Origin of the sequence: Streptomyces sp. NPDC003023 (assembly GCF_042888225.1) — a bacterium.
Classification (GTDB): Bacteria; Actinomycetota; Actinomycetes; order Streptomycetales; family Streptomycetaceae; genus Streptomyces.
Genome location: NZ_JBIAPL010000004.1, coordinates 283,483 through 337,885 on the forward strand (window position 1 = coordinate 283,483; position 54,403 = coordinate 337,885).

The 54,403-nt window shown below is 71.3% G+C and carries 54 protein-coding genes (2 of these 54 running past the window's edge); 26 read left to right on the forward strand and 28 right to left on the reverse strand.

What is annotated here, in order from left to right:
* The 3 genes from ACFYV1_RS16415 to ACFYV1_RS16425 all read right to left on the reverse strand — a co-directional run.
* Positions 1-10 carry the start of a hypothetical protein gene (locus ACFYV1_RS16415; RefSeq protein WP_389396145.1) on the reverse strand. The gene continues 266 nt to the left of window position 1, outside the view, so only the first 10 of its 276 coding nucleotides appear in the window; the start codon lies at positions 8-10; its stop codon lies off the left edge, out of view.
* Positions 11-157: 147 nt separating this feature from the next.
* Entirely contained in the window at positions 158-1,453 is a 1,296-nt protein-coding gene (locus ACFYV1_RS16420; RefSeq protein WP_389396146.1) for a M18 family aminopeptidase, read from the reverse strand.
* Between the two features lie 192 nt (positions 1,454-1,645).
* Positions 1,646-3,487, reverse strand: a complete 1,842-nt coding sequence (locus ACFYV1_RS16425) for an acyl-CoA dehydrogenase (RefSeq protein WP_389396444.1) — start codon at positions 3,485-3,487, stop codon at positions 1,646-1,648.
* A 131-nt stretch (positions 3,488-3,618) separates the two neighbouring features.
* Here ACFYV1_RS16425 and ACFYV1_RS16430 point away from each other — a divergent pair, with 131 nt between their 5' ends.
* Positions 3,619-4,071: an SseB family protein gene (locus tag ACFYV1_RS16430; RefSeq protein ID WP_389396147.1), complete on the forward strand. Its 453-nt coding sequence runs from the start codon at positions 3,619-3,621 to the stop codon at positions 4,069-4,071.
* Between the two features lie 82 nt (positions 4,072-4,153).
* On the opposite strand, the gene ACFYV1_RS16435 is transcribed toward ACFYV1_RS16430, so the two are convergent.
* Positions 4,154-5,284: a hypothetical protein gene (locus tag ACFYV1_RS16435; protein ID WP_389396148.1), complete on the reverse strand. Its 1,131-nt coding sequence runs from the start codon at positions 5,282-5,284 to the stop codon at positions 4,154-4,156.
* Positions 5,281-6,162, reverse strand: a complete 882-nt coding sequence (locus ACFYV1_RS16440) for an SDR family oxidoreductase (protein ID WP_389396149.1) — start codon at positions 6,160-6,162, stop codon at positions 5,281-5,283. The genes ACFYV1_RS16435 and ACFYV1_RS16440 overlap by 4 nt, the downstream gene beginning before the upstream one ends.
* A gap of 102 nt (positions 6,163-6,264) precedes the next feature.
* Here ACFYV1_RS16440 and ACFYV1_RS16445 point away from each other — a divergent pair, with 102 nt between their 5' ends.
* From ACFYV1_RS16445 to ACFYV1_RS16455, 3 genes are all read left to right on the forward strand, one after another.
* Positions 6,265-7,077, forward strand: coding sequence for a TetR family transcriptional regulator (locus ACFYV1_RS16445; protein WP_389396150.1), 813 nt, complete (start codon positions 6,265-6,267; stop codon positions 7,075-7,077).
* 116 nt (positions 7,078-7,193) lie between these two features.
* On the forward strand, positions 7,194-8,150 hold the full coding sequence (locus ACFYV1_RS16450) for a pirin family protein (RefSeq protein ID WP_389396151.1): 957 nt from the start codon (positions 7,194-7,196) through the stop codon (positions 8,148-8,150).
* An 85-nt stretch (positions 8,151-8,235) separates the two neighbouring features.
* Positions 8,236-9,321, forward strand: a complete 1,086-nt coding sequence (locus tag ACFYV1_RS16455; RefSeq protein WP_389396445.1) for an AI-2E family transporter — start codon at positions 8,236-8,238, stop codon at positions 9,319-9,321.
* Here the strand turns inward: ACFYV1_RS16455 and ACFYV1_RS16460 are convergent.
* On the reverse strand, positions 9,264-11,375 hold the full coding sequence (locus ACFYV1_RS16460; protein WP_389396152.1) for a SpoIIE family protein phosphatase: 2,112 nt from the start codon (positions 11,373-11,375) through the stop codon (positions 9,264-9,266). The genes ACFYV1_RS16455 and ACFYV1_RS16460 overlap by 58 nt on opposite strands.
* Before the next feature lie 139 nt (positions 11,376-11,514).
* On the opposite strand from ACFYV1_RS16460, the gene aspS reads away from it, so the two are divergent.
* From aspS to ACFYV1_RS16480, 4 genes are all read left to right on the forward strand, one after another.
* Positions 11,515-13,287 (forward strand): aspartate--tRNA ligase, encoded by a 1,773-nt coding sequence (gene aspS / locus ACFYV1_RS16465; RefSeq protein ID WP_389396153.1) that lies wholly within the window; start codon positions 11,515-11,517, stop codon positions 13,285-13,287.
* A 120-nt stretch (positions 13,288-13,407) separates the two neighbouring features.
* Complete coding sequence (locus ACFYV1_RS16470) at positions 13,408-13,962, forward strand: SigE family RNA polymerase sigma factor (protein WP_389396154.1); 555 nt, start codon at positions 13,408-13,410, stop codon at positions 13,960-13,962.
* Entirely contained in the window at positions 13,940-14,875 is a 936-nt protein-coding gene (locus ACFYV1_RS16475) for a hypothetical protein (RefSeq protein ID WP_389396155.1), read from the forward strand. Before ACFYV1_RS16470 ends, ACFYV1_RS16475 begins: the two co-directional genes overlap by 23 nt.
* A gap of 11 nt (positions 14,876-14,886) precedes the next feature.
* Positions 14,887-15,687: a L,D-transpeptidase family protein gene (locus tag ACFYV1_RS16480; protein ID WP_389396156.1), complete on the forward strand. Its 801-nt coding sequence runs from the start codon at positions 14,887-14,889 to the stop codon at positions 15,685-15,687.
* A 94-nt stretch (positions 15,688-15,781) separates the two neighbouring features.
* On the opposite strand, the gene metG is transcribed toward ACFYV1_RS16480, so the two are convergent.
* Both metG and ACFYV1_RS16490 read right to left on the reverse strand, forming a co-directional pair.
* Complete coding sequence (metG, locus tag ACFYV1_RS16485; RefSeq protein ID WP_389396157.1) at positions 15,782-17,389, reverse strand: methionine--tRNA ligase; 1,608 nt, start codon at positions 17,387-17,389, stop codon at positions 15,782-15,784.
* A 96-nt stretch (positions 17,390-17,485) separates the two neighbouring features.
* The gene (locus ACFYV1_RS16490; RefSeq protein WP_389396158.1) at positions 17,486-19,048 is read right to left on the reverse strand and encodes a VWA domain-containing protein; all 1,563 of its coding nucleotides are present in this window, start codon (positions 19,046-19,048) and stop codon (positions 17,486-17,488) included.
* Between the two features lie 274 nt (positions 19,049-19,322).
* Between ACFYV1_RS16490 and ACFYV1_RS16495 the strand changes: the two genes are divergently transcribed.
* Positions 19,323-21,377, forward strand: a complete 2,055-nt coding sequence (locus tag ACFYV1_RS16495; protein ID WP_389396446.1) for a PhoX family protein — start codon at positions 19,323-19,325, stop codon at positions 21,375-21,377.
* Positions 21,378-21,390: 13 nt separating this feature from the next.
* On the opposite strand, the gene ACFYV1_RS16500 is transcribed toward ACFYV1_RS16495, so the two are convergent.
* Positions 21,391-22,350, reverse strand: a complete 960-nt coding sequence (locus ACFYV1_RS16500; RefSeq protein WP_389396159.1) for a hypothetical protein — start codon at positions 22,348-22,350, stop codon at positions 21,391-21,393.
* Between the two features lie 75 nt (positions 22,351-22,425).
* Entirely contained in the window at positions 22,426-23,898 is a 1,473-nt protein-coding gene (locus ACFYV1_RS16505; protein ID WP_389396160.1) for an APC family permease, read from the reverse strand.
* A gap of 203 nt (positions 23,899-24,101) precedes the next feature.
* Between ACFYV1_RS16505 and ACFYV1_RS16510 the strand changes: the two genes are divergently transcribed.
* Positions 24,102-24,506: an RNA-binding S4 domain-containing protein gene (locus ACFYV1_RS16510; protein WP_389396161.1), complete on the forward strand. Its 405-nt coding sequence runs from the start codon at positions 24,102-24,104 to the stop codon at positions 24,504-24,506.
* 326 nt (positions 24,507-24,832) lie between these two features.
* Here the strand turns inward: ACFYV1_RS16510 and ACFYV1_RS16515 are convergent, their stop codons facing one another.
* Positions 24,833-25,090, reverse strand: coding sequence for a DUF2630 family protein (locus ACFYV1_RS16515; RefSeq protein ID WP_389396162.1), 258 nt, complete (start codon positions 25,088-25,090; stop codon positions 24,833-24,835).
* Positions 25,091-25,158: 68 nt separating this feature from the next.
* Entirely contained in the window at positions 25,159-26,139 is a 981-nt protein-coding gene (locus ACFYV1_RS16520) for an endonuclease/exonuclease/phosphatase family protein (RefSeq protein ID WP_389396163.1), read from the reverse strand.
* A 285-nt stretch (positions 26,140-26,424) separates the two neighbouring features.
* Here ACFYV1_RS16520 and ACFYV1_RS16525 point away from each other — a divergent pair, with 285 nt between their 5' ends.
* From ACFYV1_RS16525 to ACFYV1_RS16535, 3 genes are all read left to right on the forward strand, one after another.
* Complete coding sequence (locus ACFYV1_RS16525) at positions 26,425-26,829, forward strand: hypothetical protein (protein ID WP_389396164.1); 405 nt, start codon at positions 26,425-26,427, stop codon at positions 26,827-26,829.
* Between the two features lie 191 nt (positions 26,830-27,020).
* A complete protein-coding gene (locus ACFYV1_RS16530; RefSeq protein ID WP_389396165.1) occupies positions 27,021-27,992 on the forward strand; it encodes an ATP-binding cassette domain-containing protein in 972 nt (323 codons plus the stop codon).
* Positions 27,989-28,846: an ABC transporter permease gene (locus ACFYV1_RS16535; protein WP_389396166.1), complete on the forward strand. Its 858-nt coding sequence runs from the start codon at positions 27,989-27,991 to the stop codon at positions 28,844-28,846. The genes ACFYV1_RS16530 and ACFYV1_RS16535 overlap by 4 nt, the downstream gene beginning before the upstream one ends.
* 63 nt (positions 28,847-28,909) lie before the next feature.
* Here ACFYV1_RS16535 and ACFYV1_RS16540 read toward each other — a convergent pair whose 3' ends face one another.
* The 5 genes from ACFYV1_RS16540 to ACFYV1_RS16560 all read right to left on the reverse strand — a co-directional run bounded on the left by ACFYV1_RS16540 (position 28,910) and on the right by ACFYV1_RS16560 (position 32,320).
* Positions 28,910-29,359: a universal stress protein gene (locus ACFYV1_RS16540; RefSeq protein WP_389396167.1), complete on the reverse strand. Its 450-nt coding sequence runs from the start codon at positions 29,357-29,359 to the stop codon at positions 28,910-28,912.
* 46 nt (positions 29,360-29,405) lie between these two features.
* Positions 29,406-30,023 (reverse strand): FMN reductase, encoded by a 618-nt coding sequence (locus ACFYV1_RS16545; protein WP_389396168.1) that lies wholly within the window; start codon positions 30,021-30,023, stop codon positions 29,406-29,408.
* Positions 30,020-31,108 carry an LLM class flavin-dependent oxidoreductase gene (locus ACFYV1_RS16550; RefSeq protein ID WP_389396169.1) on the reverse strand — a complete coding sequence of 363 codons (1,089 nt, stop codon included), beginning with the start codon at positions 31,106-31,108 and terminating at the stop codon, positions 30,020-30,022. Before ACFYV1_RS16550 ends, ACFYV1_RS16545 begins: the two co-directional genes overlap by 4 nt.
* A gap of 108 nt (positions 31,109-31,216) precedes the next feature.
* Positions 31,217-32,011, reverse strand: a complete 795-nt coding sequence (locus tag ACFYV1_RS16555; protein WP_389396170.1) for a hypothetical protein — start codon at positions 32,009-32,011, stop codon at positions 31,217-31,219.
* An 87-nt stretch (positions 32,012-32,098) separates the two neighbouring features.
* A complete protein-coding gene (locus tag ACFYV1_RS16560; RefSeq protein WP_389396171.1) occupies positions 32,099-32,320 on the reverse strand; it encodes a hypothetical protein in 222 nt (73 codons plus the stop codon).
* Positions 32,321-32,920: 600 nt separating this feature from the next.
* On the opposite strand from ACFYV1_RS16560, the gene ACFYV1_RS16565 reads away from it, so the two are divergent.
* The 4 genes from ACFYV1_RS16565 to ACFYV1_RS16580 all read left to right on the forward strand — a co-directional run bounded on the left by ACFYV1_RS16565 (position 32,921) and on the right by ACFYV1_RS16580 (position 36,862).
* Positions 32,921-34,975, forward strand: coding sequence for an FAD-dependent oxidoreductase (locus tag ACFYV1_RS16565; protein WP_389396172.1), 2,055 nt, complete (start codon positions 32,921-32,923; stop codon positions 34,973-34,975).
* A gap of 175 nt (positions 34,976-35,150) precedes the next feature.
* Entirely contained in the window at positions 35,151-36,029 is an 879-nt protein-coding gene (locus ACFYV1_RS16570) for a septum formation family protein (protein ID WP_389396173.1), read from the forward strand.
* A 56-nt stretch (positions 36,030-36,085) separates the two neighbouring features.
* On the forward strand, positions 36,086-36,667 hold the full coding sequence (locus ACFYV1_RS16575; protein WP_389396174.1) for a PadR family transcriptional regulator: 582 nt from the start codon (positions 36,086-36,088) through the stop codon (positions 36,665-36,667).
* Between the two features lie 12 nt (positions 36,668-36,679).
* Complete coding sequence (locus ACFYV1_RS16580) at positions 36,680-36,862, forward strand: hypothetical protein (RefSeq protein ID WP_389396175.1); 183 nt, start codon at positions 36,680-36,682, stop codon at positions 36,860-36,862.
* A 4-nt stretch (positions 36,863-36,866) separates the two neighbouring features.
* Here the strand turns inward: ACFYV1_RS16580 and ACFYV1_RS16585 are convergent, their stop codons facing one another.
* Complete coding sequence (locus ACFYV1_RS16585; RefSeq protein WP_389396176.1) at positions 36,867-37,718, reverse strand: SAM-dependent methyltransferase; 852 nt, start codon at positions 37,716-37,718, stop codon at positions 36,867-36,869.
* A 147-nt stretch (positions 37,719-37,865) separates the two neighbouring features.
* Positions 37,866-38,132: a GntR family transcriptional regulator gene (locus ACFYV1_RS16590; protein ID WP_389396177.1), complete on the reverse strand. Its 267-nt coding sequence runs from the start codon at positions 38,130-38,132 to the stop codon at positions 37,866-37,868.
* A 163-nt stretch (positions 38,133-38,295) separates the two neighbouring features.
* Here ACFYV1_RS16590 and ACFYV1_RS16595 point away from each other — a divergent pair, with 163 nt between their 5' ends.
* From ACFYV1_RS16595 to ACFYV1_RS16610, 4 genes are all read left to right on the forward strand, one after another.
* Complete coding sequence (locus tag ACFYV1_RS16595) at positions 38,296-38,610, forward strand: hypothetical protein (protein WP_389396178.1); 315 nt, start codon at positions 38,296-38,298, stop codon at positions 38,608-38,610.
* Positions 38,611-38,772: 162 nt separating this feature from the next.
* Positions 38,773-39,039: a type II toxin-antitoxin system RelE/ParE family toxin gene (locus ACFYV1_RS16600; RefSeq protein ID WP_389396179.1), complete on the forward strand. Its 267-nt coding sequence runs from the start codon at positions 38,773-38,775 to the stop codon at positions 39,037-39,039.
* A 6-nt stretch (positions 39,040-39,045) separates the two neighbouring features.
* Positions 39,046-39,387 carry an XRE family transcriptional regulator gene (locus ACFYV1_RS16605; protein WP_389396180.1) on the forward strand — a complete coding sequence of 114 codons (342 nt, stop codon included), beginning with the start codon at positions 39,046-39,048 and terminating at the stop codon, positions 39,385-39,387.
* A gap of 44 nt (positions 39,388-39,431) precedes the next feature.
* Positions 39,432-39,599 (forward strand): hypothetical protein, encoded by a 168-nt coding sequence (locus ACFYV1_RS16610; RefSeq protein ID WP_389396181.1) that lies wholly within the window; start codon positions 39,432-39,434, stop codon positions 39,597-39,599.
* An 87-nt stretch (positions 39,600-39,686) separates the two neighbouring features.
* Here the strand turns inward: ACFYV1_RS16610 and ACFYV1_RS16615 are convergent, their stop codons facing one another.
* Positions 39,687-40,259 (reverse strand): hypothetical protein, encoded by a 573-nt coding sequence (locus tag ACFYV1_RS16615; RefSeq protein WP_389396182.1) that lies wholly within the window; start codon positions 40,257-40,259, stop codon positions 39,687-39,689.
* A gap of 177 nt (positions 40,260-40,436) precedes the next feature.
* Here ACFYV1_RS16615 and ACFYV1_RS16620 point away from each other — a divergent pair, with 177 nt between their 5' ends.
* Together ACFYV1_RS16620 and ACFYV1_RS16625 are read left to right on the forward strand one after the other, a co-directional pair.
* Positions 40,437-41,906: a multiprotein-bridging factor 1 family protein gene (locus ACFYV1_RS16620; protein WP_389396183.1), complete on the forward strand. Its 1,470-nt coding sequence runs from the start codon at positions 40,437-40,439 to the stop codon at positions 41,904-41,906.
* 260 nt (positions 41,907-42,166) lie between these two features.
* The gene (locus ACFYV1_RS16625) at positions 42,167-45,649 is read left to right on the forward strand and encodes a M28 family peptidase (RefSeq protein WP_389396447.1); all 3,483 of its coding nucleotides are present in this window, start codon (positions 42,167-42,169) and stop codon (positions 45,647-45,649) included.
* 94 nt (positions 45,650-45,743) lie between these two features.
* Here ACFYV1_RS16625 and ACFYV1_RS16630 read toward each other — a convergent pair whose 3' ends face one another.
* From ACFYV1_RS16630 to ACFYV1_RS16650, 5 genes are all read right to left on the reverse strand, one after another.
* A complete protein-coding gene (locus ACFYV1_RS16630; RefSeq protein ID WP_389396184.1) occupies positions 45,744-46,511 on the reverse strand; it encodes a DUF72 domain-containing protein in 768 nt (255 codons plus the stop codon).
* A gap of 183 nt (positions 46,512-46,694) precedes the next feature.
* A complete protein-coding gene (locus ACFYV1_RS16635; protein WP_389396185.1) occupies positions 46,695-46,964 on the reverse strand; it encodes a hypothetical protein in 270 nt (89 codons plus the stop codon).
* Positions 46,965-47,056: 92 nt separating this feature from the next.
* Positions 47,057-47,230: a hypothetical protein gene (locus tag ACFYV1_RS16640; RefSeq protein WP_389396186.1), complete on the reverse strand. Its 174-nt coding sequence runs from the start codon at positions 47,228-47,230 to the stop codon at positions 47,057-47,059.
* Between the two features lie 34 nt (positions 47,231-47,264).
* On the reverse strand, positions 47,265-47,621 hold the full coding sequence (locus ACFYV1_RS16645) for a PRC-barrel domain-containing protein (RefSeq protein ID WP_389396187.1): 357 nt from the start codon (positions 47,619-47,621) through the stop codon (positions 47,265-47,267).
* A gap of 245 nt (positions 47,622-47,866) precedes the next feature.
* Positions 47,867-49,201 carry a PHB depolymerase family esterase gene (locus ACFYV1_RS16650; protein ID WP_389396188.1) on the reverse strand — a complete coding sequence of 445 codons (1,335 nt, stop codon included), beginning with the start codon at positions 49,199-49,201 and terminating at the stop codon, positions 47,867-47,869.
* Between the two features lie 27 nt (positions 49,202-49,228).
* Between ACFYV1_RS16650 and ACFYV1_RS16655 the strand changes: the two genes are divergently transcribed.
* Positions 49,229-50,506, forward strand: coding sequence for a PucR family transcriptional regulator (locus tag ACFYV1_RS16655; protein WP_389396189.1), 1,278 nt, complete (start codon positions 49,229-49,231; stop codon positions 50,504-50,506).
* A 25-nt stretch (positions 50,507-50,531) separates the two neighbouring features.
* Here the strand turns inward: ACFYV1_RS16655 and ACFYV1_RS16660 are convergent, their stop codons facing one another.
* Positions 50,532-51,491: an alpha/beta hydrolase gene (locus ACFYV1_RS16660; RefSeq protein WP_389396190.1), complete on the reverse strand. Its 960-nt coding sequence runs from the start codon at positions 51,489-51,491 to the stop codon at positions 50,532-50,534.
* A 392-nt stretch (positions 51,492-51,883) separates the two neighbouring features.
* Here ACFYV1_RS16660 and ACFYV1_RS16665 point away from each other — a divergent pair, with 392 nt between their 5' ends.
* A complete protein-coding gene (locus ACFYV1_RS16665; protein ID WP_389396191.1) occupies positions 51,884-53,266 on the forward strand; it encodes an SGNH/GDSL hydrolase family protein in 1,383 nt (460 codons plus the stop codon).
* A gap of 33 nt (positions 53,267-53,299) precedes the next feature.
* Here the strand turns inward: ACFYV1_RS16665 and ACFYV1_RS16670 are convergent, their stop codons facing one another.
* Positions 53,300-53,506: a DUF5988 family protein gene (locus ACFYV1_RS16670; RefSeq protein ID WP_389396192.1), complete on the reverse strand. Its 207-nt coding sequence runs from the start codon at positions 53,504-53,506 to the stop codon at positions 53,300-53,302.
* A gap of 216 nt (positions 53,507-53,722) precedes the next feature.
* On the reverse strand, positions 53,723-54,061 hold the full coding sequence (locus tag ACFYV1_RS16675) for a MerR family transcriptional regulator (RefSeq protein WP_389396193.1): 339 nt from the start codon (positions 54,059-54,061) through the stop codon (positions 53,723-53,725).
* 266 nt (positions 54,062-54,327) lie between these two features.
* Here ACFYV1_RS16675 and ACFYV1_RS16680 point away from each other — a divergent pair, with 266 nt between their 5' ends.
* Positions 54,328-54,403, forward strand: partial view of a hypothetical protein gene (locus ACFYV1_RS16680; protein WP_389396194.1) — the 5' portion only. The gene runs 299 nt beyond the window's last position; only the first 76 of its 375 coding nucleotides appear in the window; the start codon lies at positions 54,328-54,330; its stop codon lies beyond the right edge, outside the window.

The window sequence follows — 54,403 nt, forward strand, 5'->3', positions numbered from 1 at the left end:
CGGTGTCCATGACGGCTCGCAGCACCATTCTCATGGCGGTCGCTCCGATCGTCTCGTGCCGGGCAGGAGCCCCCACCGACCAGCGTCGAACGCACCGGGGGCGACGGCAACATTTCGTCCCGCCGCCCCCGGTGGAGCCTTTGGCGCGCCTGCCTGCTCAGCCCTCCAGGAAGGCGGTCAGCGCGTTCGCCAGCAGGTAGGGGTCGTCGGCGCCGCAGAGCTCGCGGGCGCTGTGCATCGACAGGATGGCGACGCCGATGTCGACGGTGTGGATGCCGTGCCGGGCGGCCGTGATGGGCCCGATGGTGGTGCCGCAGGGCATGGCGTTGTTCGACACGAACGTCTGCCACGGCACACCGGCCTTCTCGCAGGCCGCGGCGAACACGGCCCTGCCCTGGCCGTCGGTGGCGTACCGCTGGTTGACGTTGACCTTGAGGATCGGGCCGCCGTTGGCACGCGGGTGGTGGGTCGGGTCGTGGCGCTCGCCGTAGTTGGGGTGCACGGCGTGGCCGGTGTCGGAGGAGAGACAGACGGTCCCGGCGAAGGCGCGGGCACGGTCCTCGAAGGTGCCGCCGCGGGCGTACACGGAGCGCTCCAGCACGGAGCCGAGCAGCGGGCCGTCGGCGCCGGTGTCCGACTGGGAGCCGTTCTCCTCGTGGTCGAAGGCGGCGAGCACGGGGATGTACGGCAGTTCGGCTGAGGCGGCGACCGCCGCCAGGGCGGCCGTACCCGCGTGCACGGATACCAGGTTGTCCATCCGCGGGCCTGCCACCAGCTCGCGGTCCCGGCCCAGGTAGGAGGCCGGCTCGATGGAGTGGACCATCAGGTCCCAGCCCGTGACCTCGCCCTCGTCGAGCCCGGTCTCCTGCTCGAGGAAGCGGATCAGGTCGCCCTCCTCGACGTCCCCGAGGCCCCAGACGGGCTGCATGTGGCGCTGACGGTCGAGCTTGAGCCCGTCGGTGTTGACGGAGCGGTCGAGGTGCACGGCGAGCTGCGGTACGCGCAGCAGCGCCCGGTCGACGTTCACGAGCCGCTGTGTGCCGTCGCGCAGGGTGAGCCGTCCGGCGAGCCCGAGGTCGCGGTCGAGCCAGGTGTTGAGGAGCGTCCCGCCGTAGACCTCGACGGCGATCTGCCGCCAGCCGTGCCCGCCGGTGTCGGGCAGGGGCTTGACCCGCAGGTTCGGCGAGTCGGTGTGGGCGCCGACGATACGGAAGGGGGTGTGGGCCGAGACGCCCTCCGGCACGTACCAGGCGATGATCGCCCCGCCGCGCAGCACGTACTTCCCGCCTGCGGTCGCGTCCCACGCGTCCGTCTCCAGCACCTGCCGGAATCCGGCCTTCTCGAGCCGCTCCGCCGCCGTGGCGACTGCGTGGTACGGCGTGGGTGCGGCCGTGAGGAAGGACATGAGGTCGTCGGTGTGGCCGCGATCGAAGCGGGCGGGTGCGCTGCTCATGGGTTCACCTTAACGAGGGACGTCCGGCGCCCGGCAGCCGGAACGACGGGCGGCCACCTTGGGGAAACGGGCGGCCGGCGGCCTGACGACGGTCGGGTCGCCCGGAGGGGACGGCTGCCCGGCAGCCGGAAACGGCGGTGCCGCCGACCGAGGACTCGGGCGGCGGCACCGGTTGACCGAAGGTGGCGAGGGTCAGAACGCGGCCTCGTCCAGGTCCATCAGCGAACCGTCGACCGTCTCCGCGAGCGCGCGCTCGACGGAGACGCCCGGCAGGACGTTGGCGGCGAAGAACTTCGCGGCCGCGATCTTGCCCTGGTAGAACGGCACGTCCTTCGCGGACACAGCCTTGGCGGACGCGGCCTCCAGCTTCTCGGCGGCGACGGCGGCACCGCGCAGCAGCAGGTAGGCGACGACCACGTCACCGGAGACCATGAGCAGGCGGGTGGTGTTGAGGCCCACCTTGTAGATGTTCTTGACGTCCTCGCCGGTGGCGATGAGGTCGTTGGTCATCGTGCCGACGATCGCCTCGAGGTCCACGGCGGCCTTGGCGAGCGCGTCGCGGGCGCCGGCCAGGTCGTCGCCGCCGGTACCGACGGCGAGGAACTTCTTGATCTCCTCGGAGAGGGCGTTCAGCGCCTGGCCCTGGTCGCGGACGATCTTCCGGAAGAAGTAGTCCTGGCCCTGGATGGCGGTGGTGCCCTCGTACAGGGTGTCGATCTTGGCGTCGCGGATGTACTGCTCGATCGGGTACTCCTGCAGGTAGCCGGAGCCGCCGAAGGTCTGCAGGGACTGGGCGAGCTGCTCGTACGACTTCTCGGAGCCGTAACCCTTGACGATGGGGAGCAGCAGGTCGTTGAGCGCCACGAGGGACTTGGTGTCCTCGCCGGCGGCCTCCTGGACGGCGATCTCGTCCTGGATGGAGGCGGTGTACAGCACCAGGGCGCGCATGCCCTCGGCGTACGCCTTCTGCGTCATCAGGGAGCGGCGCACGTCCGGGTGGTGCGTGATGGTGACCTTGGGCGCGGTCTTGTCCGCGAAGTTCTTCAGGTCGGGGCCCTGGACACGCTCCTTGGCGTACTCCAGCGCGTTCAGGTAGCCGGTGGAGAGGGTGGCGATGGCCTTCGTGCCGACCATCATCCGGGCGAACTCGATGATCATGAACATCTGGCGGATGCCGTCGTGCTTGTCACCGATGAGCCAGCCCTTGGCGGGGTGCTGGTCGCCGAACGTCATCTCACAGGTGTTGGACGCCTTGAGGCCCATCTTGTGCTCGACGTTCGTCGCGTAGACGCCGTTGCGCTCGCCCAGCTCGCCGGTCTCCCAGTCGAAGTGGAACTTCGGCACGAGGAAGAGGGAGAGGCCCTTGGTGCCCGCGCCGGCACCCTCGGGGCGCGCCAGCACGTAGTGGAGGATGTTCTCCTCCATGTCGTGCTCACCGGAGGTGATGAAGCGCTTCACACCCTCGATGTGCCAGGAGCCGTCCTCCTGCTGGATCGCCTTGGTGCGGCCGGCGCCGACGTCCGAGCCGGCGTCCGGCTCGGTGAGCACCATGGTGGAGCCCCAGCGCTTCTCCACGGCTATCTCGGCGACCTTCTTCTGCGCCTCGTTGCCCTCGGCGTGGAGGATGCCGGCGAAGGCGGGGCCGGACGAGTACATCCAGATCGCCGGGTTCGAGCCGAGCAGCAGCTCCGCGTAGGACCAGATCAGGGAGCGGGGCGAGGTGGTGCCGCCGATCTCCTCGGGCAGGCCGAGGCGCCAGTACTCGGAGTCCATGAAGGCCTTGTAGCTCTTCTTGAAGCTCGCCGGGACCGGCGCGGTGTTGGTCGCCGGGTCGAAGACCGGCGGGTTGCGGTCGGCGTCGGCGAACGACTCCGCGAGCTCGTTCTCGGCGAGACGGGCGATCTCGTCGAGGATCGACTTGGCGGTGTCGACATCCATCTCCGCGAACGGGCCGGTGCCGTACAGCTTGTCGCGCCCGAGGACCTCGAAGAGGTTGAACTCGATGTCGCGGAGATTCGACTTGTAGTGCCCCATGGCGACGGCTCCGTAAAGATCGGAAGTTGGATTTCTCATCCACGTACCAGCAAGTAGCTACGATGATGCTACCCGTCGGTAATAAGATGCAACCCCTATAGGGGCATCTGTGACTCGTTACTCTTGCGGTCATGTACGGCTACGACCAGACCCCGGGCGCTCAGCAGCAGCAGTACGTGCCTCAGCAGCCCTCCTACGGGGAGCAGCCGCTGTACCCCGAGCCGTCGCCGCCGTCCCTGGCCGACGCGGTACGGGCCTTCACGACGGGGTCGATGGCGGCCGAGGACTTCCAGCAGATCTTCGCGACGTCGAAGGTCTACTGCCCGCGCGGTGACAACCCGGGCTTTTTGGCGCTGCACAACACCCAGCAGCCGGTCATCCCCATGTTCACCACGCTCAAGGAGCTGCGCAGGTACGCGGGCAAGGAGTCCAAGTACTTCGTGATCACCGGAGCCGAGGTGATCGACCTGCTGCCCACGGGGTACGGCTTCGTGCTCGACATGGAGGGCGACCACCGGATGGTCTTCGACGCGAAGGCCGTCGAGCAGATGGTCGACTTCGCGATGCGCCGGATGTACGGCTAGCCGCGCCCGCACCCGTACACGTACAGGGCGCTGCCGACCGGTCCGCGGTCGGCAGCGCCTTGTGTCCCTGTGTCCGTAGCGGTCAGGAGTTCTCGCGCTCGCCCGGGAAGGTGCCGTAGCGCAGACCGCCGTGCGTGTGCGTCGGCCAGACGGGCCACTGGCGCTTCCAGCGGGCGATCTCCGAGGACGGCAGGATCTGCAGCCAGCGCGGGTCACGGCTGCTGCGGTCGGCCAGCGTCTTCTCCTTGACCATGGAGTCGTACTGGTCGAGGGAGTCCTCGAGCGTGTTGGCGTTGAGGACGACCTCGTGGCCGAAGAAGCGGGCGTGCCGCCGTACACCGGGGATGCGGGAGAGCTCCGGCTGCCAGTTGTCGGCCGCCACCCCGTTCTCCGAGGACACCCAGACGCCGTCGGGCGTGTTCAGCACGAGCGAGTGGTTGCCGTCCGTGTGTCCCGGCGTCCACAGCAGGCTGACGCCTTCGCCCAGCTCGATGTCCCGGTCGAACGGGATCACCCGGTCCGCGGGGACTCCGTCCATGCCGCCGTCGACGTACCAGGCGCGCTGCATGGGGTGGGGGGACTCGAAGGTGCCGAGTTCCTTGCGGTGGACGAGGAGCCGGGCCCGGGGGAACAGCGGCTCGGGCGCGGTGGTGCCGCCCGGGAGCGGCTTGTCGCCGCCCATGATCATGCGGACGTCCTGCACATGCAGATGGTCGAAGCTCACGTAGTCGACGTCGTCGGGTCCGAGGCCGCACAGGGCGAGCACGTCCTTCGGCCGGTGGTAGTACCGGGCGAAGACATGGTCGGTGAGCCAGTCGCCCGCCATGCGCTTGAGCTGGGCGTAGAAGGGTGCCGTGCTCGAGCCCTCCGGGACGGTCGGCTCCCACACCAGGATTCGCGGTGTGCCCTCGAAGTCGTCGTAGTGCACGACGAGCGCCCGGTTGATGATGTTGACGAAGGGGTTGGGGGCGATGGCGGCGTTGTGGAAGGCGTAGCGGGTCGGGTACGGCGCGGCGGCGATGTCGAAGCTGCGCACGGCGTGGATCCGGCCCTGCTCGCGGAAGCGTTCCCGGTAGGCGGTGGCGGCGTCCCGTACGGCCTGGAGACGGTCGCCGCGCGGCCAGACGTCGTGCACGCCGTCGAACTCGGGGATCGGACGTATGCCCTGCGGCAGTTCGCCGGCGGGCAGGTCACCGGTGAGGGTTTCTGTCATGGCGAGGTCCTGTCCTTGTCGTGGCCGGGCACGGCCCTGCTCCTGCGTTCGTAGGCGGTGCGGACCGACGCGTCCTTGAGGGCGGTCAGCTGATCGGGGACCACGGCCCGCTGCCAGAGCGCGGCCGCCCGGGCGGGCAGCAGCGCGGAGACCAGCGGCACGAGGCCGACGTGCCGCGGCACGTACACCTCGTCGCGGGGGCGGCGGACGACGCGCAGCACCGCTCCCGCGACGTCCTCCGGCGTCAGCCGCCGGGTGGCGCCCTCGCTGGTGCCGACGGCCAGCTCGGTGTCGACCACCGCCGGCATGACGACGGAGACCCGGACGCCGGTGTCGCGCAGCTCCGCCCGGACGGCGGTGCTGTAGCCGAGGACGGCGTGCTTCGTCGCCGCGTAGGTCGCCTCGCCGCGCGGTGAGATCCGGCTCGCGGCCGAGGCGATGTTGACGATGTGGCCGGCGCCGCGGGCGCGCATCCGGGGCGCGGCGAGCTTCATCCCCCGCAGGACGCCGTGGACGTTGACGTCGAACTGGCGCAGCGCCGTGTGCTCCGCCTCGTCGGCGAAGGGGCCGACCCACATGATCCCCGCGTTGTTGACGAGGACGTCGAGCGGGCCGAACCGTTCCTGCGCGCGGTCGAGGAAGCGTTCGAACGACGCGCTGTCCGTGACGTCGAGCTGCAGACCGATCGTCCGGCCGCCGGATTGCCGGCGCACGTCCTCGGCGGCGGCCTCGGCGGCCGCCGTGTCGATGTCGCCGAGAGCGACATGGGCGCCGGCGGCGGCGAGCGCGTGGGCGACGGCCCGCCCGATGCCGCGCCCGGCACCGGTGACCGCTACGACGCGGCCGGCGGCAGGGTGACGCCGCGTTGAATCCGGCATGGCTCTCCGTCCTGGTGGAGTCCGGAAATTATTCTGACAATCGGGATTGTCAGAAGCGTGTTGCATCCTGTCAAGGCTCGGGACAGGGAGAGGAACGGTGGCGTGAGCGGGACAGCACAGCCGACCGGCCGGCGCTACGGCGGGCGGGGCGCGGCGGAACGGCAGCAGGAGCGCAGGTCACGGCTGGTCGACGCCGGTCTCGAGGTGTTCGGGACGGTCGGGTACGCCGCGGCGTCGGTGCGCCAGTTGTGCCGGGAGGCCGGGCTGACCGAGCGCTACTTCTACGAGTCCTTCCAGGGCCGGGAGGAACTGCTCCGGGCGGTGTACGACCGGCTGATCGAAGAGGTCGAGACGGCGGCCTTCTCGGCGGCGGAGGCGGCGGGCCGGGCCGTGGGCGGGGTCGGCGAAGGGCCCGCCCGGACTGCGGACCGGGTCCCCGGCGAGGGCGAGGGCTCCGGCGGGGCCGCGGACGGGAGCCCTGGAGTGGGCATGGGTGGTGAGGGCTCCGGCGGGGCCGCGGACGGGAGCCCCGGAGTGGCCGCGGGCGAGAGCCGGGCGGGGCTGGAGCGGGAGGCGCGGGCCGGCCTGGAGTCGTTCGTCAAGACCCTGACCGACGACGGACGCAAGGCGCGGGTCGTGCTCATCGAGGTCGTGGGCGTCAGCCCGGCCATGGAGCAGCGGCGGCACGCCGTCATGCATGAATTCGCCGATTTCATCTCGGCCCTCGCGGCCCGCCGCCTCGGGATACCGAGACCGGAGCTGCTGCCCATGCTCTCCATCGCCCTGGTCGGCGGTGTCAACGAGCTGCTGGTCGACCGGACGCTGGGGAAGCAGACGGGAAGCGTCGAGGAGATCGTCGAGGTGTGCACGCTGCTGTTCGTCTCTGCGTACGAGATGCTGGAACGTCGAGGCTGACGCCCGCGCTGCGGCCGGTTCTCAACGCCCGGGAGGAATTCCTCCCGGGCGTTCTTCGTTCCGAGTGGCAGGAAGTTCATTTTTCAACTAAAGTGGTCGCACAAGGAGGTCCCGCCATGCCTGCAGTGACTGTCGAGAACCCGATCACCCTGCCGCGCGTCGCCGCACCCGCCGAGGCTCTGCCGCGGCCCGTGCTCGCCGTCTCCACGGCCCCCAGCGGCTTCGAGGGAGAGGGATTCCCGGTGCGGCGCGCGTTCGCCGGGATCAACTACCAGTACCTCGACCCGTTCATCATGATGGACCAGATGGGCGAGGTGGAGTACGCCGCCGGAGAGCCGAAAGGCACGCCCTGGCACCCGCACCGCGGCTTCGAGACGGTCACCTATCTGATCGACGGAACGTTCGTCCACCAGGACAGCAACGGCGGCGGCGGGACCATCAGAAACGGCGACACGCAGTGGATGACGGCGGGCAGCGGTCTGCTGCACATCGAGGCGCCGCCCGAGTCCCTCGTCATGTCCGGCGGCCTGTTCCACGGGCTCCAGCTGTGGGTCAACCTGCCCGCGAGCGACAAGATGATGGACCCGCGCTATCAGGACATCCGCGGCGGTCAAGTGCGGCTGCTGACCTCCCCCGACGGCGGTGCGCTGCTGAGGGTGATCGCCGGTGAGCTGGACGGCCACGAGGGCCCCGGCATCACGCACACGCCGATCACCATGATCCACGCCACCCTGGCGCCCGGCGCCGAGGTGACCCTGCCCTGGCGCGAGGACTTCAACGGCCTGGCCTACGTCCTGGCCGGGCGCGGCGCGGTCGGCCAGGAGCTGCGGCCGGTGCGGACCGGCCAGACGGCAGTCTTCGGCGACGGCGGCTCGCTGACCGTCCGGGCGGACGAGGCCCAGGACTCGAACACGCCCGATCTGGAGATCGTGCTGCTCGGCGGCCGTCCGATCCGCGAACCGATGGCGCACTACGGCCCGTTCGTGATGAACACGCAGGCCGAGCTGAAGCAGGCCTTCGAGGACTTCCAGAAGGGGCTGCTCGGCACCGTCCCCGCCGTCCACGGCATGTAACCGGCGGCCACCCGCTTGACGGCCCGTCACCCGTGCGGACCGGCTGGGCGGGACGGGTTCGGGCGAGCGTGGTCGGGTGGGGCCTGTGTTCCCGCAGAAGCCGCTGCTGCCCGAGCCCGTGAGGCGCCTCGCCGCCTGGTGCGTCGTCGCGCTGCTCGTCACCGGCGTCGCGGCCGTCGGGGTCTGGCTGGTGGTCAGATTCCAGACGGCCGTGACGCCCGTACTCCTCGCGCTGCTCGGGACGGCCCTGCTCGGACCGCTGTACCGGTGGCTGGTCCGGATGAAGGTGCAGCGGTCCCTGGCGGCCGGACTGACCTGTGCCGCCGTCGTCGCCGTCGTCGGCGGGGCGGGCTACATCGTCGTCAACGCGCTCGTCGAGACCGGCGACCAGATCATCGCCTCGCTCCGGCAGGCCGCCGACGGCCTGTCCCGGCACTTCTCAGCCGCCGGGACCTCCCTCGACGACCTCGCCTCGAACGCCAGGGAACTGCTCGGGAAGTTCGGCGGGACGGCCGCCTCCGGGGTGATCTCCGGGCTGAGCGTGGTGAGCGAGATGATCGCGATCGCCGTCCTGGCGCTGCTGCTGATCTTCTTCTTCCTGCGGGACTCGGACAGGGCGGTCGGCGCGCTGCGCTCCTTCGCGCCCGGTGACTCCGGCGAACTGGTCGAGGCGATCGCCCGCCGAGCCTACGGCGGGGTCGAGGGCTTCATGCGCGGTACGACGTTCATCGCCCTGATCGACGCGGCCTGCATCACGGCGGGGCTGCTGATCCTTCGGGTACCGGGTGCGATCGGGCTCGGCGCACTCGTCTTCGTTGGCGCGTACATCCCCTACCTGGGCGCGTTCATCTCGGGCGCGGTCGCCGTCCTCGTCGCCCTCGCCGACCGGGGGTTCGTCATCGCGCTCTGGGCGCTCGGGGTGGTGCTCTCGGTGCAGGTGCTGGAGGGGCATGTGCTCCAGCCGATGATCCAGAGCCGTACGGTCCACATGCATCCGGCAGTGGTGCTGCTGGCGATCACGGCGGGGGCGAGCCTCGCGGGCATCCTCGGAATGCTCCTCGCGGTGCCCGTCACCGCCGCCGCCTTCGGCGTCGTCCGGGAGCTGAGGGCGCGTTACGGCCCGGCCGGCACACCGGGCCGTTCGGAGCCGGCCGGCGGGACCGACTCGTAGAGCTCGAACCAGATCGTCTTGCCCTCGCCCCTGGGATCCACGCCCCAGGTGTCCGCCAAGAGCTCCATCAGCAGCAGGCCGCGGCCCGAGGAGGCCATCTCGCCGGGCCTGCGCAGGTGCGGCAGTTCGTCGCCGGTGTCCGTGACCTCCACGCGCAGGCGCCGGGCCGCGCCGCCGTCCGCCACCTCGATGACGATGAGCGCGTTGCCGTCGGTGTGCACGAGCACGTTCGTGACCATCTCCGAGATCATCAGGACCGCGGCGTCGACCTGTTCCGTGTCCTCCCAGTCGTGCAGCAGGTCCCGCAGATGCCGGCGGGCGGCCGCGATCCGCTCCGGCTCCGCCTGGGCGACGGTCATGGAACTGCGGCGTGGCGCACGGCGGAGCGGCTGCCCCTCCCGGCACAGCAGCACCAGCGCGATGTCGTCCTCGCGCCGGTCGGCGAGCGGCCCCGTCGTGTAGTGGGACGAGGGCCCGTGCACGGCCCTCACCAGGTTGTCGGCAAGGTCCTCCAGCGACTCGCCGGAGTGCTCCTCCATGACGCCGCGCAGTCTGGCCCAGCCGGTGTCGAGATCGTGGCCGCCGGTCTCGACGAGGCCGTCCGTGCAGATCATCAGCGTCTCCCAGGCCTCCAGCACGAACCGGGTCGTCGGATAGTCCGCGTCCGGTTCGATGCCCAGCGGCAGCCCGCCCTCCGTGGAGCGCAGCAGCACCGTCCCGTCCGATGTCCGCACGGCCGGTTCCGGGTGCCCCGCGCGGGCGATCTCCACGAGTCCGGTGGCCGGGTCCACCTCCAGATACAGGCAGGTGGCGAAGCGCGGGCTGGAGTAGTCGCCCTCCGCGTAGGTGTCGGTGATGCCGTGCAGGAAGCGGGAGGCGCGGGAGAGGACCGCGTCGGGCCGGTGGCCCTCGGAGGCGTAGGCGCGCAGGGCGATCCGCAGCTGCCCCATGAGGCCGGCGGCCCGTACGTCGTGCCCCTGGACGTCACCGATGACCAGGGCCGTGCGCCCCGAGGGGAGCGGGATCAGGTCGTACCAGTCGCCGCCGACCTGGAGGCCGCCGCCGGTCGGCACGTACCGTGCGGCCACCGCCATGCCGGGGATCTCCGGGCCGAGCGAGGGCATCATCGAACGCTGCAGGCCGAGGGTGAGCTCACGTTCGGACTCCGCGACGCCGGCGCGTGCCAGCGCCTGGGCGAGCATCCGGGCGACGGTGGTGAGCACGGAGCGTTCGTCGGGTGTGAAGGCGACCGGATGGCGGAACGCCGCGAGCCATGCGCCGATCGTCCGCCCGGCGACGATCAGCGGCAGGAAGGCCCAGGACTGGCGGCCGAAGCGCTGCGCGAGCGGCCAGGTGACGGGGTAACGGCCGCGGTACTCGCCCGGAGTCGGCAGGTAGACCGCCCGTCCCGTGCGCACGACATCGGCGGCCGGGTAGTTGCTGTCCAGCGGCAGGTCCGTGAAGGGCTGTTCGTCGGACGGGCTGTGTCCGTGCTGGCCGATGATCGTCAGATGGTCGCCGGCCACGCCGAAGACCGCCAGGCCGTCGGGGGAGAAGCCCGGCATCGACAGGGAGGAGGCCACCCGCAGGACCTCGGCCGTGGAACGGGCCTCCGCGAGGGCGCGGCCCGCGTCCAGCAGGAACGCCTCCCGGTGCCGCCGCCAGTCGCCGGTGACCGGTGTCCGGGCGGCGGTGGTGCCGGGCTGCGGCTCCGCGACCTCCTGGAGGGTGCCGTGCAGCAGGTAACCGTCGTCGTCCCCCTGCGCCTTGGTGCGGCTGCGGACGGTGCGCAGCACCCGGCCGGTCTCGTCCACGACACGGAGCCTGGCTTCCGCGAGGGTTCCCTCCGCGACGGCGAGGGAGATGACGCCGTTGATCTCCGCCCAGTCGACGGGGTGGAAGCGCGAGCGGACGACGGAGGCCGGTACGTCGCCCGGCTCGGCGGGCAGCTCGATCAGCCGGGCCGCCTCGGCGTCGACCGACACCGTCCCGGACCGGGTGTCCCACCGCCATACACCGGTCGCGATCGCGGCCAGCACGTCCTCCGTGCGCATTGCCTCACTTTATTCCGATCATCACGGTTGTGACGTGGCGGAAGGCTGTCGCGTCTATGTCAATGGGCCGTACGGGGGCCGGGCGGTAACCTTGCAAAGGTTGTGCCCACCCCGAATCGCTAAGACTGGATGAACGACGATGCATCGGTACAGGTCCCACACCTGCGGCGAGCTCCGCGCCTCTGACGTCGGAGCCGACGTCCGGCTGAGCGGCTGGCTGCACAATCGGCGAGACCTGGGCGGCATCCTCTTCATCGATCTGCGTGACCACTACGGCATCACGCAGCTCGTCGCCCGGCCCGGCACCAAGGCCGCCGAGGTGCTCGACAAGCTGACGAAGGAGACCGTCGTCCGTGTGGACGGCAAGGTCGTCTCGCGTGGCGCGGAGAACGTCAACCCCGAGCTGCCCACCGGCGAGGTCGAGATCGAGGCCGCCGAGGTCGAGGTCCTCGGCGCGGCCAAGCAGATCCCGTTCACCATCAACGCCGACGACGGTGTGAACGAGGAGCGCCGCCTGGAGTACCGCTTCCTCGACCTGCGCCGCGAGCGCATGCACCGCAACATCATGCTGCGCACCGCCGTCATCTCCGCCATCCGGCACAAGATGACCGCGCTCGGCTTCAACGAGATGGCGACGCCGATCCTCGCCGCGACCTCCCCCGAGGGCGCCCGCGACTTCGTGGTGCCGTCCCGTCTCAACCCGGGCAAGTTCTACGCGCTGCCGCAGGCCCCGCAGCAGTTCAAGCAGCTGCTGATGATCTCCGGCTTCGACCGCTACTTCCAGATCGCGCCCTGCTTCCGCGACGAGGACGCCCGCGCCGACCGCTCGCCCGGCGAGTTCTACCAGCTCGACGTCGAGATGAGCTTCGTCGAGCAGGAGGACGTCTTCCAGCCGATCGAGAAGCTGATGACCGAACTCTTCGAGGAGTTCGGCGGCGGCCGCCACGTCACCTCCCCGTTCCCGCGGATCCCGTTCCGCGAGGCGATGCTCAAGTACGGCTCCGACAAGCCGGACCTGCGCGCCAAGCTGGAGCTCGTCGACATCTCGGACGTCTTCGAGGCCTCCGAGTTCAAGGCGTTCGCCGGCAAGCACGTGCGTGCGCTCGCCGTGCCGGACACCGGGGGGCAGACCCGCAAGTTCTTCGACGGCCTCGGTGACTACGCCGTCGAGCAGGGCGCCAAGGGCCTCGCGTGGGTGCGGGTCGGCGAGGACAGCGGGCTGACCGGCCCGATCGCCAAGTTCCTCACCGAGGAGAACGTCAAGGTCCTCACCGAGCGCCTGGCGCTCGCGCCGGGCCACGCGGTCTTCTTCGGCGCCGGTGACTTCGAGGAGGTCTCGAAGATCATGGGCGCGGTCCGCGTCGAGGCCGCCAAGCGCGCCGGCCACTTCGAGGAGAACGTCTTCCGCTTCTGCTGGATCGTCGACTTCCCGATGTACGAGAAGGACGAGGAGACCGGGAAGATCGACTTCTCGCACAACCCGTTCTCGATGCCGCAGGGCGGCATCGAGGCCCTGGAGACCCAGGACCCGCTGGACATCCTGGGCTGGCAGTACGACATCGTCTGCAACGGCACCGAGCTCTCCTCCGGCGCGATCCGGAACCACGAGCCCGAGATCATGTTCAAGGCGTTCGAGATCGCGGGCTACTCCCGTGAGACCGTCGAGCAGGAGTTCGCCGGCATGCTCCGCGCCTTCGAGTACGGCGCCCCGCCGCACGGCGGCATCGCCCCCGGCGTCGACCGCATCGTGATGCTCCTGGCCGACGAGCCGAACATCCGCGAGACGATCGCCTTCCCGCTCAACGGCAACGCCCAGGACCTGCTGATGGGCGCGCCCACCGAACTGGACGAGGCCCGCCTGCGCGAGCTGAACATCCAGCTGCGCAAGCCGGTCGCCAAGTCCGGCGAGTAGGACCCCGGCACCGCATCAGGAAGGGCCCCGGAACCGCGAGGTTCCGGGGCCCTTCCCCATGTCCGGGAACGACTCCTCGAATCCGGGGCAACCCGACCGGCCCGCCACCGCGTTCTGCTGATGTGGGACACCGAACGGAATGGCGAGGACCGGATGCGCGGCTGGCGGGGCGACGGCGACTTCGAGGAGTTTGTCGCCGCACGCGGCCCCAGACTGCTGAGGGTCGCCTGGCTGCTGACCGGGGACGCGCACCTCGCGGAGGACCTGCTGCAGACCGTGCTGGCCAAGGTCTGGCCGAAGTGGCACAGGATCGCGGGCGACCACCCGGAGGCGTACGTACGCAGGGCGCTCGTCCACACGCACGCCTCCTGGTGGCGCAGACGCTGGCGGGGCGAGGTCCCGCACGGCGAACTGCCCGACCGGGCCTCGGAGCGCGACCCGTTCGAGGGCGTGGACCTGGAGCAGTCGCTGGCCGCGGCGGTACGGCGGCTGCCGGTGAGGCAGCGCGCGGTCGTGGTGCTGCGCTACTTCGAGGATCTGAGCGTCGAGGACACGGCCGCGACGCTCGGCTGTGCCCCCGGCACCGTGAAGAGTCAGGCGGCCAAGGCGCTGCGCACCCTTCGGGGGGCGCTGCCGGCCGTCGTGGAGGGGGGTGAGCGCTGTGGCCGCCCGTGAGGACGACGACTGGAACGACGACACACACGCCGGCGGCAGGCAGGACCGCAGGCAGGACCGCACGCACGAGGACCTCCGCCCCGTGCACGACGGCGACGACGCGTCCGAACTCCGGATCCTGCTGGAGCGGGCCGTGCCCCGGCTGCACGCGCCGGAGGAACGGATGCAGCGGGTACGGGAGCGGGTCGCCCGCCGCCGCCGGCGGGCCGCCGGAGCGGCTGCCGGAGCGGTGGCCGCCCTGGCCGTGGCGGGCGCGCTGCTGCCCGGTCTCATGCGCGACGGCGGCGGACCGGTGCCGCCCGCGGCGGCCGGACCGTCGGAGCCGTTCCGGTCCTCGCCCGCGAACCCGCCGGGCCCCCTCCCGACGACCGCCGGGACGCACGTCCGTTACGGCGGGCTGGCCGGCCTCACCCTGCTGCTGCCCTCCTCCTGGCGGTCACTGGAACTGTCGGCCGACCCCCGGCAGAAGGTCGGGGCCCGCGGTTTCGCGGCCGCACAGCCGCTCACGGCGTATGACCGGCCGTGTGCTGGGCACCCGTGGGGGTGCCCTCCGCTCAAGTCGCTGCGACCGGGCGGCGTGCTGCTGGTCGTGACCCCGGCACCGTCCGCCACGTTGATCAAGAAGGTGCAGGATTCTCCCGTTCTGTATGAATCGAGCACCGTCGAACCCGGCTGCCGTGCCATCGGTGGCGCACGGCAGTACAGCGCGCTGGTCGGCACCCGGAGCGGCCCGGAGGTGGTCATGGAAGTCGCGCTGTGCGCGGCCGAGGGGGCGGAACAGGCCGTGGAGGACGCCCGGCGGATCGTAGCCGACGCCCGCTTCACGCCGACGGGAAGCGGGGCCACCCCCGGGGCGGACGACCACGACCCGGTGCCGGCGCTGCGCGGCGACGACACGGACAACGAGGACTGAAAGGCGTTTGGATGCTCCTCCGTAAACGAACACTGCCTGTGCTCGCCTGCGCCGGTGTGCTGCTCGCGGGCTGCACCGCCGGCGGTGACGGGGCCCCCGGAACCGCGGCCCGGCCGGAGGCCGCGGCGGGCACGGCACCCGGTGGGGAGGGCGCGGGCGCCGACGGACAGAGCGGCCGGGCGGGACGGTCCGCACCGGAGCCGCAGGCAGACCGGTCCGGCGAGATCCCGGCCCTCGGGCCCGGTACCCGTGCCGCGATCCCGGCGGCCAGCCGGCAGGCCGTCGTCGTCACGGGCGACGGACCCGACGCCAACCGGGCCACCGCCGTGCTGTACGAACGGGAGGCGGCGGACCGGGGCTGGAAGCCCGTGTCTGACACATGGCACGGGCACAACGCCCTCAAGGGCTGGACCGACGACCACCGGCAGGGCGACCTCAGATCGCCGATCGGGGTCTTCGGCCTGTCGGACGCGGGCGGCAGGCTGCCCGACCCCGGCACGAAGCTCCCGTACGACCGGGGACCGGCATTCAGCATCAGCGGACGGGGCTTCGAGGGCGAGCCGCTCGCCGGCTCGTTCGACTACGTCGTGGCCGTCGACTACAACCGCAAGCCCGGCACCACTCCCCTGGACTGGACCCGGCCGCTCGGCGTCGGCAAGGGCGGCGGCATCTGGCTCCACGTCGACCACGGCGGACCCACTCAGGGGTGCGTCTCGCTGCCCCGGGGCCGGATGAAGGAACTGCTGCGGTGGCTGGACCCGGTGAAGAAGCCGGTCGTGGTGATGGGGGACGCCCAGGCGCTGGCGCGCTGAGTACGCCGAGGCCGGCGCCGGCGCTCGTGCGCCGAGCGCACACGGGTGAGGGCCCGGAACCACGCGTGGTTCCGGGCCCTCACCGCGGGGTGCGTCAGTCCTTCTTCGGCTCCTCCAGGCGCGGGAACAGCACCGCGCCCTTCGTGACCGTCGTGCCCGCCGGGAGCCTGCCCCACTCGCCCGCTTCCTGGACCTTCTGGTCCGCCAGCGCGCCCAGTGTGGTGTCCGCGCCCAGGGAGTCCCACAGCTTCTGGGACGTCTCCGGCATGACCGGGTTCAGCAGGACCGCGACCGCGCGCAGCGACTCGGCGGCCGTGTACAGGATGGTCGCGAGGCGGGCCCTGCCCTCCTCGGACTCGTCCTTGGCGACCTTCCACGGCTCCTGCTCCGTGATGTAGCCGTTGACCTGCTTCACGAACTCGAAGACGGTCAGGATGCCGCCCTGGAAGTCCAGCTCCTCGCCGATCTTCCGGTCGGCCTCCGAGACGGCCTTGGCGAGACCGTCCTGGACCGCCTTCTCAGCGTCACCGGCGGCCGTCGCCTGCGGCAGCGCGCCACCGAAGTACTTGCCGACCATCGCCGCCACACGGGAGGCGAGGTTGCCGTAGTCGTTGGCCAGCTCCGAGGTGTACCGGGCCTGGAAGTCCTCCCAGGAGAACGAACCGTCCTGACCGAACGCGATCGCACGCAGGAAGTACCAGCGGTACGCGTCGACGCCGAAGTGCGAGGTCAGGTCCTGCGGCTTGATGCCGGTCAGGTTCGACTTCGACATCTTCTCGCCGCCGACCATCAGCCAGCCGTTGGCCGCCACCTTGCCGGGCACCGGCAGGCCCTGCGCCATCAGCATCGCCGGCCAGATGATGGCGTGGAAGCGCAGGATGTCCTTGCCCACGAGGTGCACGTTCGCCGGGAACGTCTCCTCGAACTTCGCCTGGTTCGAGCCGTAGCCCACGGCCGTCGCGTAGTTGAGGAGGGCGTCGATCCACACGTAGATGACGTGCTTCTCGTCCCACGGGACCGGGACGCCCCAGTCGAAGGTCGAACGCGAGATGGAGAGGTCCTGCAGACCCTGCTTGACGAAGTTCACGACCTCGTTGCGGGCCGACTCGGGCTGGATGAAGTCCGGGTTCGACGCGTAGAAGTCGAGCAGCTCGGGGCCGTACTCGGAGAGCTTGAAGAAGTAGTTCTCCTCCTTGAGGATCTCCACCGGCTTCTTGTGGATCGGGCACAGCTTCGTGCCGTCCTCGGCCTCGATGAGATCACCGGGGAGCTTGTACTCCTCGCAGCCCACGCAGTACGGGCCCTCGTACCCGCCCTTGTAGATCTCGCCCTTGTCGTACAGGTCCTGGACGAACTCCTGCACACGGTCCGTGTGACGCTTCTCCGTGGTGCGGATGAAGTCGTCGTGTCCGATGTTCAGGTGCTCCCAGAGGGGCTTCCAGGCCTCGGTGACCAGCTTGTCGCACCACTCCTGCGGTGAGACGCCGTTCGCCTCGGCCGTGCGCATGATCTTCTGACCGTGCTCGTCCGTGCCGGTGAGGTACCACACCTTCTCGCCACGCTGACGGTGCCAGCGTGTGAGCACGTCGCCTGCGACGGTCGTGTAGGCGTGGCCCAGGTGAGGAGCGTCGTTGACGTAGTAAATGGGGGTCGAGACGTAGTACGCCTTCGCCCCCTGCTTCTCGGATCCAGTGGCCGCCATGGTCGAAATCCTATCGGGCCCACGAAGATCGACTCACACGCGTGCGCCGGGGCGCCCGGAGGTCCGGACGCCCCGGCGGGGTGCGGTTCCCGAGAGCTACGGGCGCCACGTCCCGAGGAGGCCCTTGAACAGCTCCGCGTGCGGCAGCTCGAGGGGAGCGGGGCCCGCGTGGAAGAACGCGGCGTTGTCCGCCTGGAGCTTGCGGAGGTAGTCGAAGGCCTTGGCGTCGTGCTCGCCGAACGCCACGAACTGCCAGAACACGGGCTTGTCGGAGGCCGCGGTCAGGGCGGCGGTGGCGGCGGTCTTCGACTCGGGAGCGCCGTCCGTCTGGAAGATCACGAACGCGGGGGCGTCGGTGCTCTTCTTCGCGTGCAGGGCGAGTACCTCCTCGACGGCGAGGTGGTAGTTCGTACGCCCCATACGGCCGAGACCGGCGTGCAGCTCGTCCACGCGGCCCTCGTGGGCGTCGAAGGTGAGCTCGCCGGTGCCGTCGATCTCGGTCGAGAAGAAGACGACGTCGACCCGGGCGTCGGTGTCGAGGTGCGCGGCGAGCGCGAGAGCCTGCTCGCCGAGCCGCTGTGCGCTGCCGTCCTTGAAGTACGGGCGCATCGAACCGGACCGGTCGAGCACGAGGTACACGTGGGCGCGCGTCCCGGTGAGCTGTGCCTTCTTGAGCGCGGCACCGGCGGCGGCGTACGCGTCCGCGATGCGCGGCGCGCGCGCCTTGACCCGCGCCGCCCCGTTGGCGGCCCGCCCGGCGGGGGCGGTGTCCTCTGCGGGGGTGGCCTCGGCCTGCGGCTCCGCTTCGTCGGCCTCGGCGGGAGCGGCCTCGGCCTCGACGGTGACGGGCTCCTCCGTGGTGGCCTCGGAGGTCTCGGCGGTGGTGTCCTCTGCGGCGGGCTCCGCGGGGGTGGCCGCGGTGTCGTCGTCCGCGGGGGCCGGGTCGGCCTGCGGTTCGGCGGTGTCGGCCACGGGCTCGGCTGCGTCGTCCTGCGTGCCGGTGGCGGCGGTGTCGGCCTGCGGCTCCGGGGCGTCGGCCTCGGCGGGAGCGGGCTCCACCGTGGCGGTCTCCGCCTCGGCAGTGTCGGCGGTGTCGGCCGGGTCTGCCACGGGCTCGGCTGCGCTCTCCGGGGCGCCGGCCTCGGTGGGAGCGGGCTCCTCTGCGGCGGGCTCGGCCGCGGCGGTGACGGGCTCCTCCGTGGTGGCCTCGGAGGTCCCGGCGGTGGCGGCCTCCTCTGCGGGGGCGGCGGCGTCTGCCACGGCCTCGATGGTGGCGGGCTCCTCCGTGGCAGGGGTGCCGGTCTCGGCGGTGGCTGTCGGTACGGCGGTCGCCTCGTCGTCGGCCTGCGGCTCCACCACGTCGGCCGTGGCGGGCTCCGCGGGGGCCGGTGCGGCCGGCTGGTCGGTCGGACCGGACTGGGCCGGGACCGAGGGGCGCGGGCGGGGGTTGTCAAAGGCCGCGGAAACCAGGTCCGACACACGTTCCGAGGGCGCCGGGGAGGGGACCTTCGCTTCCGTGACCGGCTCCGCGACCGGCTCCGCTGGCTCCGTGGCCGGTTCCGTGCGCTCGGTCTGGGCCGGAACGGAGGCTGCCGTCGACTCGTTACGCTCGGCACGGTCGCGTCCGAACACCTTGCGCAGCATGCTCCGAATACCCATGGGCGAGGCCTTTCGCATGAGTTGGGTGCGGTGACTGTCCGCTCCTGCCCGGACAACGCAGGCCAGGGCGGACACGTAAGGTTAGCGGCCGCCGTACGCGGCTCGGAGGAGGGCACCCGTACGCCGGGTCCACACACCCCAACCGCGCTTCGGCCGCGCCGCATTCATCCCTCGTTCACCCGGTGTCCGCCGCCGTGCAGATCTACGCCCATAGCGTCATGGCCGGAATCATTCCGACACCATGTCGGCGCAGGGTGCGCCGAAGGAGGACGAAGTGCGCAAACTGCTGCCGCTGTTGAACACCTCTCCGCACGCGGGCGGACGCTCCGCCCTCACCTGCCGCTACCGCTGCGGCGACGCCTGCTTCCACGAGGTCCCCAACACCAGTGACAACGAGTACGTCGGCGACGTCATAGCGAGCGCCCTGTCGCGCCGTTCGATGATGCGCGCCGCCGCCGTCGTGACGGTGGCCGCCGCCGCGGGCGGTGCGGCCGTGGTGCAGACGGCGACCCCCGCGCAGGCCAAGGGGAACAAGCCGGGCAAGCCCGGCGGCAGGGCCGACGGCGCCCGCGGCCTCCGCTTCGCTCCCGTCGCGCCCAACACGGACGACAAGGTCACCGTCCCCGAGGGCTACGACCAGAGCGTCGTCATCCGCTGGGGCGAGCCGATCCTCCGCGGCGCCCCGGCCTTCGACCCCGACAAGCAGTCGGCGAAGGCCCAGGCCGGCCAGTTCGGCTACAACAACGACTTCCTCAGCCTGCTCCCGCTCCGGGGCGAGCACGGCCGCCAGGTGCTCGTGGCGAACCACGAGTACACGGACGAGCTCCTGATGTTCAAGGGGTACGACCCCGAGAACCCGACCCGCGAGCAGGTCGAGATCGCCTGGGCCGCCCACGGTCTGTCCGTGGTCGTGGTCCAGGAGGAGAACCGTTCCGGCAGGCTCTCCCCTGTGACCCGGCACCCGCTCAACCGCCGTCTCCACACCTCGAGCGAGTTCGAGCTGACCGGTCCGGCGGCGGGCGGCGAGCTGCTGCGCACGAACGCCGACCCGTCCGGCACCAAGGTGTTCGGCACGCTCAACAACTGCGCCGGCGGCACCACTCCGTGGGGCACGATCCTGTCGGGCGAGGAGAACTTCAACCAGTACTTCGCCAACGGCTCGAGCGCCACGGACAAGCGCTACGGCATCGGCACGGGCACGACCGAGCGCAAGTGGGAGCGTTTCGACAAGCGCTTCGACCTGAAGCAGGAGCCGAACGAGGTCCACCGCTTCGGCTGGGTCGTCGAACTCGACCCGTACGACCCCGACTTCACGCCCGCCAAGCGCACCGCGCTGGGCCGGTTCAAGCACGAGGCGGCGCAGCCCCGGCTCACCGACGACGGCCGCCCCGTCGTCTACATGGGCGACGACGAGCGCTTCGACTACTTCTACAAGTTCGTCTCCTCGAAGCAGATGAAGAAGGGCAACAGCCGCGCGGCGCGCGAGCACAACCGCACGCTGCTCGACGAGGGCACGCTGTACGTCGCCAAGCTCACCGGCGACAGCCCGGCGTCCGAGATCGACGGCTCCGGCAGGCTCCCGGCCGACGGCGAGTTCGACGGCTCCGGCGTGTGGATCCCCCTCGCCACGGGCGACGTCTCGCACGTCCCCGGCATGACCGCGGAGGAGGTGTACGTCTTCACCCGTCTCGCGGGTGACAAGGTCGGCGCGACGAAGATGGACCGCCCCGAGGACGTCGAGCCGAGCCCGCGCTCCGGCCGTGTGTACGTCGCGCTCACCAACAACTCGAAGCGCGGCACGACCGGCAACCCGGGCACCGACGAGGCCAACCCGCGCAACAGCAACAAGCACGGCCAGGTCCTCGAGCTCGCCGAGCACTGGGACGACCCGGCGTCCGACGGTTTCGCGTGGCGTCTGTTCCTGGTCGCGGGTGACCCGAACGACCCGGCGACCTACTTCGCGGGCTACCCGAAGGACAAGGTCAGCCCCATCTCCTGCCCCGACAACATCGCCTTCGACCCGCACGGCAACCTGTGGATCTCCACGGACGGCAACGCGCTCGGCAACCACGACGGCCTGTTCGGCGTGGCGACCCACGGCGAGCGCCGTGGTGAGCTCAAGCAGTTCCTGACGGTGCCGACCGGCGCGGAGACCTGCGGCCCGATCATCCAGGACCGCCGGGTCCTGGTGGCGGTGCAGCACCCGGGCGAGGTCGACGGCGCGTCCGTCGAGAAGCCCGCGAGCGCCTGGCCCGACGGAGCGGGCAAGCTGGTCCGCCCGTCGGTCGTCGCCGTCTACCGCAAGGACGGCCGCGACATCGGCGCCTGATCCGGCGACGGGTTCACGAGGTGGGGTCGACGTGTGCGCGCCACCTCGTGAACTGCTCGGCCGCATCTCCCGTGTACGCCCACGGGAGATGTGCCGCCCGGTTCCCCAGCAGCCGGAACAACCCGCTCGCCTCCTGACGCAGTCCCGCGTGGCAGGCGGCGTGCACCAGGTAGTTGAGCTCGCCGATCTCCGCAGGGGCCACCGGCCCGTCCGTACGCCAGAGGATCCACCGTTCCCAGGTGCGGCGGATCTCCGTGACCGCCAGTTCGTGCTTCCAGTGCTGGTCGAAACCGCGCACCACCCGGCCTTGCGCCGCGTCGGCGACGTACCGGTACTCCTCGGCCCGGGCGATCTGCACCAGCACCGGAAGCGGCGATCCGGGCGGTGACGCGCCGGCCGCGTCGCGCGCGAAGTCGTACATCCTGCCGTGTGTGCCGTGCCATCGCGCCGAGTGGTAGCGCAGCAGCTGCACATGGCCCTCGACGTTGTACGGGTCGCGCCGGCGCATCTCGTCCCACCAGCCGCGCAGTTCGCGGCGCGGGACCCCCTCCTCGTACAGCCTGGCCACGGTCAGCAGCGACACCCACGGCATCGGGTCCGTGGGGTGGGCGTCGGCGGCGGTGAGAGCGGCCCGTACCGCGGCGTCGAGGTGCGCCCGGTCGGCGCCGGCTTTGCGGCCGGCGGCGATGGCCCGCTGGAAGACCCTCACGACCTCGGTGGCCGCGCCCAGGACCGACGCGTCGGCGTCGAGGGGATCCGCCGCGCGCCAGATACCGGCCGTCGAGGAACCGGCCGCGGCGTGGGCGAGCAGACGTATCCGATGGGTGCGCAGCGGCCAGTCGTCACCGGTGGCGCGCAGCAGGTCGCGGACGCCCTGCCATCGTCCGATGGCGATGTCCTGCAGTGCGTCGGCCAGTGGCCGGTCCCCGAAGGCGGGATCGAAGTCGGGTGCGAAGCGGCGGCGTACGACCATCTGCGGCACTTCCCTCGGCGGTGCATGTGTGCGACTGACGTTGGAGGTCCCCGTGGGCGATCGGTTCCGTGGCGGTCAGTAGTCGGTGGCCAAAGCCCGGTCGGAGTAGTCCCCGCCGTGCGGCCCGCGGCCGCCCCATTGGTCGCCGTCCACGGCACGGGCCGCGTCCAGCCGGGCGGGCCGGTAGTACGTACTGCCGCGCCGCCAGTAGAGGACCATCGGCACCAGCCCGGTGGCCAGGCCGCCGAGGCCGATCGCGATCGACGCGCCGCTCAGTTCACCCAGCGACTCGAAGAAGACCCACAGCATGAACAGCGCGCCGAGCAGTGGCCACGCGCCGCCGAGTACGAAGTCGCGTACGGACTCCAGCAGCGTCCTGCGGTACGCGACGACGGCGGCTATGCCGGCGAGCCCGTAGTAGAAGGTGATCTGCAGTCCTATGGCGGCGACCGCCGCGGCGACGACATCGCCGACCGAACCGAGCGCGGTGGATGCCACGAACATGGCGAGCGCCACGGCACCGACCACGGCCACGGCCGTCCACGGTGTGTTCCAGCGGTGGTGCACCAGGCCCAGCGCGGCGGGCATCGTACGGTCGCGGCCCATCGCGAAGAGCGAGCGCGTGACCTGGATCAGCGTGGTCTCGAGTGTGGCGACCGTCGACAGCAGCACCGCGAGGACCAGCAGTTTCCCGCCCACGCCGGGCCAGATCGCCGCCCCGAGCACGGCCAGCACGTTGGAGCCCGCCGCCTGGATCTCCCCGGCGGTCAGGATCGTGTTGACGGCGATCGTGAAGGCTTCGAACAGCAGGAAGACGATGCCGACGCCGATGAGGGCGCCGAGCCCCGCGGTGCGGCGGCTGTCGCGGGTCTCCTCACTCAGGTTGCTGGTGACGTCCCAGCCCCAGTAGTAGAAGGTGGCGATCAGCGCCCCGGAGGCGAAGCCGGCCGGACCGTCGAAGTGCGAGAAGCCGAACCACGACCAGTCGAAGGCGACCGCGGCGCCCTCGTGCAGCACGGCGGCTCCGATGACGAAGAGCAGTATCGCCAGTTCGACTCCGGACAGGACCAGTTGGGCACGCACCGTCAGCCGCGCCCCGCCCAGCACGACGAGCAGCATGGCGAGGAACCAGGCCGCGCCGGTCGTGGTCGCCATGGCCGTGTTCTCGGCGAGCTCCGGGTCGAAGAGCGCCAGAGTCATCGCCCCGGCGGGCAGCGAACCCGCCACCATGAAGATCGTCGTCGAGACGACCAGCGCCCACCCGGAGAGGAAGCCGAGGAACGGGTGCAGGGTGCGCCCGACCCAGGAGTACGCGGCGCCCGCGTTGACGTCGACGCGGCCGAGCCTGCCGAACGCGAGGACGATGCCGAGCATGGGGATCGCGCAGTACAGAAGCGCCGCGGGGCCGGCCAGGCCGACGGTGGCGACGAGTACCGCCGTGGTGGCCGCGATCGAATAGGCGGGCGCGCTGCCCGCCACGGCCATGACGGTGATGTCGAACGTCCCGAGGACATTGGACCGGAGCCCTCTGCCGGAGCTGCTGCGCATGGAAGTCTCCGAATGCCCTTGTGCCGCACAGGATCTGTCGGCACGTCAAAAAGGGGTCGCCCGAGTGCGGAGGGAACGCCTCCGTCACAGGGGATCGTGCGCATCGTAGTCGGATGTGTGCGCTGTGGTGAGGGGGCGGGGTCGGCCCCACCCGCAAGTGGCTTCACGGTGGATCCGCGGTGCGCGAGTCGTAGAGTCGGGGCATGGCTGCAGAGGGAGCGTCCACGTCGGAGCAGGGGACCGTACGGGTCGATGTCTGGATCTGGTCGGTACGGCTGACCAAGACCCGTTCGCAGGCCTCCGCGGCATGCCGCGCGGGCCATGTACGGGTCAACGGCGACCGCGTGAAACCCGCCCAGGCGCTGCGCGTCGGGGATCAGGTGCGGATCTTCCACGCGGGGCGTGAGCGCATCGTGGTCGTCTCGAAGATCCTGCGGAAGCGGGTCGGCCCGCCGGTCGCTGTGCAGGCCTACGTGGACAACAGCCCGCCGCCCCCGCCCAAGGAGTTCACGGCACCGGCGGCCGTGCGCGACCGGGGAACCGGCCGGCCGACGAAGCGTGACCGGCGCGAGCTGGAGCGGCTGCACGGAGCGCGCCCCAAGGACTGAGGCGCCCTGCGCCGGTCTCCGTCCTGGGCGGGTGACGGGCCGGTGGTCATCCGCCCATCCGCCCATCCGCCCATCCGCCCGGATCGGGTGACGGCCCGGCGGTCGTCGTCCCGGATCGGGTGAAGGGCCGGTCGTCGTCGTCCCGGATCGGGTGACGGCCCGGTCGTCGTCGTCCCGTCGGCATTGTCCCGGATCGGGTGACGCGATCGCCCGCCGCCCGCGCAGCCCGGCCGCGCCCGGGTCCGGTTCACGCGGCCTGACCCCGTTCCGCGTCCGGGTCCGATTCCGTACCTCGTTCCGTACCCCGGTTCCGCGTCCGGGTCCGCTCAGCTGCGGTAGTTCTCCACCTCGTCCGCGGGCCGTTCCTTCACCGTGCCGGGGTCCTCGCCGAACTCGGTCTTGGCACGCCGCCGTCGCAGCACGTCCCAGCACTGGTCGAGCTGGATCTCGAGCTCGCGCAGCCGGGCCTGCTCGTCGGGGCCGAGGCCCCGCTGGTCGGTGGAGCGATCACGCAGGGCGCGCTCCTCCGCGACGAGGTTGCCGATGTTGTCGATGATCTGCTCGTCGACGTGTTCGTTGTCCATGGCGTCCGCTCCGTCGTCAAGCGTGAACGTGCTTGTTGCTCTCGCTCGACTCTCGCGCGCGACGGGCCTCAGCGCACGTCGTGCAGTTCCAGGTCCACGAGCAGCGACCGGTGGTCGGTGTCGGGCAGGTCGAGGAAACGGGCTCCGCGCACCGAGAAGTCCTCGCTGACCAGCACATGATCGATCTGGGTGCCCAGCGGTCCGCGCAGGTCGGCCGGCCAGGAGGGGGTGCGGGCCGCACCGACGAGGGTGGCGCTGTCGCTCAGCCGCCCCGCCCGGAGGATGTCGCGGAAGGCGGCGTGGTCCTGGCCGGCGTTGAAGTCGCCGGCGACGATGCCCGGACCGCCCTTCGCCCCGGCCGCGTACGTACGCAGCAGACCCAGCTCGCGCCGCCAGTCGTCCATGGCCTGCGGGACCGGTGGCAGCGGGTGCGCGAGCTGGAGGGAGACCCGGCGTCCGGCGATGTCGACGACGGCCCCCGGCATGGCCAGCGTGCCCCGGACACCGGGGGCCGGGCGCAGCGGGTGCCTGCTGAGGATCGCGGAACCGGACGCCATGTCGCCCGCGACGACGTTGCGGTACGGATAGCCGGCGCTCGGCAGCTCGGACTCCAGGGCGTCGGCGCAGGCGTGGTCGCATTCCTGCACGAACACCAGGTCCGGCCGTTCACGGCGGACCGTGTCCACCAGCGCGCCGGTCGCCTGCCCGAACTCGATGTTGGACGTGAGCACCGTGAGGCGGGCCACGATCCGGCCCGGCGGCTTCTCGGCCAGGCCGGTGTCGTACGGCCTGACGAACCAACCGATGACGGCGAGCACCGCGACCGCCCAGCCCAGGAGGAGACGCCGTCGCGCCAGGAGTGCCAGCAGCGCCGCCGCCCCTGCGGGCAGCAGCAGCCACGGCAGGAAGGCCAGCAGTTGCGGTACGGGCGTGACACCGTCCGTGTCCGCGGCACGACATGCGGCGACGACGGTCGGAGCGGCCAGCAGCAGGACGGCGAACCACCCGCCGCCGCGCCGGCCGCGGCCGCCCGTCGTTTCCGTGGTCACGCCGTCCGAGCCCGCCTCCCCGTCTCCAGTCTCCCCGTCTCCGGCCCCCACCTCTTCGGTCTCCCCGCCCATCGGCGTGCCCGTCCGTCTCTTCATCGCCCTCTTCGCTTCGCCTCTTCGTCCCTCGTGAGACGCGGGTTCCCTGGAATCCGTTGCGGCGCCGGAGCGCCCGGGTACCCGGAGGTGCGGATGCCGGCCGGAGACGGACGGCCCCAGGACTTGCCCACGACCGCGTGCGGGTGTGCCCTGTAGAGGGGGCGGGGGAGAGGGAAGGAGCTCTCGGCCATGGCCACTCACGCAGCGATGCCGCACCGTCGGCGCCGGTCGCACGGACCGCAGCATCACAGCCCTCTTGCCTGGGCACTGCCCGTCACCCTGGGCCTGACCTTCGGTATCTGGGCCGCCGTCATCAAGCGGGTCGACGAGGGCGGCGTCGCCACCGGCGGCCAGTGGGTCCTCGGTGTGATCACGGCGCTGGTCCTCGCGGCCCTCGCCTTCGGACTGGGCCGCGTCCAGCACAGGCTGCCACGGGAACTGCGCGCCCTGGCGTACGGCGCGCTGACCGCCGTGACCATCGGCTTTCTGACCAGCCTGCCCGGCGGGAGCGTCCTGAGGGCCGCCGGTATCGGTGTTGCGGTGGGCGCGGGCGTGGGGCTGGCGGTCTTCTACTTCTACTACACGCGGGAGTGACCGCCGTCTCCCGCCGGCGCGCCGGAACCCCGTTGTGCGCGGTCTCCCCGATCTCCCCCGCGGCCATCGGACCGCCGGGGGAGATCGGGTCGTACGGAGGAGGGCCCGGCCCCGACCGATGACTTTCCGCGCCCCGGCGGGTCTGTACTGGGTCTGCATCGCACGGAGGCGACGGAACCCGAGGACGGACGATGAGCACAGATCTGGCAATCGAGACCACCGGACTGGTCAAGGTCTTCGGTGACAACCGCGCCGTGGACGGCGTCGACCTCCGGGTGCGGGCCGGCACGGTCTACGGCGTGCTCGGTCCGAACGGTGCGGGCAAGACGACGACGGTCCGGATGCTCGCCACCCTGCTGCGGCCCGACGGCGGCGAGGCACGCGTCTTCGGCAAGGACGTGCAGAAGGACGCCGACGCGGTGCGCAGCAGGGTCAGCCTCACCGGGCAGTACGCCTCGGTCGACGAGGACCTGACCGGCACGGAGAACCTGGTCCTGCTCGCCCGGCTGCTCGGCCACGGGAAGCGGGCCGCCCGCGAGCGCGCCGCCCAGCTGCTGGAGGCGTTCGGGCTCCGCGAGGCCGCCGACAAGCAGGTGAAGAACTACTCGGGGGGCATGCGGCGCCGTATCGACATCGCCGCCTCCATCCTCAACACCCCGGACCTGCTCTTCCTCGACGAGCCGACCACCGGACTCGACCCACGCAGCCGCAACCAGGTGTGGGACATCGTCCGGGCCGTCGTCTCGCAGGGGACGACGGTGCTGCTGACGACGCAGTACCTCGACGAGGCCGACCAGCTCGCCTCCCGTATCGCCGTGATCGACCACGGAAAGGTGATCGCGGAGGGCACGAAGGGCGAGCTGAAGGCGTCCGTCGGCTCCGGGGCCGTGCACCTGCGGCTGCGGGACGCCGGGCAGCGTCCGACGGCCGAGCGGGTGCTGGCCGAGTCGCTCGGTGCCGAGGTGCTGCTCGACGCGGACCCGCTCGCCCTCACCGCCCGGGTGGGTGGGCGGGGCACGGAGCGCGGCGCGGCGGAGCAGGCGGCGCACGCGCTGGCCGAGCTGGCCCGCCGCGGCATCACCGTGGACAACTTCGCGCTGGGGCAGCCCAGCCTGGACGAGGTCTTCCTCGCCCTGACCGACAAGAAGGGGGAGGCGGCATGAGCGCCCCGACCACCACCAAGGAACTCGGCGATCTCGAACTGCGGGCGCCGAAGGCGGAGGACCTCGCGTCACTGCTCGTCGCCACGGAGCGGCCGTCCCGGCCGAGCGCGTGGTCGGCATCGCTGACGTTCGGCTGGCGCGCCATGCTCAAGATCAAGCATGTGCCGGAGCAGCTCTTCGACGTGACGGCGTTTCCGATCATGATGGTGCTGATGTACACGTACCTCTTCGGGGGTGCGATCGCCGGCTCGGTCGACGCGTACATCCAGTTCCTGCTGCCCGGCATTCTCACGATGAGCGTCGTGATGATCACGATGTACACGGGTGTGGCCGTCAACAACGACATCTCCAAGGGCGTCTTCGACCGGTTCCGCACGCTGCCGATCTGGCGGCCCGCGCCGATGGTCGGCTATCTCCTCGGCGACGTGGTCCGCTATCTGATCGCGTCCGTCGTGATGCTGGCCGTGGGCATGCTCATCGGCTACCGCCCCGACGGCGGGCCGGTGGGGATCGCTCTCGGTGTGGTGCTGCTGATGGTCTTCTCGTTCTCGTTCTCCTGGATCTGGACGATGTTCGGCCTGCTGCTGCGCACCGAGAAGTCGGTGATGGGCGTCAGCATGATGGTCATCTTCCCGATGACGTTCCTCAGCAACGTCTTCGTCGATCCGGGCACCATGCCGGGCTGGCTCCAGGCGTTCGTCAACAACAGCCCCGTCACCCATGTGTCCACCGCTGTGCGGGAGTTGATGGCGGGCAGCTGGCCGACGGCGGACATCGCCTGGTCGCTCGGCTGGTCGGCGCTGCTGGTGGTCGTCTTCGGCTCGGTCACGATGCGGCTGTACAACCGCAAGTGACCCCTGGCGGAGGCGCGGCCGCCCGTTGATGCGCTCCGGGGGCGGGAGGCGGGGGCGGCGGCGTCAGCCGGTCGCGCTGCGCACGATCACGACGGGGCAGGGCGCGTGCTGGGACAGATGGAGCCCGACGGAGCCGAGCAGGGTCGCCTTGAAGCCGCTGTATCCCCGGTCGCCGACGACCAGCAGCGAGGCGTCCTCCGCCCGGTCCATCAGGGCCTGCGCCGCGCTGCCGATCAGTACCGTACGGGTCACGGATGCGGCCGCCTCGGCGCCGAGCGTCTGCTCCAGGGTCTCGTCGAGGACCTTGGCCGCCAGCTTCTGGGGGTCGAAGTCGGCCGGAATGGCGGCGACCATCGACGCCCAGCCGGCGGCCGGGTACTCCCAGCTGATGACGGCTTCCAGGGAGTCCCCGGTCAGCCCGGCCTGCTGTACGGCCCATCGCAGGGCCCTGATCGACGGCTCCGAGCCGTCCACGCCGACGACGATCCTGCCTGCGGCTGCCTTGTCCGCCATAACCGGCCACCTCCGTAGCTGTAGCTCGGTGCAAGCCTACGTAAAACTACGCAAACAGGTCGGCGGTCGTGGCGGTGTCGGCGTGACCCGTGTCGGTGACCCGCGAGGCCATCAGTGCCGCCAGCTCGCCGCCGGCACGGGAGATCCGGTCCGGGAGGGTGGCGGTCATCGCGTCGCCGGAGCCGCCCCAGTCCTCGGACGCCGCGTACACGGCGGTCGGCACGACGAGCGCCCGCAGATAGGCGAAGAGCGGTCGCAGCGCGTGTTCGAGCACCAGGGAGTGCCGGGCGGTCCCGCCGGTCGCCGCGATCAGCACCGGCTTGCCGGTGAGCGCGTCGGGCTCGATCAGGTCGAAGAACGACTTGAACAAGCCGCTGTACGAGGCGGTGAACACGGGCGTCACGGCTATCAGCCCGTCGGCGCCGGTCACCACGTCGATCGCGTCGGCGAGCGGCTTCGCGGGGAAGCCGGTCACCAGGTTGTTGGCGATGGCCACGGCGAGGTCGCGCAGTTCGACGACCGTCACCCGCACCTCGCGATCCGTGCCCGCGAGTTCACGGCGTACGGACTCGGTGATCCGGTCGGCCAGCAGCCGGCTGGAGGACGGGACGCCCAGCCCGGCGGAGACGACCACGAGGTTCATGGGGCCGGTTGTCGGTGTCATGACGTCTCCTTGTTGTTCCGGTCGGCGACGGCGGGGTGCTGCGGTGCGGTCTCGGGGACTTCGGCCGGTCGGAGCTTCGCGAACTCCTCGCGCAGCACCGGTACGACCTGCTCGCCGAGGATGTCGAGCTGTTCGAGGACCGTCTTCAGCGGCAGCCCCGCGTGGTCCATCAGGAACAGCTGGCGCTGGTAGTCGCCCACCGCGTCACGGAAGCCGAGCGTCCGCTCGATGACCTGCTGCGGGGAGCCGACCGTCAGCGGAGTCTGCTCGGTGAAGTCCTCCAGCGACGGCCCGTGTCCGTACACCGGTGCGTTGTCGAAGTACGGGCGGAACTCGCGTACGGCGTCCTGGGAGTTGGCGCGCATGAACACCTGCCCGCCGAGTCCGACGATGGCCTGCTCGGGGGTGCCGTGGCCGTGGTGCGCGTACCGCTGCCGGTACAGCTCGACCATCCGCTGCGTGTGGGACATCGGCCAGAAGATGTTGTTGTGGAAGAAGCCGTCACCGTAGTACGCGGCCTGCTCGGCGATCTCGGGGGACCGGATCGAGCCGTGCCAGACGAACGGCGGGACGCCGTCCAGCGGGCGCGGGGTGGCGGTGAAGCCCTGCAGCGGCGTGCGGTGCTTGCCCTCCCAGTCGACGACGTCCTCTCTCCACAGCCTGTGGAGGAGTGCGTAGTTCTCCACGGCCAGTGCGATGCCCTGGCGGATGTCCTTGCCGAACCAGGGGTAGACCGGTCCGGTGTTGCCGCGGCCCATCATCAGGTCGACGCGGCCGTCGGCGATGTGCTGGAGGTACGCGTAGTCCTCCGCGATCTTCACCGGGTCGTTGGTGGTGATCAGCGTGGTCGAGGTGGAGAGGGTGATCCGCTCGGTCAGGGCCGCGATGTGCCCGAGCAGGGTGGTCGGCGACGAGGGTACGAACGGCGGGTTGTGGTGCTCGCCGGTCGCGAACACGTCGAGGCCGACCTCCTCCGCCTTGCGGGCGATGGCGACGGTCGCCTTGATGCGCTCGTGCTCGCTCGGCGTGCGGCCGGTGGTCGGGTCCGGCGTGACGTCGCCGACCGTGAAGATGCCGAACTGCATGGCGGGCTCACCTCTCGATAGTGGTTGAAGCTTGAACTAACTATACCGCTCAACCACGACACCCCGGCCGCTATTCCGTCCGGCCGCCCGCCGCCCCCGCCCCCGCCCTCAGTCCCCGCCGACGGCCGTCGGGAAGAGCTGCCGGAAGGCGTCCGCCGATTCGGACCCCGAACGCCCGAACGGCGCGTCGAAGTCCCACACCAGGAAGAGGAGGAAGGCGATCAGCGCGCTGAACAGCCCGGCGAGCAGCAGCTCCCGGAACGAGCGGCCGATCTGCATCGTGAAGATCAGCCCGATCGTGACGACGGCCCCGCCGATCAGGCCGAACCACACGATGCCCGGCAGCGTCTCCTCCGCTCCCGCCGCACGGGCGTTGCGGGCGTCCTCCGCGGCGGCCACCTGGTCGAGCATCGGCTGGTAGGCCTGCGACTCCAGCTCGGTCCTCGGTTCGCGCTCCGCCACGTCGGTGCGCACCGCCGCCAGCAGCTCGGTCCCGCGCGGCGACAGCTCCTCGTGGTCGACCATCCGCGGCCACTCGGACTCGACAACCTCCGTGACGTACGTGTCGATGTCCGTGCGGAGCCGCTCGCGGAAGTCGGCCGGGTAGACCTGCGCGCGCTGGGTGACCTCGTGCAGCGCCTGGGCCTCCGCGCGTACGGCGTCCTGCGCCGCACCGCGGGCCTCCCAGACGCCGGCGATGGCGAGGCCGAGCACGATCGCGTAGACCACGCCGACCATCATCACCATGTACTCGAGCACGTCGGGCGTCTGCGGTGCCTCCCGGTCGTCGAGGTCCACCGCCGCCTCGGCGGGGCGCGGACGGCGCTGGCTGAGGACGGTGACGACGAGGACGACGGCGCAGGCGGCGGCCATCACGACGGCCAGGATCAGCCATTCGGACATGGGGTCTCCGGGGGTGTGGGAGGGCTGAGGTGTACGGAAGGCGCGCGGAGCGCGGATCTCGAGGAGTGCGGACCGCGGTCACGTGGTTCAGCCGCGTCCCCGCCGGCCGGCGGTGGACCGCGAACGGGGACGCAGCATGGCCGCGGCGAGCACGGCCGGGATCGTCGTCACCAGCATCAGGATCGTGAGGGGTGTCCCGGTTGCTCCGGGGCGTCCCGTCGCGGGCCGGTACGAGCGGATGGTGACGGCCTCCGCGCGGTCCGGAGGAGGCCCCGCGGCGGGCGGCGCCGGTGCGGGTGTGGTGGGCACCGCCGCGCCGCGCGACGGCGGCTCGGCCGGCCGCTCGGCCCGCGGGGCGGGCGGGGGCGGCGGCGAACCGGGGGCCGAAGGGGCCGGTGACGGGGCCGGAGGCGGCTCCGGCGCGGGAGGTGCGGGAGGCGCGGGGGGCGCGGGCGGCGTGGGCGGTGGTGACGGGTCGGGCGGCGCCGGTGGCCGTGGCGTCGGGCAGCGGCCGACGGTCACGGACAGGGTGACACCCGCCAGGCCGGGCACGGCGGCGGTCACCGCCAGGGTCGGGGGCGGCTCCGCCCCCTGCCCCCGACCGGGTGCGTGGACCGACGTCCCGACCCGTCCACGTCCCTCGGCGTCCGCCGGTAAGGAGAGGCCGAGGCCGGCCCCCTGTGTTCCGAGGATCGCCGCGATCCCCAGTGCGCTCACGTGCTGCCATCCCGCCACGGCACAAAGGTAGGGGCCCGGAAAGCGGTCGTATGACCAGGATCACCCGTATGGCTGATCAGCCCATTTGTCCGACCGCGCGGATCTGTGGCGCGAGTCATTATGCACTTTGTTGCACAAGGCTGGTCGCGGCGGCTACAACTTCAGTCGACACCCCGTGCGAGGAGGCACCCGATGACGACGAGTACGAGCACCACCGCGGCCGCGCCGACGCCGTACCCGCATCTGCTGAGCCCGCTCGACCTCGGGTTCACCACGCTGCCCAACCGGGTCCTGATGGGCTCCATGCACGTCGGTCTCGAGGAGGCGGAGCGCGGCTTCGAGCGCATGGCCGCCTTCTACGCGGAACGCGCCCGCGGCGGCGTCGGCCTCATCGTCACCGGCGGCATCTCCCCCAACGACCGCGGCCGCCCCTACGAGGGCGGCGCCATGATGACGTGCGAGGAAGAGGCGGCCCAGCACCGCCTCGTCACGGACGCCGTGCACGCCGAGGGCGGCCGGATCGCCATGCAGATCCTCCACTTCGGCCGGTACGCGTACCACCAGGACCTCGTCGCCCCCAGCGCGATCCAGGCCCCCATCAGCCCGTTCGTCCCGCACGCGCTGACCGACGCCGAGATCGAGGAGACCATCGAGGACTTCGTGCGGGCGGCCCTGCTCGCGAAGTCCGCGGGCTACGACGGCGTCGAGATCATGGGCTCCGAGGGATACTTCATCAACGAGTTCATCGCGAGTGCCACCAACCGGCGCACCGACCGCTGGGGCGGCAGCTACGAGAACCGCATCCGGCTGCCGCTGGAGATCGTCCGCCGCACCCGCGAGGCGGTCGGCGAGAACTTCATCCTCATCTACCGGCTCTCCATGCTGGACCTGGTGCCCGGCGGCTCCTCCCTCGAAGAGGTCGTCACGCTCGCCAAGGGGATCGAGGCCGCGGGCGCCACGATCATCAACACCGGCATCGGGTGGCACGAGGCACGCATCCCCACCATCGCCACGTCCGTGCCGCGCGGCGCGTACACCTGGGTGACCGGGAAACTGATGGGCGCCGTCTCGGTGCCGCTGGTGACCAGCAACCGCATCAACACCCCCGAGGTCGCCGAGCAGGTGCTCGCGGAGGGCCGCGCCGACATGGTCTCGATGGCTCGCCCGTTCCTCGCCGACCCCGAGTTCGTGGCCAAGGCACGGGCCGGCCGCGCCGACGCCATCAACACCTGCATCGGCTGCAACCAGGCATGCCTGGACCACACCTTCAGCCTGAAGATCACCTCCTGTCTGGTGAACCCGCGCGCCTGCCACGAGACCGAGCTCGTCCTCGCCCCGACCCGGCTGAAGAAGCGTGTCGCGGTCGTCGGCGCCGGACCCGCCGGGCTCGCCTGCGCGGTCTCCGCCGCCGAACGCGGCCACGACGTGACCCTCTTCGACGCCGCCGACGAGATCGGCGGCCAGCTGAACATCGCCAAGCGCGTCCCGGGCAAGGAGGAGTTCGACGAGACGCTGCGCTACTTCCGCACCCAGCTCGCGGAGCGGGGTGTCCGGGTCCGCCTCGGGACATGGGTCACCGCCGACGACGTGACGGCGGACGACTTCGACGAGGTCGTCGTCGCCACCGGCGTCACGCCGAGGACCCCCGACATCGAGGGCGTCGACCACCCGAGCGTCGTCGGCTACCTCGACGTGCTGCGCGACGGCGCGCCCGTCGGCGAGCAGGTCGCGGTCATCGGCGCGGGCGGAATCGGCTTCGACGTCGCCGAGTTCCTCACCGACGGCGGCGACAGCGCGAGCCTGGACCCGCAGACGTACTTCCGTCAGTGGGGCGTCGACATGGACTACACGGCCCCCGGCGGGCTCGCGAAGCCCGTACGCCCGGCCCCGCCGCGCGCCGTGCACCTCCTCCAGCGCAAGACCGGCAAGGTCGGCGCCGGGCTCGGCAAGACGACGGGCTGGATCCACCGCACGGAACTCAAGCACCGCGGCGTGACGATGACGGCGGGTGTCACCTACGACCGGATCGACGACGAGGGCCTGCACCTGACCGTCGACGGCACGGCCTCCGTCCTGCCCGTCGACACGGTCGTGCTCTGCACCGGCCAGGAGCCGCGGCGCGGGCTGTACGACGACCTGGTCGCGGCCGGCCGTGCCGTGCACCTCATCGGCGGCGCGGACGTGGCGGCCGAGCTGGACGCCAAGCGCGCCATCGACCAGGGCACCAGGCTGGCCGCCACCCTGTGAGCACACGCGCCCGGCACGGCCGGGGCAGCGCCGACCCGGCATGACCTCGGGCGATGACGGAAGGGCCCGTTCCGCGGGCCCTTCCGTCCTTTTCACCTCGGGCACCGGCCTGTCACACCGGTGGCATAACATGCGCACGACATTCATAAGGCTTCCGTAAGAGGATGTACGCGTCATGCCAGTCCGCACCCTGTCCCGTTCCCTGCGCGGCATACCCGCCGTCGTCGCTCTCCTCGCCGTCGGCGCGGTGGGCTGCTCGGAAGTCGTCGAGAGCGCCAAGGACGGGGCCCAGAAGGTGGCCCGTCAGCGTTCGGTGTTCTCGCTCGCCATCGGCGACTGCTACAACCCGAACACCAAGGCGCCCGAGGGCGAGGCGTTCAGCATCGAGATGGTGCCCTGCGAGGAGCCCCACGAGGGTCAGGTCGTCGGAGAGTTCAAGCTCGACGACGCGGCCGCGTTCCCCGGCGACACCGCGGTCCAGGCGTCCGCCGACGAGCGGTGCCCGGTCGAGGCCGGCAAGTTCGCCCAGGACACCTGGGCCCTCCCCGAGGGTGCCGAGCTCTTCTACTACACGCCGACCAAGGAGAGCTGGTCGACCGGTGACCGTGCGGTGACCTGCACCTACACCAAGGAGACGGGCACGCTCACCGGTTCGCTGAAGACCGGCGCCGCGAAGCCCGACCAGACCGCCTACCTCAAGGGCTCCAACGCCGTCTACGACGCGCTGTGGACCAACCAGCCCGAGGCGGAGTCCGTCGAGGAGGACCTCGAGGGCTACAAGGCGCAGGCCAAGGCGGTCTCCACCGCCCTCGAGACGCACCTCACGGGCCTCGAAGGCATCGAGGGCGCGGAAGCCGGCAAGCTGCGCGCGCAGCTCGAGAAGACCGCCGGCGAGTGGAAGAAGGCCGCGAACGCCGCCGACGTCGACGCGTTCTACGTCGCCTACGACCTGGCCTTCACCGGTCTCGACCCGAACAAGACGGTCGCGACCCGCAAGGAACTGGGCCTGGCCACCACCGTCCCGGCCGACGAGGCCGAGGTCTGGGCGAGCTGACCACCTGATGAGCGCGCGGGGCGGGTACCCGGCGGCACGCGTCCTACGATGCGGCCATGTCCCTGCCCCACGCGATCCTCACGGCCCTGCTCGAAAAGCCCTCCTCCGGCCTGGAGCTGACCCGCCGCTTCGACAGGTCGATCGGCTACTTCTGGTCGGCGACGCACCAGCAGATCTACCGGGAGCTGGGCAAGCTCGAGCAGGCCGGGCACATCCGGGCTCTGCCGTCCGAGCAGCCGACCCGCGGGCAGAAGAAGGACTACGAGGTACTGCCCGCGGGCCGCGAGGAACTGGCGGCCTGGGTCGCCCGCCCCGAGAACCCCAAGCAGGTCCGTGACCCACTGCTGCTGCGCCTGCGCGCGGCGGCGGTGGTGGGCGGAGCGGGCATGGAGGAGGAGCTCGTACGCCATCTGGAGTTGCACCGCGCCCAGTTGGCCGACTACCTGGCGTTCGAGAAGCGGGACTTCCCGCCGGAGCGGCGGGTGAGCAGGCAGGACAGGCTGCGCCATGTGGTGCTGCGGGGCGGCATCGAGCTGGAGCGGTTCTGGACGAAGTGGCTGACGGACACCCTGGCCGAGCTCCAGGACCCGGATGCCACCGGAGGGCCCGCCCCGGATGCGCGATCTGACGGCCCGTGAGATCGTCGCCGCGTGACCGACTCCCTGATCGCGGTCTTCTGCGCGGCCGCTCTCACCCTGTTGCTGAAATCCGCCATGGGCTTCGCCCGGGACGGCGGCACCGACCCGTCCGCGGAGGCCCGCTCCGTGGCACTGGCCCTGTACGGCTGCGGGATCGCCGTGCTGACGCTCGGCCTGTTCATCACGCTGACCTGAGGGTCTACGGCCTGCGCAGGATCCCGCCGTACTCGTAGATGCCCTTGCCGTGCTCGGTGGCCCCGAGGTACGGCGCCAATGACGAGTGCACCGGCGCGAGCGGCGGCTGGTCCGGGTCGGGACGCCAGTCGGCCAGATCGACCATTCCCGGCTCCACCGGCACCAGACCCTCCACCAGCGCGTCCACCTCCGCCGGGGTGCGGGTCTGCCACGGGATGCCACCCGACGAGATGTGGGCGGTCATCTCCGCGCCACGAGCGGGATCGTCGGCGACGACGTGCGAGAAACCCACATGACTCCCCGGCGCCGCCCGGTCGATGACCGTGCGCAGGATCCCCCTCGGGTCGTCGGCGTCGACGAGGTGGTGGCCGACGGACAGGAACAGCACCGCGACCGGCTCGTCGAAGTCGATCAGCCGGCGCACGTCGGGGTGGTCGATCACCGACTGCTGGTCCCGCATGTCCGCCGTGATGACGGTGGTGGTCTGGCTGTCTCCGAGCAGCGCCCGGCCGTGGGCGAGCACGATCGGGTCGATGTCCACGTACGCGACGCGGGCGTCGGGCGCGAAGCGCTGCGCCACCTGGTGGACGTTGTTGTCGGTGGGCAGCCCGCAGCCCATGTCCAGGAACTGCCGGATCCCGGCCTCCTGCGTCAGGTGGCGGACCGCCCGGAAGAGGAACTGCCTGTTCTGGCGGGCGATGTCGACGCACTCGGGGAAGGCCGGCAGCGTGGACAGTACGAAGGCCCGGTCGACCTCGTAGTTGTCCTTGCCGCCCAGCATCCAGCCGTACCCCCGGGCGGAAGTCGGCACGTCGAACGGTATGGAGACCTGTCCGGACCGGTTCTCGTCGATCACAGCGCGTTCCCCGCCTCTGCCGAGCTGTCGGTGTGCCTGGCCACGTCCCGGCGACCCTACTGCGCCGGGCCGAACGGCCGACCGTATCCGGCCGGCCGTCCCCGCCGGACGGATCGACCGCCGGAATCGTCGTCCGGCGCGTTCGCACTACTCGGTGCGGGTGCCGTCCTCGGCCGGCTCTGCGGGCGGCTGCGCGGTGACGAACGAGCCCATGCCGGGGGTCGTCGTGATCAACCCTTCTTCCCTGAGGGCTGCTGTCGCCTTCCTGACGGTCATGCGTGCGACTCCGTATTCCTGCTCCAACTGCACCTCGGAGATCAGGTGTCGCGGCGGGTACTCGCCGGCTGCGATCCGCTGTCGGATGACGTCGGCGATCTGTACCCACTTGGGCTGAGTGGGGTCGAAATCGATCACGCGAGGACTGTACGTAGTAGCGGACCTCCGAACATAGATACGTACAGCAATAGGTAGCCATAGACAGGTATATAAATGTCCGCTAATGTGCAAACGCCGAAGACCCCGGCGAGGTGATCAGACCTCCCGGGGCGTGGTCAACGCTTTCCGAAGGAGCGCCGACATGTGTGACCTTATCCAGGCCCTGGTTCTGTGGGCGAAGTGGATGTTCGCGCCGCCTGGGACGGGGCGGCATCGGTTCCGCCCGGGCGGTCCGGTGCCGCCCCGTCCGGTACGGAGGGACGAGACTCCGTGGCGGCTGCCCGCGACGCGGTCGCCGTACGGGATCGAGGGGGCGCTGGACGGGGGTGGGACCGTGATGGTGCGGCCGTACGTCGTGGCGGACGAGCGGCGTCAGCGGCGGCTCGCGCTGGTGCTGGCTGCGGACTTCGGGGTCGATCTCGACGTGCACCTCGTCGGCGCGCGAGGGGCGGCGTGATGAGTGTCGGCGGAGGTGGGGGTCGGCCGGTGCGGATGTGTGTCCGCTGCGACCGCGTGACCAGCACGCCGGTGCTCGTTTCCGAAGTGCATGCCGCTTCGGGGCCCGGGTTCAACGTGTACGCCTGCGCCGAGTGCGCTCCGTCGTTCCCCGGGCCGCCGGATGTGTTCGATCTTCTGGAGGACGGCCGGCGCGGGTGCGGGCAGCTTGGTCGACCGTATCTCTGGATCGAGCATTTCGAACCTGAAGGAGTTACGGACCGGTTCGTCCGGGGGGAGTGAGGTGCGAGTTCTGTTCGTGTTCGACCCGTTGCGGAATGCGGTCATCCTGGTGGGCGGGGACAAGGCGGGTAACTGGTCCGGGTGGTACCGAACGGCTATCAAGGAAGCAGAAGTCGCCTACAAGGCGTATCGCGACGAGCGGGAGTGAGGGGTCATGGGTCCAACCAAGCCGAAGGCGGTGGGTGCTGTCGACTGGGATGACATCAAGGACGAGTTCCACTTCTCTCCCGCTGAAGCCGCGGAGGTTGAGCAGCGCACCGCTGTCTTGCTGGCGGAAGTGCGTGCCCACCGCCTCGCTGAGGTCCGTAAACGTCAGAAGATGACGCAGGCGGCGGTGGCCAAGACGCTGGGCGTGACGCAGGGGCGAATCTCGGCCATAGAGAAGGGTGCGATCAACCGGTCGGAGGTTGAAACTCTCGCTGCGTACGTTGCGGCACTGGGCGGACAGCTCAAGCTCGTGGCCGACTTCGGCGATGAATCGTTGGTCCTGGGCTGAGGGTCTGAAGGAAGGCCGGTGCGGGCAGGGCACTGCCTCACGCCATGCTGGGGATCGTCAGTGGCCGACGCCGTATGGGGAAGACCTATCTGCTGCGCGAGCCCCTGAGGCAGGAGGCGGTGCGCAGGGGCGACGTACTGCTCGTCGGTTTCGACGAGCAGTACGGCAGCTCGCCGCGAGCGGGGCAGGGCACGGGGGCGAAGGATGCCTGACGGCGGTGCGGTCTCGCCGGTGGTTCGGGCGCCGGGTGGCACGCGCCGGCCCGTCCGTCGGGCGGCTGGGCGTACGGCACGGCGGGATCAGTCGGTGATGTACCAGTCGTGCTTGAGGTATTCGAGGGTGTAACTGCCGAGGTCGCTCTCGGAGAAGGTGGCGGCGGGCCTGACCGCCTCGACCGGCATCTCGATCCTGTCGGGCGTGCGCACGACGACGCCCAGCGGGTCGACCGTGGCGGTTTGCAGGGTCTTCTTCTGCGCGGGCGAGATCATCCGGAACACGGTGGCGTACGTGGACGTGCACGGGCCGAATCCCTGGTCCTGTGCCTTCTTCGCGGCGGGCCCCGCCACTTCGCAGACCGCGCCGATGTCCTCACGGCCCAGGGCGTGGAGGTACAACTCGTACCGCTGGATCGCCCGTTCCTTCGTCCTGGGCGCGGGCCGGCCGCCGGACGGCTCGGCCGACGGCTTCCCGGTCGTGGCGGACGCGGACGGCTCGGCCGACGGCTCCGCGGACCGCGAGGACGCTGGGGACGCGGAGGACTGCGAGGGCTTCGCGTCCCCAGCGTCCTCCTTCGTCCCGTCCGGACCGCACGCGCACCCCAGCAGCACCACACAGGCCGATACCGCCACGCTCAACGTCGTCCGCGCTCTCATGCGGTCCCCTCACCATCGGCCGGCAACACATCAACGGGTCACGCAGGTTCGTGGTGAACGGTTCCCGAACCGGCCGGCCGCGCCGGTCATGTCGCAGAACGGCTCCCCGCGGCGTGCCGCAGCGCCTACCATCTCTGCCCAGCCACGACGGCACGACGGACTCGACAGGGGGCGGCCATGCACGTCGACGACGGCAGAGGCGCAAGTCCCGAGGCCGAGAGTTCCAGGGGACCCGCGACGCCACCGTGGGCCGAGTTCGGGGAGCAGCTGAAGCACCACCGCCGCCGGGCGGGTCTCACCCAGCAGCAGCTCGGTCAGCGTGTCGGCTACCACCACAGCCTGATCAGCAAGTGGGAGAGCGGCACCCGTGAACCGGCCGGCGGGGCGGTGGAGAGTCTGGAGCGGGTCCTCGGCGCGGACGGCGCGCTGTCGCCGCTCGTCGCGCCGTCCCCCCGCCGGGAAGGGCCGCCGCACACGCCACTGGGCATCGGCTTCTTCGCACCGCTGCCGGGTGGCGACGGGCGGCGGCTGCCCGTGCCGGCGCAGGCGGCCGACGTCTGGCCGAGCCTCCTCGCGACCGGTGTGTGCCCGCTGCACCCCGACAGCGCATCCTGTGCCGTACCGGCCCTCGGCGATCTGACGCCGCTGCCCGGCCGGATGCGGGCGGCGCGCCTGGCAGCCGTGCCGGCCGCGGCGGAGCCCGAGGTCGTGCACGCCGTCCTCGCACTGCTCGACGGCTGCGAGCGCATCGCACTGCACTCGACATCGACCACTGTGGTCGGCACGGTCGAGCACGTTCTGCGCGGGATGGTCACCTGGGCAGAGGCGGTCAACTCGGCCGGCCGGCCCCCGCTCGTGCTGCTCCGGATCGCCGCCCGCTACGCCCAGCTCGCCGGGCGGCTGCGGATGCAGCGGGGGCAGGGGGCGCTCGCGATGGCATGGGTCTGCCACGGGCTGCGCTGGGCGGAGGCGTGCGGCGACCTGACCGTACGGGCGACGCTGATGACCGACCTGTGCACGCTGGCGCGGCTGGACGGCGACGGAGCCTCGTCGCTCGCCTACGCACAGGCCCTGGCCGCGCTCGACGGGCGGCGGGGCTGGATCGCGACGCTGTCGCACATGTACCAGGCCCGTGGCTACGCGGCGATCGGTGAGGGGGCGGAGAGCAGACGGCAGGTCGCGCTCAGCCGCTGGGGGCTGGACCGGCTGGACGGACGCGACGTGGAGGAGGCTCCCTGGCTGGCGGCCGGTCAGGGCCAGTTGCGGGTCGAGTCGACCGTGGCCGGGGGAATGCGGGATCTGGCGGTGGTCACGGGAGACCGGGCCACCGCGCGCAGCGCGGCCGATTCCACCGTACGGGCGCTCGAGCAGGTCCCGGACGGGATGCTGCCGACGCGGCTGCTGCTGACCCTGCGACTCGCGGACTGCCATGCCTGCGCGGGCGAGTTGGACGCGGCGCTGGAGTCGGCGGTGCCGGTCGTGGAGCAGGCGGTACGGGCAGGCCGCCGGACCATCTCGCACGAGTTGGACGGGTTGCGGGACCGCTTGTCCGGCACCTGGGGCGAGGTGCGCGAGGTGCGCGAGTTCCGGGAGCGGATGAGGGCGGCGTCCGAGTGGTCCGAGATCCGGAGTGCGCCGACCGCATAGCGGTCAGCGTTTGCCGCAATTTGACAGGAGCCCGCCCCGTGGCCGAACTCCGTTGACCGCTCGGGTGGCTGGTGTGAGTCTTCTCGCCGCCCAGGCATGAGCATGACGCTTTTTCGTCGGTCCCGAAACCTCCCCACTCGTGGCCGGCGCCGCCGAGCAGTGCTCATGACCTGGGTGTCGCGACGTCATCGCCGTCGCGACCACACCCCCACCCTCAAGGAGCACTGGTGAACCGAAGACTCGCCGTGGCCGGCCTCTCCATGGCCGTGGCCCTGGGGACAGTGGCACTGCCCGCTGTCTCCGCCGCTCAGGCGGCGCCACCGACCGCCACCCGGGCGGAGCCGAAGCCGAAGCCCGTCGACCGTGCGATCGCCGCCGCCGACAAGGCCGCTTCCAGCGGCTTCGACGCCCTCGCCAAGGGTCCTGACGAGCAGTACGACCGCCGGATGGTCACCCCCTGGCTCAAGGGGCTGTACTCGATCGCGTACGAGCGGACCTACCGCGGTCTGCCCGTCGTCGGCGGTGACGCCGTGGTCCTCGCGGACGGCAACGGCAAGGTCCGTGCCGCGCGTTCCGCGGCCGACATCCGGATATCCGTCGGCACCACGCCCAAGGTCGCCGCGGCCGCGGCGGAGCGGACCAGCCGCGCCGAGCCGGCGAAGGCCGACAAGACCGAGTCCCAGCGCCTGGTCGTGAAGGTCCAGGACGGCAAGGCCCGTCTGGCCTGGGAGACCGTCGTCACCGGCTCCACCGCCGAGCAGCGCCCCACCCGGCTGCACGTCTTCGTCGACGCCCGCACCGGCAAGGTCCTCGACTCGTACGACGACGTCCGTGCCGGCAGCGGCCACAGCGAGTGGAACGGCCCGAGCCCGCTGTCCATCGACACCAGCCAGTCCAGCGGCAGTTACCGGCTCAGTGACCCGACCCGGCCCGGCCTCAGCTGCGCCGACTACAGCACCGGCTCCGTCTTCAGCGGCTCCGACGACAGCTGGGGCAACGGCGACGCGAGCAGCAAGGAGACCGGCTGCGTCGACGTCATGTACGGCGCGCAGAAGCAGTGGGACATGCTCGCCGACTGGCTCGGGCGCGACGGCCACGACGGCAACGGCGGCAGCTGGCCCACCAAGGTCGGCCTGAACCAGGTCAACGCCTACTGGAACGGCTCCAGCGTCGCCATCGGCCACAACCAGGCCAACGAGTGGATCGCGGCCATGGACGTGACCGCCCACGAGTACGGGCACGGCATCGATCAGTTCACCCCGGGCGGCGCCAACAACGAGGCCGGCCTCGGCGAGGCCACCGGCGACATCTTCGGCGCGCTGACCGAGGCGTACGCCAACCAGCCCGCGCCGTACGACACCCCCGGTGACTACAAGGTCGGCGAGATGATCGACCTCAGCGGCAGCGGGCCGATCCGCATCATGTACGACCCGTCCGAGCTGAACGACCCCAACTGCTACTCGTCCTCGATCCCCGACACCGAGGTGCACGCGGCTGCGGGACCGATGAACCACTGGTTCTACCTGCTCGCGGAGGGCACCAACCCCGGAGACGGCAAGCCCACCAGCCCCACCTGCAACAACAGCACGCTCACGGGCGTCGGCATCCAGAACGCCGGCAAGATCTTCTACGGCGGCATGCTGCTCAAGACCAGTGGCATGACCCACAAGCGCTACCGCACCGCGACGCTGACCGCCGCCAAGAACCTCGACTCCACCTGCAACCTGTTCAACAGGACCAAGGCCGCCTGGGACGCGATCAGCGTGCCCGCCCAGTCCGGCGACCCGACCTGCACCGGCACCCCGGCCGCCGACTTCTCCATGGCGCTCAGCCCGTCCTCGGGCAGCGTGCAGCCCGGCTCGTCGGCCACGGCGACGGTCTCGACGAGTGTCACCAGCGGCAGCGCGCAGTCCGTGGCACTCTCCGCGACCGGCGCGCCGGCCGGCGTCTCGGTCTCCTTCAGCCCGTCGTCCGTGACCGCGGGCAACAGCGCCACCATGACGGTGTCCACCACCGCCTCCGCTGCGCCCGGGACGTACACCCTCACGGTCAAGGGCGACGGCACCCAGGCCGACCACACGGCGCAGTACACGCTGACCGTCGGCGGGGGCGGCACCCCCGGCGCCCCGGACATCGACGTGGCCAAGGTCAAGGCGCATCTGACCGAGTTCCAGGCCATCGCCGACCGCAACGGCGGCAACCGCGGGGCGACCGGCACCGGTTACGACCAGTCGGTGGCCTATGTGAAGGGCAAGCTGCAGGCGGCCGGTTACACGGTCACCGAGCAGGCCTGCACCTCCGGCTGCACCAGCGGCGCGGGTGTGAACCTGATCGCTGAATGGCCGAAGGGCGACGCCAGCAAGGTCTACATGTTCGGCGCCCACCTGGACAGCGTCTCCTCCGGACCCGGCATGAACGACAACGCGTCCGGCTCCGCGGCGCTGCTGGAGACGGCGCTGGCGCTCGCGCAGCAGAACCCGACCATGCTGAACCGGGTCCGCTTCGGCTGGTGGACGGACGAGGAGCAGGGCCTCAACGGCTCCGACTTCTACGTGCGTTCGCTGACCTCGACGCAGCGCTCCGCGATCAAGGCGTACTACAACTTCGACATGGTCGCCTCCACCAACGGCGGCTACTTCATCAACCACATCACGTCGGCCGCCGCGGCGCCGATGAAGGAGTACTGGGACTCGCTGAACCTGGCGCCGGAGGAGAACACCGAGGGCGCGGGCCGCAGCGACGACTACTCCTTCGAGCAGTACTCCATCCCGACCTCCGGCTACGCGATGGGCGCGAGCGCCCGCAAGACGTCGGCCCAGGCCTCGAAGTGGGGCGGCACGGCGGGCAGCGCGTACGACCCGTGCTACCACTCCTCCTGCGACACCATCAACAACATCAACACCACCGGTCTCAACCGCGCCTCCGACGGCATCGCCCACACCCTGTGGAAGCAGGCGGTCGGCACCGAGGCCCCCGTCAACGACTTCTCCCTCGGGGTCGCGCCCACCTCGGGCAGTGTCGCGCCCGGCTCCTCCGCGACGGCGACCGTCTCCACCGCCACCACCAACGGCACCGCCCAGACGGTCCAGTTGACCGCGGCCAACGCCCCGGCCGGCGTCTCGGTGACCTTCACCCCGACGTCCGTCACCTCGGGCAACAGCTCCACCATGAAGGTCGTCACCACCACGTCGACGGCACCGGGCACCTACACGCTCACCGTCACCGGTACCGGCACCTCGGCCACCCACACCACGACGTACACGCTCACCGTGACCGGCGGGGACGGCGGGTGCGACACCGCTCAGAAGATCGTCAACGGCGGTTTCGAGAGCGGCACCTCGCCGTGGACGGGTGACACCCACACCATCGGCGCCCACAGCAGCCAGACACCGCGCACCGGCACCCGGTTCGCATGGCTGGTCGGCTACGGCAGCAGCAAGACGGAGACGATCAACCAGTCGGTGACCGTCCCGAAGGGCTGCACCAAGGCCACGCTCGACTACTACCTGCACATCAACACGGACGAGTCCGGCTCCACCGCCTATGACGTCTTCCGGGTGCAGGTCAACGGCACCACGCTCGCGACCAAGTCCAACGTGAACGCGGCGAGCGGTTACGTCAAGCAGTCCGTGGACCTGACCTCGTACGCCGGACAGCAGGTCACGCTGACCTTCACGGCAACCGAGGACTCGTACCTGCAGACCAGCTTCGTCATCGACGACGTGACGCTGCAGGGCAGCTGACCGAAGGCCCCGCCGCGGCAGCCGGCCGTGGCGGGGCCACCTGACGCGGGGCCCGGACCGGGGGCGGTCCGGGCCCCGCCCGTGCGACCACGGGTCATGAGGACGCGGGGGTGCGGCTCACGGTCCGGCCCAGCGTTTCGGCGGCCCCCGCGAACCGCGCGGCGTCCAGGACGGCCGCCCCTCCGTGATCGTTGTTGAAGTAGACGTACACGTCGGCCTCGTCCGGCCACGCGTCGGCGATGCGCCAGGCCCAGGACCGCAGCGCCTGCCGGCCGTAGCGCGGCGACGGCCGGGCGAGGCCGGCGTGGAGCCGCACATAGCCCCAGGACGCCGTCCTCCACAGCGGAGTCACCGGCCGGGACCCCCGGTCCGCCCAGCACAGGGCGCTGCCGTGCCGATCCAGCACGGTGCGGAGCCGGGCCCCGGCCGCCCACCACGAGGCGTGGCGCAGTTCGACGGCCACGCGGACCGTGCGGGGAAAGCACCCCAGACAGGCGTCGAGCGCGTCGGTGTCCGCCTGGAAGTTCGGCGGCAGTTGCAGCAGCACCGGCCCCATCCGGTCGCCGAGGCCCGAGGCGCGGTCCAGGAGCCGGTGCACCGGCTCGGCCGGGTCCCGCAGACGCTTGATGTGCGTCAGGTAGCGGCCGGCCTTGACCGCCATGACGAAACCGTCCGGCGTCCGCTCCCGCCACGACGTGAAGATCTCCGCGGTGGGCAGCCGGTAGAAGGCGTTGTTGTTCTCCACCGTGGCGAACTGCCGGGCGTACTCCTCCAGCCACAGCCGCTGCGGAAGGCCGGCCGGGTAGAGCGGACCGCGCCAGTCCTTGTACTGCCATCCGGAGGTACCGACCAACATGGGCATGGGCGATCCCTGCCCGTGCCGCACGCCGGCGTACCGCCTGCGGAGGCCGCGACGCCCGGTCGCCGAGCCGCCGCGTCGCCGAGCCGCCGCGACGTCCGGTCGCCGAGCCGCCGCGTCGCCGAGCCGCCGCGTCGCCGAGCCGTCCTGTCCCTTCGCCGGCCGATGCGCTGTCCTGCGCCGGGTTCAGCCGCGCCCTTCCTCCTCGGCCTCCATGTGGCGCAGGCCCTCATGCGTCAGCGTGACCGTCGCGGGTGTGCTGTGCGACGTCCAGTCGACCTCGATCAGCCCTTCCTCGGCCAGGTACGTGCACGCGGCCGTCAGGTCCCTTTCGGGCACCCCGAGGCTGTCCCGGAGTTCGGCCCCGTTCACACCCGGTCGGTTGCGCTCCTCGGCGTCGTACAGCGCCTTCATGATCGCCATGCGGTAGGTCTGCCGCTCGCGCAGTGTCGTCATGGTTCCGGCTCTCGGTGGCAGTCTGCGTGCGGAATATCCCGATTACTCCAGGCTACTCCGGGCCTCCGGCGCCGGTGACGTCCCGCGACCGGTCATCGCACAGGGCGTCGCCGGGCACGCCGCCCGGTTCGCACGGCCATGAAGGCCACATCGGCGACGAGAACCACGATGCCGATGATCAGCAGGTGGAACAGGCCCTCGACCACCGCGCCGATGAGACCCAGGACGATGGCCGCGAGAAGCAGGAACAGAAAGATCGCCGTCATGGGGGGACACCTCCTCCGACGTGCCGTGCGGCCTTCAGCGGCGGGCGAGCAGGCGTTCGCCGCCCGGGCCCGGCCGGTAGGCCAGCTCGTAGTGCTTGAAGATCGCTTCCTCCTCGTCGGCGGGCAGGATGTCGTCCATACCGATGGACGGAGCGTCCTTCACCAGCCCCTTGGCGTACGCCACCTTCACGTAGCCCGGTCCCAGGATCGTCTCGTCGAGCGGCACGAAGACGAGACGCTGCCGGGTGGGCAGGCCGGTGCGGACGGTCGCCATGGCCGGCAGGTCGGTGGCGGTGTCCACGTACACCGCCTCCAGCGTGCCGATCTTGCGCCCCTTGTCGTCGACGACGTCGTGGTCACGCCACTCACGGATGTCGGCCGCGTGGATCATGCCTTGCTCCCTGGAGCGTGCGGGTGTGGTGCCACGGCCACGGCGACGGCGCGCCGAGGCTGCCCTTCCGGGTCGCCGCACCTGAGGGTGCCGGACCCATCCATAATGGTATGACCTGTGCGATTGCATGCCACAACGGGACACGCCTGGGGCGGCGCCGGCCTCGGAGCGGCGCCGGGACGTGGGGCCGGGGCAGGGCGGGGCGTGCCGGGTCCGGGAGGTGGTCCGCCGGACCCGGCGCGCCGTCAGGCGGTGGAGCAGGCGGCCCCGTTCAGTGCGAAGGCGGCCGGCCTGCCGGTGTCACCGGTGTGGCTCGCCTGGAGTCCGATCCGCGTACTGGCTCCGGCGGCGAGCGTGGAGTTGTACGAGACGCTCCTCGCGGTCACGGCACCGCTGCTCGGGCTGTAACTCGCGCCCCATCCGGAGGTGATGGTCTGGCCGGCGGGCAGGGTGAAGGTCAGCGACCAGTCGCTGACGGGAGCCGTGCCGGTGTTGGTGACGGTGATGCTCGCGGTCAGCCCGGTGTTCCAGGCGTTGGTCGACCAGTCCACCCGGCAGGCGCCCGGTGCCGGGTCGGGGTCCGGGTCGGGGTCGGGCGGCGTGGTGGTGCCGTCCAGGCCGAAGAACGCTATGGCCCTGGCCGCCATGCCCGCGCTCGGCAGGGTGTGGCCCACGCCCTGGACGCTGATGGCCTCCACCGGAGCCTGACCGTCCGCGGCGCCGTAGCGGGTCCGGGTCCAGCCGGCCTGCGGCGTGTCGGTGTACGACGGGTTCCGGCTCACACCGTGCACGTCGGTCCACTGGTCGATCTGCTCACCGAAGTTCGGGTAGCGCAGGGTGCTGTCCTCGGTGCCGTGCCATATCTGCATCCGGGGCCGTGCACCGCTGTGACCGGGGTACGCGGCACGGACGAGGTCGCCCCACGCCTTGGGAGTCCTGTCGACGGTGCCGTTCGCGCAGGCGCTGTTCCAGCCGGAGCCGTCGGTGGTGGCGAAGCAGGAGTGCGGCACGCCCATGAAGGCCGCGCCCGCCTTGAACACGTCCGGGTAGTTGCCCAGCAGCACGTTGGTCATCATGGCGCCGGAGGAGGCGCCGGTGACGTGGACGCGGCCGGGGTCGGCGCCGTAACGCTGCAGGACCCAGCCGACCATGGACCTGATGCCCACCGGATCGCTGCCGCCGTCACGCCGGAGGGCCTGCGGCGAGGAGACGTCGAAGCAGTTGCCGCTCCTGGTCGCCGACGGGTAGACGACGATGAATCCGTGCCGGTCGGCGAGCGAGGCGAACTCCGTGCCCGAGTGGAAGGCCGGCCCGGAGCCGGTGCAGTAGTGCACCGCCACCAGCACCGCCGGCCGTTGCCGGACGTTGTCGGGCACGTAAAGGTGCATCCGCAGGTTGCTCGGGTTGCTGCCGAAGCCGGTCACCTCCGTGAGCGTGGCCGCCGACGCCGGGGGCGCGGCGGCGAAGAGGAGCAGTGCCGACAGCAGCGGCAGAACACCCCCCAGCAGTGCGGTCAGCAGTGCCCGCGCCGACCGCCCCGGGGCTGCCGGCGTGCGTGGGTGCATGGATCTGTCGGTCATGTACCTGTCCTTCCTAGACTGCCTGCCGTGAAGGGACTGCTGCTGCGGCTGTCCGCGCTGGACGCGGACGCCGCCACCGCCGTACGGGTCATCGCGCACTTCGAGGCGCTGCTCGGCGGCGGGCTCGATCCGGCGTCCCTGGCCAGGTCCACCGCCGGTCTCGCCGGGTGCGCGGCGGGCCTGGAGCTGCCCGACGGCCGCTCGGCCCGGTTCGGACCGGACGGCACCGCGCTGCCGGGCGCGCCCGGCCACGTCTCCGGCCGGGTGGACCTGGACCCCGCCGGACGCGTCTGGCTGGAACGGCCCACGGCGCCGGGCCCGTTCGACGAACTCGTCCTCGAGTGGATGGCCATCACCGCACGGGTGCTCGCGGGCCGGCCCTGGCAGGCCCGGGTGCCGCGGGCGGCCGATCCGGTACTGGTCGAACTCGTGCTGTCCGGCCGGGAGAGCGCACCGGACCGAATCCGCGCGCTGCGGCTGCTGGGCCTGACCCCGGAACTGCCGCTGCGGGTGCTCGCGGTGGCCGGCCGGCCGGATGCCGACGCGGGACTGGAGGCGGTGGCGCTGCTGGGGCGCGGGGCCCTGCGGGGCACGGTCAGGGTGGCCCGGGTCGGCTCGCTGGGGGCGGTGCTGGTGCAGCGCCCGGCGAGTGAGACGGGGGGCGAGGTGGAGAGCGCGGCGGTCGGCGGGGCGGAGAGCGGCGCGGGGCGTGAGACCTCGACGGCTGCCGAACTGCGGGCGGCACTGCGCGAACGCGTACGCGAGCGGGGGGCCGTCAGAGGATCCACGCCCGTGCCCGTGCCCGTGCCTGTGCCGCCTGTGCCCGGGACACGGGTCGGCGTGGGCGGCCGTACGGACGCGCTGGACGCGCGGACGTCCTGGGCCGAGGCCCGGTCGGCCCTGCGGTTCGCGGTGACGAACACCCCGGAGGAGGCCGTGGCCGACCACGACGAACTCGGTCCCGTGGCACTGCTGGCGGACATCCCGGTGGAGCGGTTGCGGGCCCAGGCGGACGTGCGGAGGCTGCGGAAGCTGGCGGGCGGTGGGCAGGGCGGTGAACTGCTGTCCGCTCTGGCCGCGTTCTGCCGTACGGGTTCCCTGCGGCAGGCCGCCGCCGAACTCCATCTGCACCACAGCTCGGTGGCCGCGCGTCTCGCACACGTCGAGAGGGAACTCGGCCGTCGGCTGCGCGACCCGCAGGACCGGTTCCAGGTCCAGCTCGCCCTGTACGCGATGCGACTGGCCGACGACGCTGACGATTCCCGCGTCCCCGGTGCCGACGACGACGTCCCGGCGGGACGTTGAGCGTTCACCGTCCACCGCTCACCGCTCACTGTCGTAGCGCGTCGCGCAGCACCGCGACGGCCTCCGCCGTCGCACCCCGTATGACGGCGGCGTGCTCCACCGCCCACGCCCCGTGGAAGGTGCCGGGAAGCAGCCGCAGTCGCGCGGGCACCCCGGCGGCCTGAAGGGCTCGGGCGTAGTCGACGCCCTCGTCGCGCAGGGGGTCGAACTCCATCACGGAGACGTACGCGGGCGGCAGCCCGGCGAGGGCGGCGGCCCCGGCACGGGCGGGCGCGGCGTACGGGGAGACGCCGGGAGTGCCCCGTAGCCCGTGGCCCAGATACGCGTCCCAGCTGAGGCAGGCGTTTCGCCTGTTCCACACGGGGGTGTCGGTGAACCGCCGGGCGCTCGGCGTCTCCAGCCGGTCGTCGAGTGCGGGGCTGCACAGGTGCTGGAAGCAGACCGCCGGGCCGCCTCGGTCACGGGCGAGCATGGTCAGCGCGGCGGCCATGCCCGCTCCGGCGCTGTCGCCCCACAGGGCGATCCGGTCCTGCCGGACGCCGTACCGGTCGGCGCGGTCCACCAGCCCGCGCAGTCCGGCGTAGCAGTCCTCCAGCGGAGCCGGGAAGGGATGCTCGGGCGCCAGCCGGTAGTCGACGGAGACGACCGGCGTCCCCAACTCCCGGCAGAGCAGCAGGTTCCAGTCGTGATCGACGTCCGGCGATCCCAGGACGAAGCCGCCGCCGTGGATGCAGTAGACGGCGGGCAGCGGTCCCGAGGGCGCGTCCTGCGGCCGGTACATCCGCAGCCGCACCTCGGGCGCGCCCTCCGGACCCGGGACACGGACCTCCTCGATGTCCACGCCGGCGGTGTCCGCCGCCTTGAGGGCCGCGACCAACTGCGCAGACTGCGCGGCCCGCGCGGCGGCCACATCGGTGATGTCCACCTCGGGCATCAGCACGAGTGCGGCGGCGAGTTCGGGGTCGTAGCGGTGACGCGAGAGCATGTTCCCTCTCCGGTGCTGCTCGGCGTACGGGGTGACCTCGCGGCCTCTTGGTGAGACGGTGTCACGAGCCCTTCCGGCAGGTCACCCGACGGATGTCGGGACCACGGCCTTCGCCGTCCGACACCTGTGCGTTTCCCATCGCCTCTTCTGCGCGACCGCCCCCGTCACCGGTGCTCCATCTCCCCTCCCACCAGCGAAAACGTATCGGCCAAGCGGCCCAACGACGCTCTTGACGCCTGTCCGACGGCTCTCTACGGTCTCCCCCGCCCGACCGCTGAGCCCTTCAGGCACCAACGGCACCAACGGCACCAACGGCACCAACGGCACCAACGGCTCCGACAGCTCCGTCCGCCGCGGCCGACGCCCATCCACCACGCTCCGAGGAGATCCGTATGAGAGCAAGAGCTGTATGGTCCGCCGTCGATGACCGCCGACGGCGGGCGAGCGGCGCCCTCGTGACCCTGCTGGCCGGGGTGCTGCTCCTGATCACGACGCAGTCCGCGCCTGCCGCACCTGCGGCACCTGCCGCGCCTGCCGTGCCGGCGGCGTCCGCGGCCCCTGTCGCCGCCGAGCAGACCCTCCCTACCTGGGCGGGTACTTGGGCCACCACACCCACCGCCGTACCGGCCTCCGACACCACAGCGTTCGAGAACCAGACCATCCGGCAGATCGTCCGCACCAGCATCGGCGGCGACCAGGTGCGCGTCCGCCTGTCGAACGAGTTCGGTGACCGTCCCCTGGTCGTCGGCGAGGCCCGAGTGGCCCTCCGCGCCGACGGCGGACCGGCCTCCGGCATCGACCCGCGCACCGACCGGCCGCTCACCTTCGGCGGCCGCGGCTCCGTGACCGTCCCCGCGGGCGCGCCTGCCCTCAGCGATCCCGTCGACCTGCTCGTACCCGCAGGTTCCCACCTCGTGGTGAGCATCCACCTGCCCCTGCGAACACCGGGCTCGACGGTCCACGCGTTCGCCTTCCGGCACAACTTCGTGGCCTCCGGCAATGTCACCGGGCAGACCGACATCGACCCGACGGCGACGATCGACCGGTGGTACTTCCTGACCGGCGTGAGCGTGAACTCCGGTGCGCACGGCAGCCGCTCCCATGCCGTCGTCACGCTCGGCGACTCCATCACGGACGGCTCCCGCACCAAGGTGAACGCCGACCACCGCTGGCCCGACTTCCTCCAGAGGCGTCTGGAGGCCGCCCCCGGGCCGTACACCACGGGCGTCCTCAACCAGGGCATCGCCGGCAACCGGCTCCTCCACGACCCCAACCCGCCGGCCGGGTCCGCCGCCGAGAAGTTCGCCGCGTACTTCGGTCAGAGCGCACTGCGTCGCTTCGATCGCGACGTCGCCTCCCAGCCCGGGGCGGAGCACGTCATCGTGCTCCTCGGCGTGAACGACCTCGGCCATCCCGGCAATCTCGCCCCGGAGTCGGAGCGGGTCACGGCGGAGGACATCATCAACGCGCACCGGCAGCTCATCGCCCGTGCCCACGACCGCGGTCTGAAGGTCCACGGCGGGACGATCCTGCCGTTCAAGAACGACACCCTCGGCTTCTACAGCCCGCGCAACGAGGCCGCACGCCAGGCCGTCAACCACTGGATCCGCACGAGCGGCGAGTACGACGGTGTCATCGACTTCGACCGTGCCCTGCGCGACCCGTCCGACCCGCAGCGACTGCAGCCGCGCTACGACAGCGGCGACCACCTCCACCCCAACGACGCCGGATCGCAGGCCCTGGCCGACACCGTCCCGCTGCACCTGCTGCGCTGATCCCGGCGGCCCCGGCCCCGGTGGTGGGGGCGCTCAGCCCGGCAGTTCCGTGCGCTCCCACCACTCGTAGACGGGCAGCGCGCCCTCTGCCGTCTCCTGACGGCGCTTCGTCGCCCTGAAGTGCTCGTACCCGCCGCGGAACGGGACCTTGACGTCGGCACCGGGCGTGGTGAGGGTGACGATCCGCTCGGGGAGATCGTCGGGGCCGCCCTCCAGGGCTGCTTTCGTCGCGTGGTTCATGACGGAAGTCTCCCCGTAGCGGCGGACGGGTCCTTCGTGACGCGCCGGGGATGCGCCCGGCTGCCGGAGCGCGGGCCGTCGAGGCGGTCAAAGGCGAGGGTGGGTGCGGGGCGGCGACGAGGTGCTCCGGTGCCCGGGTATTTTGTCTGCCCCCGACGGGTTCCTCGGCGGGAATCGCCAGGCGGAATCGCCAGGCGGAGTCGTCGGTGGCAGTCGTCAGGAGGAGTCGTCGTGCTTCTCGGCCGCGGCGCGGCGGAACTCCGCGTTGATGCGCTGGGCCTCCTCGAGCTGGTCCTCGAGGATGACGATGCGGCAGGCGGCCTCGACCGGTGTGCCCTGATCGACGAGTTCGCGGGCGCGGGCGGCGATCCGCAGCTGGTAGCGGGAGTACCGTCGGTGCCCGCCTTCCGAGCGGAGCGGGGTGATCAGGCGGGCCTCACCGATGGCGCGGAGGAAGCCGGGTGTGGTGCCGAGCATCTCGGCCGCCCGCCCCATGGTGTACGCAGGGTAGTCGTCGTCGTCCAGACGGCCACTGAGCGGAGAGTCTGCTGTCATTTTCACCTCGTAGTGCAACGCGTCGAGGGGCCCTGGCACCGTACGGCACCAGGGCCCCGAAGGATTCAACACCATCTGTCGGCCCTGTCGCTGCGCCGACGTTCCGTTCGCCGTGCTCCTGCGGGTGTTCATCCGTGATCCTCGAGCACGGGCACGGGCCCCGACGCACGGCAGGTTCCGGGGCGGCGCGGAAACGCCGACACGTCCGTCGTCGCCTCCGGCGGACCCGTCCCGGCCGTCCCCGACCGGTGAATAGAATCGGTCCCATGTCGAAGACCGACGAACTGCTCGTCGACATCGCCGCCATGGTGGAGTCCGAGCAGAGCAATCAGATGTCCCTGA

What these genes read in the sequence shown, in the direction of transcription:
- ACFYV1_RS16515 (WP_389396162.1), bottom strand. Translation starts at nt 25,090, where the DNA reads ATGGACAACGAACACGTCGACGAGCAGATCATCGACAACATCGGCAAC.
- aspS (WP_389396153.1), top strand. Translation starts at nt 11,515, where the DNA reads ATGCATCGGTACAGGTCCCACACCTGCGGCGAGCTCCGCGCCTCTGAC.
- ACFYV1_RS16615 (WP_389396182.1), bottom strand. Translation starts at nt 40,259, where the DNA reads ATGAGAGCGCGGACGACGTTGAGCGTGGCGGTATCGGCCTGTGTGGTG.
- ACFYV1_RS16460 (WP_389396152.1), bottom strand. Translation starts at nt 11,375, where the DNA reads ATGCGCACGGAGGACGTGCTGGCCGCGATCGCGACCGGTGTATGGCGG.
- metG (WP_389396157.1), bottom strand. Translation starts at nt 17,389, where the DNA reads ATGGCGGCCACTGGATCCGAGAAGCAGGGGGCGAAGGCGTACTACGTC.
- ACFYV1_RS16625 (WP_389396447.1), top strand. Translation starts at nt 42,167, where the DNA reads ATGGCCGTGGCCCTGGGGACAGTGGCACTGCCCGCTGTCTCCGCCGCT.
- ACFYV1_RS16530 (WP_389396165.1), top strand. Translation starts at nt 27,021, where the DNA reads ATGAGCACAGATCTGGCAATCGAGACCACCGGACTGGTCAAGGTCTTC.
- ACFYV1_RS16480 (WP_389396156.1), top strand. Translation starts at nt 14,887, where the DNA reads ATGCTCCTCCGTAAACGAACACTGCCTGTGCTCGCCTGCGCCGGTGTG.
- ACFYV1_RS16595 (WP_389396178.1), top strand. Translation starts at nt 38,296, where the DNA reads ATGTGTGACCTTATCCAGGCCCTGGTTCTGTGGGCGAAGTGGATGTTC.
- ACFYV1_RS16620 (WP_389396183.1), top strand. Translation starts at nt 40,437, where the DNA reads ATGCACGTCGACGACGGCAGAGGCGCAAGTCCCGAGGCCGAGAGTTCC.
- ACFYV1_RS16570 (WP_389396173.1), top strand. Translation starts at nt 35,151, where the DNA reads ATGCCAGTCCGCACCCTGTCCCGTTCCCTGCGCGGCATACCCGCCGTC.
- ACFYV1_RS16605 (WP_389396180.1), top strand. Translation starts at nt 39,046, where the DNA reads ATGGGTCCAACCAAGCCGAAGGCGGTGGGTGCTGTCGACTGGGATGAC.
- ACFYV1_RS16665 (WP_389396191.1), top strand. Translation starts at nt 51,884, where the DNA reads ATGAGAGCAAGAGCTGTATGGTCCGCCGTCGATGACCGCCGACGGCGG.
- ACFYV1_RS16550 (WP_389396169.1), bottom strand. Translation starts at nt 31,108, where the DNA reads ATGCAGTTCGGCATCTTCACGGTCGGCGACGTCACGCCGGACCCGACC.
- ACFYV1_RS16540 (WP_389396167.1), bottom strand. Translation starts at nt 29,359, where the DNA reads ATGGCGGACAAGGCAGCCGCAGGCAGGATCGTCGTCGGCGTGGACGGC.
- ACFYV1_RS16660 (WP_389396190.1), bottom strand. Translation starts at nt 51,491, where the DNA reads ATGCTCTCGCGTCACCGCTACGACCCCGAACTCGCCGCCGCACTCGTG.
- ACFYV1_RS16470 (WP_389396154.1), top strand. Translation starts at nt 13,408, where the DNA reads ATGTGGGACACCGAACGGAATGGCGAGGACCGGATGCGCGGCTGGCGG.
- ACFYV1_RS16505 (WP_389396160.1), bottom strand. Translation starts at nt 23,898, where the DNA reads ATGCGCAGCAGCTCCGGCAGAGGGCTCCGGTCCAATGTCCTCGGGACG.
- ACFYV1_RS16450 (WP_389396151.1), top strand. Translation starts at nt 7,194, where the DNA reads ATGCCTGCAGTGACTGTCGAGAACCCGATCACCCTGCCGCGCGTCGCC.
- ACFYV1_RS16670 (WP_389396192.1), bottom strand. Translation starts at nt 53,506, where the DNA reads ATGAACCACGCGACGAAAGCAGCCCTGGAGGGCGGCCCCGACGATCTC.
- ACFYV1_RS16555 (WP_389396170.1), bottom strand. Translation starts at nt 32,011, where the DNA reads ATGTCCGAATGGCTGATCCTGGCCGTCGTGATGGCCGCCGCCTGCGCC.
- ACFYV1_RS16630 (WP_389396184.1), bottom strand. Translation starts at nt 46,511, where the DNA reads ATGCCCATGTTGGTCGGTACCTCCGGATGGCAGTACAAGGACTGGCGC.
- ACFYV1_RS16565 (WP_389396172.1), top strand. Translation starts at nt 32,921, where the DNA reads ATGACGACGAGTACGAGCACCACCGCGGCCGCGCCGACGCCGTACCCG.
- ACFYV1_RS16435 (WP_389396148.1), bottom strand. Translation starts at nt 5,284, where the DNA reads ATGACAGAAACCCTCACCGGTGACCTGCCCGCCGGCGAACTGCCGCAG.
- ACFYV1_RS16600 (WP_389396179.1), top strand. Translation starts at nt 38,773, where the DNA reads ATGTGTTCGATCTTCTGGAGGACGGCCGGCGCGGGTGCGGGCAGCTTG.
- ACFYV1_RS16545 (WP_389396168.1), bottom strand. Translation starts at nt 30,023, where the DNA reads ATGACACCGACAACCGGCCCCATGAACCTCGTGGTCGTCTCCGCCGGG.
- ACFYV1_RS16650 (WP_389396188.1), bottom strand. Translation starts at nt 49,201, where the DNA reads ATGACCGACAGATCCATGCACCCACGCACGCCGGCAGCCCCGGGGCGG.
- ACFYV1_RS16500 (WP_389396159.1), bottom strand. Translation starts at nt 22,350, where the DNA reads ATGGTCGTACGCCGCCGCTTCGCACCCGACTTCGATCCCGCCTTCGGG.
- ACFYV1_RS16635 (WP_389396185.1), bottom strand. Translation starts at nt 46,964, where the DNA reads ATGACGACACTGCGCGAGCGGCAGACCTACCGCATGGCGATCATGAAG.
- ACFYV1_RS16645 (WP_389396187.1), bottom strand. Translation starts at nt 47,621, where the DNA reads ATGATCCACGCGGCCGACATCCGTGAGTGGCGTGACCACGACGTCGTC.
- ACFYV1_RS16525 (WP_389396164.1), top strand. Translation starts at nt 26,425, where the DNA reads ATGGCCACTCACGCAGCGATGCCGCACCGTCGGCGCCGGTCGCACGGA.
- ACFYV1_RS16675 (WP_389396193.1), bottom strand. Translation starts at nt 54,061, where the DNA reads ATGACAGCAGACTCTCCGCTCAGTGGCCGTCTGGACGACGACGACTAC.
- ACFYV1_RS16430 (WP_389396147.1), top strand. Translation starts at nt 3,619, where the DNA reads ATGTACGGCTACGACCAGACCCCGGGCGCTCAGCAGCAGCAGTACGTG.
- ACFYV1_RS16420 (WP_389396146.1), bottom strand. Translation starts at nt 1,453, where the DNA reads ATGAGCAGCGCACCCGCCCGCTTCGATCGCGGCCACACCGACGACCTC.
- ACFYV1_RS16510 (WP_389396161.1), top strand. Translation starts at nt 24,102, where the DNA reads ATGGCTGCAGAGGGAGCGTCCACGTCGGAGCAGGGGACCGTACGGGTC.
- ACFYV1_RS16490 (WP_389396158.1), bottom strand. Translation starts at nt 19,048, where the DNA reads ATGGGTATTCGGAGCATGCTGCGCAAGGTGTTCGGACGCGACCGTGCC.
- ACFYV1_RS16440 (WP_389396149.1), bottom strand. Translation starts at nt 6,162, where the DNA reads ATGCCGGATTCAACGCGGCGTCACCCTGCCGCCGGCCGCGTCGTAGCG.
- ACFYV1_RS16575 (WP_389396174.1), top strand. Translation starts at nt 36,086, where the DNA reads ATGTCCCTGCCCCACGCGATCCTCACGGCCCTGCTCGAAAAGCCCTCC.
- ACFYV1_RS16535 (WP_389396166.1), top strand. Translation starts at nt 27,989, where the DNA reads ATGAGCGCCCCGACCACCACCAAGGAACTCGGCGATCTCGAACTGCGG.
- ACFYV1_RS16425 (WP_389396444.1), bottom strand. Translation starts at nt 3,487, where the DNA reads ATGGGGCACTACAAGTCGAATCTCCGCGACATCGAGTTCAACCTCTTC.
- ACFYV1_RS16610 (WP_389396181.1), top strand. Translation starts at nt 39,432, where the DNA reads ATGCTGGGGATCGTCAGTGGCCGACGCCGTATGGGGAAGACCTATCTG.
- ACFYV1_RS16640 (WP_389396186.1), bottom strand. Translation starts at nt 47,230, where the DNA reads ATGACGGCGATCTTTCTGTTCCTGCTTCTCGCGGCCATCGTCCTGGGT.